This window comes from Brotaphodocola sp. (assembly GCF_983179755.1).
On the sequence record NZ_CFAHBC010000025.1, the window covers coordinates 1 to 42,134 of the forward strand.

The window sequence follows — 42,134 nt, forward strand, 5'->3', positions numbered from 1 at the left end:
AAAACGATCACCGAAGAGAAAACCAGTGAGAATCAAGAGAAACATAGAGGACAGAAAAAAGGAAACTGGCGGGAGAGCTTTATCATCGCCTTTTCGATGTATTCAAGGATTCCAATGCCACGAACGGAGTGGACGGAAGCGGGAATGCAGTATGCGCTCTGTTTTTTTCCGGCAATCGGGATTGTGATTGGAGCGGTTGTGTGTGTCTTTATGTGGATTGCACAGCAAGTCAGACTCGGTGAAATCGCTGTCTGCTGTATCGGGACGGCAATTCCATTGTTGATTACCGGAGGAATTCATATGGATGGATTTCTTGACACGACGGACGCACACAGTTCGTTTGCGGATCGAGAGAAAAAACTTGAGATCTTAAAAGACCCGAATACTGGGGCATTTGCTGTTATCGGCTACGGAGTTTATCTGCTTCTCTATCTTTCTGCGTGGTCGGAACTCAAAATAGTTGCATTTCCGGCAGTCGGAGCTATCTATGTGATGACGAGGGCGCTGAGCGGATGGTCGGTTGTGGGATTTCCAAAAGCAAGAAAAAATGGACTTGCAAGTACATTTGCGACGGGGGCGCGAGATCGCACGGTGAAGCAGACGATGATTCTGTGGTGGATTCTTGCGATGGCATTTCTTGTGTATTTTGCGGGATGGATTCCGGCACTTTTGATGGCGGGAGCGGAATTGTTGGTGTTTCGGCATTATTATCATATGGCGGTGCATGAGTTTGGCGGAATGACCGGTGATCTTGCAGGACATTTTTTGCAGTCGGCGGAGCTTGTGATGTATCTGGTGGTTGCAGGATACGGCTTGCTTGTGTGGTAATGGATTAATGGACGCAAGGTTAAACAAAATGAAACAAGATTTAATGCGCCGTGAGCAAGAATATTTGAGCAGAGAAAGGAAACAGAACGATGATTTTGATTGTCGGAGGACGCGGGCAGGGGCAGACCGAGTATGCGAAGCAGTGCTTGAATGATTTGAGTGAAAGCAAGGAAGATGGATTTCGCATTGCAGATGGCAATTCAGATGAGCCGAAAATGGCGATTGGAGCAGATCTGATCTTGAATCTTCATGCATTTGTGCGAAGCGTCATGAAAGTGGGGGGCGATCCGCGAGTATTCACAAGAGAACTTCTTGAATCTGCACCGGAGATTGTCACGATCGATGAAGTTGGATGTGGGATTGTCCCGATCGATGCATTTGAGCGCGAGTATCGGGACGAGGCGGGAGTCGCAGGTCAGCTCTTTGCTTCGCATGCCGATCAGGTATTTCGCATGATCTGCGGAATCCCGCAGAGGATTCGATAACATTTAAAAGAAATCCAAAATGAATTTAGAAACAAGAGGAAGAAAAGAATCATGATGATACTACGGGAGATACTGGAAAATATTCCGGAATATGCGGGAGTGCTCTGCGTGGGAGCCGTGCTTGATCTTCTGATCGGAGATCCGCAGAACTGGTGGCATCCGGTTCGCTCGATCGGATGGCTGATCTCCTTTCTGGAGAAAAAGCTTCGGGCGATTTTTCCGAAGACAGAAGGCGGAGAGCTTGTGGCAGGTGGGGTACTTGCCGTGCTTGTTCCGGCAGTCAGCGTATTCTGCGCATGGCTGGTTCTTTGTGTAGCATGCTGGATTCATCCCAAGTTGAAATTAATCATCATGGCAGTGATGTGCGGACAGCTTCTTGCAGGGCGCTCGCTTCGGGATGAGAGTATGAAAGTGTGTCGGGCACTTCAAAACAGAGATGTCGAGGGAGCGAGATATGCGGTCTCCATGATCGTTGGCAGAGACACAAAACCTCTCTCAGAGGAGGGCATCACAAAGGCAGCGATCGAGACGGTCGCAGAGAATGCCTCGGACGGTGTGATTGCGCCGATGATGTGGATGTTTTTCTTTGGCCCTCTCGGGGGATTTTTTTATAAGGCAGTCAACACGCTCGACTCGATGGTGGGCTACAAGAATGACCGCTATCTCTATTTTGGCAGGGTTTCCGCGCATCTCGATGATGTCGTGAACTGGATACCGGCGCGTTTTGGTGCGCTCTGCTTTGTTGTGGGGGCGTGGATTTTGCCGGGATACGATGGAAAGAGCGCATGGAAGATCTGGCGAAGAGACCGTCACTGCCATAAGAGCCCGAACTCCGCACAGGGAGAGTCAGCATGTGCGGGAGCGCTGGGACTTCGTCTTGCCGGAGATGCGTGGTATTTTGGAAAACTGGTGAAAAAACCGTTTATCGGGGATGAGACGCGCCATGCGGAAGCACAGGACATCATTCGGGTCAATCGCCTGATGATGACGGCGTCGTTTCTAGCCCTGATTGCGGGAGTGGGAGGCATGTTATGGATCAGAGGCTTCATGGCGGGATTTTAAATTATGAGGAGCAAACGAGTGGAGAATATCTCGATTATTCGGTGAATATCAATCCACTTGGAGTACCGGATTTTGTCAAAACGGCAGTCGCAGACAGCATTTTGTCGCTGGATCGTTATCCCGATCCGGAGTGTCGGAGACTCTGTCGCCGCCTCGCAGAAGTTCACAATCTGGGCGCGACTCAAGTGATCTGTGGAAACGGAGCGGGCGATCTGATTTATCAGCTCGTAAATAGTATGCACCCGAAGCGGGCAATGGTTCTCGCACCGACATTTTCGGAGTACGAGTTTGCGCTTGGGAGTGTGGGGTGTCAGGTGGAGCATTTTTTTCTTTCGCGCGAACAGGATTTTCGACCGGACATGAGAGCGCTCTGTCAGACAGTCGCAGAAAAATCGGATCTGGATCTGATCTTTTTTTGCAATCCGAACAACCCGACCGGAATCAGTGTGAGTCGATCAGAGCTTGAGAAACTCGTAAAGCTCTGTGAGAAAAAGAACATTCTTCTCGTCGTCGATGAGTGTTTTCAGGAGTTTCTTGATGAACCGGATCGAACTTCGGTGATTCCGCTTCTTCGACAGGGAGAGACTTCGCACAAGAACCTGATCGTTCTTCGTGCATTCACAAAGACCTATGCGATTGCCGGACTCCGACTCGGATATCTGCTCGTCGCAGATCCAAGTTGGAAAGTGCGCCTTCGCGAGCGTCGTCAGCCGTGGAATGTCTCTCTGCCGGCGCAGAAAGCCGGACTTGCCTGTCTTGGCAATCAGGGAGAGGCGTATGTAAAGCAAGCGCATGCTCTGATTCGAAGTGAGAGAGAACGAATCAGCGATTGCATGCAGGCACTTGGCTATCGGATCTATCCGTCGGAGGCGAATTTTCTGTTTTTTGAAGTTCCGTGGGAGTCACAGGGGGAAAAGAACAATCCGGAGACGCTGTTTTCGTTTTGCATGGAGAGAAAGATTCTGATTCGCGATTGTGCAAATTACCGGGGAGTGGGAGCGGGATCTTATCGCATCTGCGTGCGGACGGAAGCGGAGAACAAAAAACTTTTGCAGGCACTGAAAGAGGCAAAAGAAGCAGAAGAAGTAAAAAAGTAAGCAGAGCCAAATAAACAGACAAATTCAATTCAAAGAAACAGAACAGACGAATCCGTAAATGACAAAAAGACGCAAAACAGAAGCAAATCGGTAAATGGCAGAAGGGAGAAGAGACAGAATGGGGTTATATCGAATTATTCTTGTGGATGACGAGGAGGAAGTCAGAAAGGGAATCATCAAAAAAATCAACTGGGAGACTCTCGGATTTGAGGTTGTGGGGGATGCCGAGAACGGGCAGGATGCACTTGAGAAGATTGAACAGCTTGAGCCGGATGTGATCATGACTGATATCCGCATGCCCTACATGGATGGGCTGGAACTGATTGCAAAGATCAGGCAGAAATATCCGTCGATGAAGGTGCTGATTTTTTCTGGATACGATGATTTCGAGTATGCACAGCAGGCGATCAAGCTGAATGTGACGGAGTACATTTTAAAGCCTGTCAACGTGGAGGAACTCACGGAGATTTTGACGCGTGTCCGTGAAAATCTGGACAAGGAGATTGAACAGAGAAGAAATCTCGATCTTTTGCGGGACAGTTACCTGAAAAGCCTTCCGATTCTCAGAGAGCTGTTTTTGAATGAACTCATCAGTGGGAATGGCAAGGAGGACACCGAGAAGCGCCTCAAAGAGTATGAGATCGATCTTATCGGCGCGCGCAAGTGGGTCACGGCAGTGATCGGGATTGAGCCGGAAGCCGGTCCCCTCGCCCATCATCAGGAACTGATTCCGATCTCGGTGCGCCGTCTGATTGAGGATAACTTAAAACCTTATTGCCGAAATGCAGTCTTTGCAACTTCCGAAGGTCTGGCCCTGATCGTCGCAATCGATGATGACAAGACAAAGACAGCCCTGATTGATCAGCTTGGTGACATCTGTAAGGAGTGTCGGAGAATTCTGGAAGTCACGGTCACGATCGGAATCGGACACAGCAGTCAGAGCTTAGAAGAACTTGGAGTTTCGTATCAATCGGCAGTTGATGCGCTCGGATACAAGGCGATTGTGGGACCGGGAAGCACGATCTACATCAACGATATGGAGCCGGTCAACCGCGGAAAACTCCAGTTTGATGCGAAAGAAGAGGCAGAACTGATCGGTGCAATCAAATTTGGCGGGAGAGAAAAGATCGAGGAGATGGTGCAGCAGATCACGGCGCGGATGGAAGACGCAAAGGTGCATGTGCGCCAACAGCAGATTTATATGATGGCGGTGATCAATGTGCTGATGCGCCTGATTCAGCAGTATGACCTCAATGCGTCCGAGGTGTTGCAGGTTCCGGAGAAATATCAGGAGATCCCGGACGCGATGCAGAATCGGGAAGAGTTTGAGGAGTGGCTGATCCGGACGGCATGTCGAATCAGTGAGATGATGGGACGGGAGAGAGACAACACGGCAAAGCGCATGATTCTCGATGCAAAGCAGTACATTCAGGAAAATTACCAGAATCCGGATCTCTCTGTTGAGATGGTTTGCCGTCAGCTTCACCTGAGTCCCGCGTACTTTTCCACGATGTTTAAGAAGGAGACAGGTCAGACGTATGTGGGATATCTGACGCAACTGCGCCTTGACAAGGCGGTCGAGCTTTTAAATACGACGGATGACAAGACTTACATCATCGCTCAGAAAGTCGGCTATCAGGAGCAGAATTATTTCAGCTATGTGTTCAAGAAGCGTTTTGGAGTCTCTCCGACCCGCTTCCGTCAGGCACAGTAGATAGGCTAAAGAGGGAGGATTTATGAAAAAACGGGAAGGAAGCGGGCGATGGGGAGATCTCGGCATCCGAAATACGATTTATCTGTATTTTACGGTCAGTGCGCTCTCGGCAATGATTCTGATCGGAATTTCGCTCTACGGGCGTCTGTCCGGTCAGATGACGGCGACGATTCTCGAGGAAAACCAGGGAATGATCACAATGCTCAATCGCTCGGTCGACTCATATCTGCGCACGATCATGAAATTGTCGGACTCACTCTATTACGGAGTTGTCAAGAATGCGGATGTAACCTCAGATGTGAGGTCCGATGTGATGAATCGGGAGATGACGATTCTCTATGACAACAACAAGGATACGGTTTTAAATATTGCTCTTTTGTCGCGGGAGGGGGAACTGTTGCAGGCAGTTCCCGCTGCGAGATTAAAGTCGGACCTTGATGTGACGCAGGAGGACTGGTTTCAGGAGACGCTTGAGCGGACAGATAATGTGCACTTTACAATTCCTCATGTGCAGTACATTTTTGATAACAGTGAAAATCAGTATCGCTGGGTGATCACAGTCTCCCGTGCAGTCGAGATCACGCGGGGAACGTCGACGGAGCAGGGTGTTTTGCTTCTCGATGTCGGCTACGGCAGTCTTCAACAACTGCTTGATAACATCACACTCGGAAACCAGGGGTATCTCTACATGATCGGAAGCGGAGGGGAGCTGATTTACCATCCGCAGATGCAGTTGATCGAGTCGGGGATTGTGCAGGAGAACCTTGAGTCGGCATCCGCCTACCGGGATGGAGCTTACCGGGAAACGTATCTCGGGGGAAAGCGGGAGATCACGGTTAAGAGCGTCGGATATACGGGATGGAGGATTGTCGGGGTGACGCCGGAGCACGGAATCACGCTCAATATGATCAAGACAAATCTGTTTTTGATCTTTATTCTCGCATTTTTCCTCTTTGTCTTGATTATCATCAACAGCTTCATCTCCTCGCGGATCACAACACCGATTCAGGAGCTTGAAAAGTCGGTAAATGCGCTTGAGGCGGGAGAACTTGACACGAAGGTCTATGAGGGTGGTTCGTATGAGATTCGCCATCTCGGAAGATCGATCCGGAGCATGGCAAAGCAGATTCGGGTGCTGATGGACGATATTGTGGCAGAACACGAGTCAAAGCGAAAGAGTGAGTTTGACACGCTCCAATCCCAGATCAACCCACATTTCCTCTATAATACACTCGACATCATCGTCTGGATGATCGAGAATGAGCAGAAGGCGGAGGCAGTCAAAGTCGTGACGGCACTTGCGCGGTTTTTCCGCATCAGTTTAAGCAAGGGCAGAAGCATCATTCCGGTGAAGGATGAACTTGAGCATGTGCGAAACTATCTGATGATTCAGCAGATGCGTTTTAAGAACAAGTTCACTTATGAGATTGAGGCAGATCCGGAGACGCTTGAGATGGCGAGTCTAAAGCTCATGCTCCAGCCCCTCGTCGAGAATGCAATCTATCACGGGATGGAATTCATGGATGGGGACGGCGAAATTCTTGTGCGCGTGGAGACGGAGGAGAGCGGGCTGTGCTTTACGATTCAGGACAATGGTCTTGGCATGACGCAGGAGCAGGCGGAGAATCTTCTGACTTCGACAACGCCTCATGTCTCCTCAAAGCGGGGGTCTGGAATCGGAGTCAAAAATGTGAACGAGAGAATTCGTCTTTATTTTGGAGAGACTTACGGACTTGAGATTGAGTCGGAGCCGGATGAGGGAACAACGATCCGGATTCATCTGCCGGCAGTGCCGTATTCAGAGATCTTAGAAAAGGAGAAAAAAGAGAAAGAGCAGAAGATAGAGAAAGAGCAGAAGGCGGAGAGACCAGAGAATTCAGCACATACAGGAAATGTACGGAATACAAACAATATAGGAAACACAGGGAATATTAGAAATACGGCGGATGCGGGGAAGGAGAAGGACGTGTGATGAAAGCGAGAGAAAAATTATTTGTGGCGGTGTATGTGCTGTTTCTCGTCGTTCTGTATCTGCTTTCTTCGACGGATCTGATTATCAAGGAACGAAGGCAGGAGATCTGCCCGATCTCGATTGTCGCAGACACGACGAGCGACGAGTACTATGTCAATTTTAAGAAAGGCATGGATCAGGCGGGAATCGAATTCCACGCCGATGTGCGTTTCGTCACCCTCTATGAGGAAAATCAGACGGATCAGCAGATTGATCTGCTGATGAGGGAGCAGCAGGACGGGGCGAGAGTGCTGATCTCTGTGGCAGTCGATGAGACGAGTCTGGAAAATGCACTTGCAGACAAGCAGATTTCCGTGCCGATTGTCGTGATCGGGACAGAACTTCCGATGGACAAGGTGTCGGCGGTGGTGATGACAGACACGTATGAGATGGGAAAGACACTTGCCAGGAAGGCGATTGAGGAAAATGAGCCGGATGTGAGGTTCTATGTATTTGGAGGAGAAAAAGAAAATTCAAAGGTTAGACGGTTTTACGATGGCATTTCTTCCGCGCTTGAGAAGGAGGGGCGGACAGCGATTCGGATCAGTGATCCGGGAGAAGGGGAGAACTTTCGGAGCACGATCGAGTCACTTGTTTATCCGGAGAGCGGGACGGCAGTGATTCTTGCGCTTGATCCGAAGAGTTTGGAGATGACAGCGGATATTCTTGCAGGAAGCAGTGTTTACCAGACGTATGTGAAGGGGCTTTACGGCAGGGGCACAACGGTGAAAATCTTAAATGAGCTGGATAAGGGGATTATTCGTGGAGTCTGTGTCACGGATGAGTTCAGTCTCGGATATCTGAGTGTCCGGCAGGCAGTTGCAGTGGCGAAGAATCAGACGGTGCAGGACCCGATTGTTCTACCAGATTATTATATAGAGAAAGAGGATCTGCGAAATCCGAAGTATGAAAAAATGCTCTATCCGATTGAGTAGTGGATTTTCCATAATATTCATCTGGAGTGATAGGAGTTTTTGGGAGGGGAGAAAAGGGAGGAGATGCAAGATGATGGGATGGACAAAAAGAGAGGAACGAAAGAGCCTTAGATGGATGACTTTCGGGCGAAGTGTTTCTGGAGCATTTGTTTCTGAACTGCTTTTTTGGGGAGTGCTTGTTTCCGGGATGTTTCTTTCCGGGTGCACGCCGTCAAATCAGAGGGCGGAGCAGAAGAAATCGATCAGGATCGGGGTCAGTCTTTATCGGGCAGAGGATACGTTTATCAACAATCTGCGGAGCGAGCTTGAGGAGAGTGCCAAGTCCTATGAGCAGGAAAATGGAATCAAGGTCACGCTTGACATCCAGTCTGCAAAGGGAAATCAGAACACGCAGAATAATCAGGTCGAGCGTTTTCTTTCGCTTGGCTGTGATGTGCTTGTGATTAATCCGGTTGATCGGACTTCGGCATCGTCGATCATTGACAAGGCGATGACGGCGGGCGTTCCGACGATTTTTTTCAACCGTCAGCCGGTGGAGGAGGATATGAACCGCTGGGATCAGCTCTACTACGTCGGTGCAGACGCAAAGGAGAGCGCTGTGCTTGAGGGGCAGATCGTCACGGATCAGTACAAGAAAGATCCAGCGAGCATTGACCGAAACGGGGACGGCGTTGTCCGCTATGTGCTTCTCGAGGGCGAGAGCAGTCATCAGGATTCGCTGATTCGGACCGAGTGGTCGATTCAGACGCTCAAGGACGCGGGTGTTCCGATCGAGAAAGTGATAGGTGGAATTGCAAACTGGGAGCGCAGTCAGGCATCCGCACTGATGGAGCAGTGGCTTGAGCAATATCCGGGGGAGATTGAGCTTGTGGTCAGCAACAATGACGATATGGCGCTTGGAGCGATTGACGCGATCGACCGCGCTGGGGTGTACGGGATCACCGTTGTCGGAATCGATGCGACGACAGCGGGGCTTGATGCGGTGCATGCAGGGAAAATGCTCGGCACTGTCTCTTCGGATAAGAAGGAGTATGCAGGAGCGATCATGAAGATTGCGACGGCAAAAGCACTCGGCGAGGAGATTCCGGAGAATATGGAATTGGAAAATGGTAAATATTACTGGAGCAAACAGAGAATTTTTGCCGAAAAATAGTAAAAAAGATGACAAATCGAAAAAAATCCATAAAATCGAAAAGAAAATCTTATAGAAAAATACAAAGCGAAGGGCTATAATATAGGTGTCGATGGGACAAAGTAAACAAAATTCGACAATGATTTCATGTATGTAGAGGGAGGATTTACACTATGAGATTAACGAAGAAAGTAACAGCAATGGCTATGGCATCTGCAATGATTCTGTCCATGACAGCATGTGGAGGTTCCACTTCCAGCAGTGCAACTACCGCAGCACCGACCGAGGCAGCAAAGACTGAGGCAGCAGCAACCGAGGCAGCAAGCACCGCTGAGGCAGTAAAGGAAGCTGCAGGTGATGTTGATCTTTCTGATAAGAAAGTCGGCGTCAGCATTTATAAATTCGATGATAACTTCATGACTCTGTACAGAACCGAGTTACAGCGTTACCTGACCGAGGATCTTGGATTCAAGGCTGAGAACGTTGTTATCCAGGATGGTAAGGGCGATCAGGCAGAGCAGACCAACCAGATTCAGAACTTCATCACCCAGAAGTACGACGTTCTGATCCTGAACCTGGTACAGGCTTCTTCCGCACCGGAGATCACCGATATGTGTAAGGAGGCTGGAATCCCGGTTGTATTCATCAACCGTGAGCCGGATGAGGCTGAGGAGACCAGATGGAAAGATGAGAAGATCCCGGCTACTTATGTAGGTTGTGACGCTAGACAGTCCGGTACCTATCAGGGTCAGGAAATCTACGAGACCGAGAATAAGGGCGATATCAACGGAGATGGCAAGGTTTCTTACATCATGATTCAGGGTGACCCGGAGAACGTAGATGCTCAGTACAGAACCGAATTCTCTGTAAAGGCTCTGACCGATGAGGGCATGGAGGTTGAGGAGCTGTTAAAACAGCGTGGTGACTGGGATCAGGCAAAGGCTCAGCAGATCGCACAGGATGCTTTAAACCAGTACGGCGATAAGATCGAGGTTATCTTCTGTAATAACGATGCAATGGCACTTGGTGCTTTACAGGCAATCGAGGCAGCTGGACGTACCGTAAACGAGGATATTTATCTGGTAGGTGTTGATGCTCTGACCGAGGCTGTTCAGAACGTTATCGATGGCAAGCAGACCGGTACCGTATTCAACGATCACTTCTCTCAGGCTAAGATGGCTGCTGATTGTGCAGTAGGCTACTTGAAGGGTGAGGATGTTGATCCGGTGAACATGGTTGACTACATCAAGGTTACCCAGGACAACGCTCAGGAGATTCTGGACAAGCTGAAATAAATTAGAACCTCTTTGAAAGACAGGAACCGGGTGTGTCCACGGACACACCCGATTTTTCTGAAATATGGCAGGAAGGAAAGGAGTTAAACGGGATGGCAGAACAGTACAGACTGGAAATGGTTGGAGTGAGCAAGTCCTTCCCTGGCGTTAAGGCTCTGGACGGAATCAGCTTGAAAGTGCGTCCCGGAACCGTTCACGCTCTGATGGGAGAGAACGGAGCAGGAAAATCAACTCTGATGAAATGTCTTTTCGGCATCTACAAGATGGATGAGGGAAAGGTATTTATTGATGGAGAGCAGGTCAACATTGCAAACCCGGATGAGGCACTCAAGAAAGGTCTTGCGATGGTGCATCAGGAGCTTCAGCCGATTCCGGATCGTTCCATTGCAGAGAATATGTATCTGGGAAGATACCCGATGAAGGGCGTGGGTCCGCTTCGGATGATTAATCACAAAAAGATGAATGAGGAAGCCGAGAAATGGCTGAGAAATGTAAAGATGGATTTTGATCCGAAGATGAAACTCGGAACACTCTCCATCGGTCAGATGCAGTCGGTTGAGATCGCAAAGGCGGTCAGCCAGAATGCAAAACTCGTAATTCTTGATGAGCCGACCTCTTCGCTGACGGATAATGAGGTTGAGGCGCTGTTCCGAATCATCCGTGATCTGAAATCGAGAGGTGTTTCAATGATCTACATCAGTCACAAGATGGCAGAGCTTCGTCAGATCTCCGATGACATCACGATCATGCGAGATGGAACGTATGTCGGTTCATGGAAGATGGCAGATATTTCTGATGATGAGATCGTAAAGCAGATGGTAGGTCGTGAGCTGACGAATGTTTACCCGCCGAAGGAGGATTACCGGACGAATGAGACCGTTCTGAAGGTTGAGCACCTGTGCAGTATTCATGAGCGCTCGTTCCAGGATTGCTCGTTTGAACTGAAACGCGGTGAGATCCTTGGATTTGGTGGACTTGTCGGTGCACAGCGTACCGAGATGATGGAGGCGATCTTCGGAATGCGCCACGTCGCAAGCGGTAAGATCGAAGTTCTCGGCAAGGAAGTGACGATCAAGCGTCCGGAAGATGCGATCGATGATTCGATCGGAATGATCACGGAGGACCGTCGAGGAACCGGTATTCTCGGATGTTTGAGCATCAATGATAACACTGCGATTGCTTCTTATAAACACTATACGAACGCTGGCGTGATTGACCAGAAAAAAGTCGATGCAGTTGTACAGGACAGCATCAAGAAGCTGAATATCAAAACTCCGAGTGGTAAGACCCTGATTCAGTCGCTTTCAGGTGGTAACCAGCAGAAGGTAATCATCGCCCGCTGGCTGGCAAACAACCCGGATATCCTGATCATGGACGAGCCTACGCGAGGAATCGATGTAGGTGCAAAATATGAGATTTATCAGATCATGATCGATCTGGTAAAACAGGGCAAGTCCATCATCATGATTTCGTCCGAGATGCCTGAGCTAATCGGTATGTCGAACCGTATCATTGTTATGTGTAACGGTCACATCACCGGAGAGCTTGAGGGCGAAGAGGCAACTCAGGAGCAGATCATGGCGTGTGCAACGCAGTTTGATCTTCGTGGAAAATCAGCCGAAAAATAATCCAGTCAGGAGGGTTCAATCATGACAGCAAAAAAATTTAATGCGAAAGATTTCCTTATCAATAACGGAATCATTGTTGTGCTGGTACTGCTGGCACTCTACACCGGCATCATGCAGCCGACATTCTTCTCACCGAGTAACATCAAAAACGTATGCTTAAACGTAGCACCGCGATTCATCATCGCTTGTGGCGTTTCCGGATGTCTGATCACAAAAGGTACGGACCTGTCCGCAGGACGTATGGTAGGTCTGGCAGCCTGCATCGCAGGTACTTTGCTTCAGAAGGCAGATTACAGTGGTAAGTTCTTCCCGAACCTTCCGTTCTTCGGAACCTGGTGGGTACTGGCAGTTCTGCTGATCTGCGTGGCAGTTTGCTGTGTATTTGGTGCAATTAATGGTCTTGTTATTTCTTACCTTCAGGTTCCGGCATTCATCGGCACTCTGGGTATGCAGTTGATCGTTTACGGTGTCTGCCTTGTTTACACGAACGCAACCCCGATCGGTGGTTATCGTCCGGCTTACACCGAGGTTGCAAAGGGACAGCTCTTTGGTGTCATCCCGTATCTGTTCATCATCGCACTGGCAGTTGGTCTTGCAATGTGGTTCGTTTACAACAAGATGCCTCATGGTAAATATATGTACGCAATCGGTGGTAACGAGCAGGCAGCAGAGGTTGCCGGTGTTAACACGAAGAAGACAAAGATCCTCATCTACATCACCGCAGCAGCTTGCTACGCACTGGGTGGTTTCCTTGTAGGTGCAAAGTCCGGTGGTTCTTCCGTAAACATGGGTTACGGCTGGGAGCTTGAGGCAATCGCAGCATGTACGATCGGTGGTGTATCTGTAAACGGTGGTATCGGTAAGATCTCCGGCGTTCTGATCGGCGTTCTGGTATTCGAGATCTTGAAGACCTGCTTACAGTATCTGGGCGTAGATACAAACTACCAGTACATCGCACAGGGTATCGTTATCGTCGTTGCAATCGCTTTGGATATCAGAAAGTACATTGCCAAGAAATAAGCGAGAAATCGAGAGGATTTCGATACGTCGTTTGTGTTACATAAAAGGATATTGATTTTTTTCATAAAGCATTTCGGTCTGAGAGGGCTGGAATGCTTTATGTTTATATTGTTTTAGCGAGTTTGGTAATGTCGACGATGAAAGATAGTGAAAAGAGCGGAATAAATGGAATAAAACGGAAGGTGAAAGATATGGCAGAAAAAGAACAGGAACTAAAGATGACGGAGATGTCAGAGCTGGAGCGGGAGAATCAGCGACTCAGAGAAGAAAATCAGCGCTTAAAAGAGTATCGTGCGTCTCTCCCGCCGAAGGAACGACTTTATGATCGGATTCCGCTGACTGTAAAACAACTGGATATGATTATCGCGGGACTTGTAATTTTGTTTTTAGTTGTCTGCGTGATGGGGATGATGCACCACTAGGTGCTGTTTTTCAATTTCCAATTATAAATATAGGGAACTCCTCCGATGGAATAAGTCGTGCAAACTTGTTCTCACATTGTTGGACTAGGTTCACCAGATTAGATAAAGAAGTTTATTTTTTATAGTCCCTTGCTCAATTTACTGTTCTGATATTCTCCAGTGAAAGTTACATCTCTGCCAAACCATGCAGGCGGAGTGAAGGCGAGAGCTTCTTCTTCTGTTGGAAATTCTACTTCTGCAAGAATCAGTCCCTGATAATCTCTTTCAAAAATATCAAGCTCGATTGTAAGAGCAGTTCCCTCGATCGGAATGCGGTATCTGCGTTTGCTGAGGATAATGCCGTCGGCTTTTTCAAGAAGATGCAGATAAGCGGTTTCATTCAGTGGCAGATTGTATTCCTCGCGTGCGAGAAGACCATGAGATTTGTATGTCATGTAATATTCATCTCCGTCACGGCGAACACGAACGACAGGATCGGTGCAGAGATAAGCCTGTTCAATCATCCGTGATGGAAAATTTTCATATCCGTCAGGAAGTGTTTCGATCTTATATTTTCTCTCAATTTCCATATTCAAAATCCTCCAAATGTATATAGTTTTACACTGCGTTTATTTATCAGTGTATTGCAAAAAGGTAGATAAAAAATAGCTCATAAACAGTATATCAGATTTTAGATCGAATTGCTTATAAACGTGGAAATTATATAATAATCTATTAGCATTAAGATTTTTAGAGAAATTATAGCTGGTATTTAAAATAAGTGAAAAATTGATTTTGGTAAAAGAATATGGTTTGAGATGATGGAAGGCGACGGAATGCGAGAAAGTCCGGGCAAACCCGTGTGAGACGTCGGTGCTTAGGTCGCGTACTTTGCGACCTTATGCACCGCTACGTCCGCTCAGCGTATCGAGGAAGCGCCAGTGACGCTTCCGCTGATTTACCCGGAGCGAGAGCGAGTTTGCGCGGACTTATCTCGCTGGAGGAGCCGAGAGTAGAAAAAACAAAAAACGGCGTATTTTCGCGGAAAAGAGCGTATATTTAGGCAAAAATAGGGCTAGTAATTAAGAAAACACTATGCTATAATGGTAACTTGAAGTGTGGCGCCCTGCCGTGACGACCATACATAGATTTAAGGAGGAACCCATAAAATGAGTTTACAGGTAGAGAAGTTAGAAAAAAACATGGCAAAACTGACCGTAGAAGTATCGGCAGAGCAGTTCGAGAAGGCTCTTACCGCTTCTTACAACAAGAATAAGAACCGGTTCAACATTCCTGGTTTCCGTAAGGGAAAAGCACCGCAGGCAATGGTTGAGAAGATGTATGGCGTCGGCGTTCTGTACGAGGATGCAATCGAGGAAGCTCTGGACGCAACCTACGGTGATGCTGTAAAAGAGAGCGGACTGGAGATCGTTTCCAGACCGGAGATCGGCGTTGAGCAGATCGAGAAGGGTAAGCCGTTCATCTACACCGCAACAGTTGCAGTTAAGCCGGAAGTAACCCTGGGCGAGTACAAGGGTGTTGAGGTTGAAGGCGCAAAGGCTGACGTAACCGATGAGGATATCCAGAACGAGCTGAAGAAGGTTCAGGAGCAGAACTCCCGTCTGGTAGCAGTTGAGGATCGTCCGGTAGCTGACGGAGATCAGACCGTGATCGATTTCGAAGGATTTGTTGATGGAACTCCGTTCGAGGGCGGAAAGGCTGAGGATTACACCCTGGTGATCGGTTCTCACTCCTTCATCGATACCTTCGAGGATCAGCTTGTTGGCAAGAACGCAGGCGAGGAAGTAGAAGTAAACGTAACCTTCCCGGAGGAGTACCATGCAAAAGAGCTGGCAGGAAAGCCGGCTGTATTCAAGGTAAAGATCAAAGAGATCAAGAGCAAAGAGCTTCCGGAGCTGAACGATGAGTTTGCAAGCGAGGTTTCCGAGTTCGAGACCTTAGATGCATACAAGGCAGATCTTCAGAAGAAGCTGGCTGAGACCAAAGAGAAGCAGGCTAGTGCTGAGAACGAGAACAAGGTTGTTCAGAAGGTTGTTGACAACGCAACCATGGACATCCCGGCTCCGATGGTAGACCAGCAGGTTACCAACATGATCAACGACTACGCTCGCAGAATGCAGAGCCAGGGTCTGTCTCTGGATCAGTATCTGCAGTTCACCGGCACCACTCTGGATCAGCTGAAAGAGCAGATGCAGCCGCAGGCTGAGAGCCGTATCCGTGCTCGTCTGGTACTCGAGGCAGTTGCAAAGACTGAGAACATCGAGGTATCTGAGGAGACCGTTGAGGCTGAGCTGAAGAAGATGGCTGAGACCTACAAGATGGAAGTTGAGCAGGTTAAGAACATCATGGGCGAAGACGGCTTAAAGCAGATGAAGGAAGATATGGCAGTTCAGGAGGCAGCTGATTTCCTGGTAGCACAGGCAAAGCTGGTTTAATTGAAAAAAGAGCGGAAGAGGATTCCGATCCGCCGTTTCCGCATAAATCCGGATATTTGCGGGTATAGTTAAAAGGGCCGGGATGCAGTGCACCTGGCAAAGGATGCATGAGACTGCATCCCGGTCCGTTTTGTATGGAGGATTTGACGATGGCATTAGTACCTTATGTGATTGAGTCAACCAGCAGAGGAGAACGTTCTTACGATATTTATTCCCGATTATTAAAAGAGAGAATTATTTTCCTTGGTGAAGAGGTGACTGACGTATCAGCAAGCCTGATCGTAGCACAGCTTCTTTTCCTGGAATCTGAAGATCCGGGCAAGGATATTAATTTATATATCAACAGTCCGGGCGGTTCTGTAACTGCCGGAATGGCAATTTATGACACGATGAATTATATCAAGTGCGATGTTTCCACAGTCTGCATCGGTATGGCAGCCAGCATGGGCGCATTCCTGCTTGCAGGTGGCGCAAAGGGCAAGAGATTTGCACTTCCGAACGCGGAAGTCATGATCCATCAGCCTTCCGGCGGTGCCAGAGGACAGGCAACCGAGATTCAGATTGTGGCAGAGAATATCTTAAAGACCAAGAAGAAACTCAATGAGATTCTTGCAGCCAATACGGGTCAGTCTTATGAGACGATCTGCCGGGATACAGAGCGCGATAATTATATGAGCGCAGAGGAAGCAATGAACTACGGGTTGATTGACCGTGTGATTGCAAATCATTAAAATAAAAATGGCGGAAGGCGCACGCAAAAGCATCTCTCGGGAGGATCACGCATGATTTCGTTCATGCAGGGGGTGATCCAGAATGTCCCGGAGATGCTTTAAGATCAAGGAAAGGATAGAGGTGTAGCGATATGCCCAACAGAACAGATGACAGAGTCAGATGCTCGTTTTGCGGAAAGACCCAGGATCAGGTAAAGAAACTGATTGCGGGTTCCAATAACGTGTTTATCTGCGACGAGTGTATTGACCTTTGCGCGGAGATTCTGGAAGAGGAATTCGACGAGCACGACAATGCGGGACTGGATTTAAGCAGTATCAACCTGCTCAAGCCGAAGGAGATTAAGGAGTTCCTTGATGAGTATGTAATCGGACAGGATGCCGCAAAGAAAGTGCTGTCTGTTGCCGTGTACAATCATTACAAGAGAATCACATCCGGCAAGAACATGGATGTGGATGTACAGAAGAGCAACATTCTTCTTCTCGGACCGACCGGTTCCGGAAAGACGTATCTGGCACAGACACTGGCAAAGATCCTGAACGTGCCGTTTGCGATTGCAGATGCGACCGCACTGACAGAGGCAGGATATGTCGGTGAGGATGTGGAGAACATTCTTCTGAAACTGATTCAGGCAGCAGATTACGATATTGACCGTGCACAGTACGGTATCATTTACATTGATGAGATCGATAAGATCACGAAAAAGTCGGAGAACGTTTCCATCACCAGAGATGTTTCCGGAGAGGGAGTTCAGCAGGCACTCTTAAAGATTCTGGAGGGAACGGTTGCGAGTGTTCCGCCTCAGGGTGGAAGAAAGCATCCGCATCAGGAGCTTTTGCAGATCGATACAACCAATATCCTGTTTATCTGCGGTGGTGCGTTTGATGGTCTTGAGAAGATCATTGAGAGCCGTCTGAGTGCAGGCTCAATCGGTTTCAATGCTGAGATCGTGGAGAAGAACAAGGCAGATATTGATGAACTGCTCAAGAAAGTAGAACCTCAGGATCTCGTGAAGTTTGGACTGATTCCGGAGTTTATCGGTCGTGTGCCAATCACGGTTTCTCTCGATCTGCTCGATGAGAAGGCGCTGGTACGGATTCTCTCCGAGCCGAAGAATGCGCTGATCAAGCAGTATCAGAAGCTGTTTGAGTTAGATGATGTAAAGTTGGAGTTCACACCGGAGGCACTTGAGGAAGTTGCAAAATTTGCAGTGGAGAGAAAGACCGGAGCAAGAGGTCTGCGCTCGATTCTTGAGGGTGCGATGATGGATCTGATGTATGAGGTGCCGTCTGACAATAACGTCGGAATCTGCACCATCACGAAGGATGTGATCGACCGGACCGGAGAGCCGGAGCTGGTATACCGAGATATGAATGTACCGCGCAAGAACCTGGCTCAGAGAATCAAAAAAGAAAAATCAGGTGAGATCGCGTAAGTCGGTCTGCCGGTATGAAGGGGCTGTTGCAGAGTAGAACCATCGGCAAAACCGGGTCTGCTCTCTTGCGACAGCCCATTCTGTATATCAAAGAGAAAAGAGAGAAACATAGTAACTAAAGCAATTTCCAATGGATTTTTGCTCGTGACTGTGAAGGTACTGAACAGTTACAAGAAATAGAAAATAACGGAGAAAAAATATGGAAGATACGATAATGACGATGCCGGTGATTGCCCTGCGTGGGCTGACGGTTCTTCCTCATATGACGGTCAGCTTTGACATCAGCCGACCGAAGTCGATCTCTGCCGTGGAAAAGGCGATGGTGGGAGATCAGAAGATCTGTCTGGTAACCCAGAGAGATCCGGAGGATCAGGACCCGACACTCGAACAGCTCTATCACATTGGAACGATCGCCCTGATTAAACAGCTTGTAAAGATGCCGGGAGGAATTGTCCGCGTGATGGTCGATGGTCAGGAGAAAGTCGAGTTGCTTTCCCTCGATCAGACGGAGCCTATGCTTGTCGGCGAGATCATGGAGGTTGAGCCGGAGGAAGAGCCGGAGTATGTGGTGGAGCAGGCGATGCTTCGCGTTCTGAAAGAGAAGACGGAGGCTTACAGCCATCAGCATGCAAAGTTTGCAAAGGAGATCCTGCCGGGTCTTCTCGCAACGAAGGATCTCGAGCCTCTGATGACGCGCCTTGCGAGCGAACTGCCGTGGGAGTATGTTGTTCGTCAGGAATACCTTGAGGCGATGAATGCCGAGGGACGTTACGGTGTTCTCGTGAAGAATCTTGCCAATGAGGTCGAGATCGCTGAGATTCGCAGAGAGTTCCAGCAGAAAGTCAAGGAGAGCATTGACAAGAATCAGAAGGATTACATTCTCAGAGAGCAGATGAAGATCATCCGCGAGGAACTCGGCGAAGACCCGATCTCCGATGCAGATGAGTATGAGAAGCAGATTAAGGCGCTGAAGGCGAGCAAGGAAGTCAAGGAGAAGCTCAAGAAGGAGCTTGACCGCTTCCGCAACATGCCGGGGGGAAGCCAGGAGGCAAATGTCCTTCGTACATATGTCGAGACACTTCTCGAACTCCCATGGAATAAGATGTCCCGCGACAACAACGACATTCATCATGCGGAGGAGATTTTAAATGCTGACCACTATGGACTTGAGAAAGTCAAGGAGAGAATTCTTGAGTATCTCGCAGTCCGCATGCTGACGAAGAAGGGAAGCAGTCCGATCATCTGTCTTGTCGGCCCGCCAGGAACCGGAAAGACTTCGATTGCCCGCTCGGTTGCGCGTGCGCTGAACAAGAAATATGTGCGCATCAGTCTCGGCGGTGTCCGCGATGAGGCAGAGATCCGTGGTCACAGAAAGACCTATGTCGGAGCAATGCCGGGTCGTCTTGTCGACGGTCTGCGTCAGGCAGGAGTCTCCAACCCGCTGATGCTCCTCGATGAGATCGATAAGGTCAGCAGTGATTACAAGGGAGATACATCCTCCGCACTTCTCGAGGTTCTCGACGGAGAGCAGAATGTGAAGTTCCGTGACCACTATGTTGAAGTTCCGATTGACCTGTCAAATGTGCTCTTCATTGCGACAGCAAATACGACCCAGACAATCCCGGGTCCTCTGCTTGACCGTATGGAAGTCATTGAGGTCAACAGCTACACCGAGAATGAGAAATTCCACATCGCAAAGGATTATCTGGTCGGCAAACAGCTTGAGAAGAATGGACTGACTGAGAAGGAGCTGATGATCAGCGATGACGCTCTCAGAAAGATCATTCACAACTACACGAGAGAGGCGGGAGTCCGCAACCTTGAGCGCCGGATCGGAGACATCTGCCGCAAGTCCGCACGCGAGTTCCTCGACAACCGTGATCAGGTGATTTCTGTGACGGAGAACGATCTTGAGCGTTATCTCGGAAAAGAAAAGATCACCTATGAGGCTGCGAATGAGACCGATGAGGTCGGAATCGTGCGCGGTCTTGCGTGGACGAGTGTCGGAGGTGATACGCTTCAGATCGAGGTCAATGTGATGCCGGGCAAGGGAGAACTCAAACTTACCGGACAGCTCGGAGATGTGATGAAGGAGTCCGCACAGACGGCGTTGACGTTTGTACGCTCAATCTGCCCGAAATATGGAGTTGCAGACGATTACTTTGCAAAGCATGACATGCACATCCACATCCCGGAGGGCGCTGTGCCGAAGGATGGTCCGTCTGCGGGCATCACGATGGCAACCGCAATGCTCTCCGCTGTGACGGACCGCAAGGTCAAGGCAAGTGTCGCAATGACCGGAGAGATTACCCTGCGCGGACGCGTTCTGCCGATTGGCGGTCTCAAGGAGAAGATCCTTGCAGCAAAGATGGCACATATGAAAACCGTGCTTGTGCCGGATAAGAACCGTCCGGATATTGCAGAGCTTTCCGAAGAGATCACCGACGGATTGAAGATTGTGTTTGTGAAGACGATGGAAGATGTCGTGAAAGAGGCGTTTGCAGAACCGCAGGAGGAAAAAGCAGAATGATTATCAAAAAAGCAGAACTTGAGACCGTTTGCGGAATCACAAGCAAACTTCCGGAGAATGAGAACCCGGAGTTCGCGTTTGCCGGAAAGTCAAACGTCGGAAAGTCATCCCTGATCAATGCGCTGATGAATCGAAAGTCTCTTGCGAGAACGTCGTCCCAGCCGGGAAAGACGCAGACGATCAACTTTTATAACATCAATGACGCCCTCTACTATGTCGATCTTCCGGGATATGGATACGCAAAGGTATCTGTGGAAGTCAAGGCAAAGTGGGGAAAGATGATTGAGCGTTACCTTCAGAAATCCCCGATGCTTCGTTGCGTCTTCCTTCTGATTGATATTCGCCACGAGCCGTCCGAGAACGATAAGCTGATGTATGACTGGGTGGTCTCCAATGGCTACCATCCGGTCATCATCGCGACGAAGCTCGATAAGCTCAAGCGCAGTCAGATCCAGAAGCATGTGAAGATGGTCAGAGAGGGACTTGGAATTCCGAAAGAGGGAATCGTGATTCCGTTCTCCGCTGAGACAAAGCAGGGCAGAGATGAGATCTGGGCTTTGATTGAGTCGATGATGAATCCGCAGGTGGAATCAGAAGCCACGGAGAATATTGAGAGTGCTGATGCCGAAGGAAAGACTGAGGGCGAAGGCAAAGCTGAGTAAACATCGTTACTGCTGATCATATTTTCAAAAATGTTCACAAAACTTTACCGGAATTTCACTTGTTCCCCCTTCTCTCCTGTGCTATGCTGAGAGCGGGCAGAGATTTTTCCTGTAAAGGTGAGAGATCGTTTGACTTCTGCGAGAATTGAGTCACTTGAGTGAAATGAAACTGGCAGGAAAAGAATAGTTGCTCAAAATGAGTTAGTTCGTTGCGTCTGGAAATTCTTAGAGAGACAGGAGAGAAAAAGAATGGCAGAAACGTATGTTACTTTTAAGATTGGCAAAAAGAAGAACATTGCTCTGATTGCTCACGACAATGAGAAATCGAAGCTGATTGACTGGTGCCGGGAGCATCAGGATGTGCTTGCGAAGCATAACCTGTGTGGAACCGGAACGACAGCGCGGATGATCACGGAGCATACCGGGCTTACGGTAAAGGGATATAACAGTGGTCCTCTCGGTGGAGACCAGCAGATTGGTGCGAAGATTGTGGAAGGACGAATTGATTTTGTAGTCTTCTTTTCTGACCCTCTGACGGCTCAGCCACACGATCCGGATGTGAAGGCACTGATGCGAATTGCACAGGTGTACGACATTCCGATGGCGATCAATAAGGCGACCGCAGATTTTCTGATCACCTCTTCCTTTATGGACAGCGAGTACAAGCATGAGGTTATCAACTTCAAGCGCCAGATCATTGAGCGCGCGGAGAGTCTGTAACTCAGAATGGTTGTTCCCATCTGAGCGATATGCTCCGCAAGCGTCGACTTAAAAAATTTAAATTAAAATTTTATTATCGAAGTATCAAAATAATAGAGACAAAAATAGAGACAAAATACGAAAGAAGAGAAGCATTCTGTGAAATCAAATCATTTACGATGATTTTACAGGATGCTTCTTTTTGATTTTACAAAGTCTCCCTAAAATAATATTGTATACAAAATGAAAGAAAAAAATGGAAGAACGAAATAAAGGAGACGAAAAAAATCAAATGGCAAATGTATCGTTGGTGAATGTGGAAAAGACGTATTCCAACGGATTTCGGGCGGTGAAGAGGTTCAACCTGGAGATCCGGGATGGGGAGTTTATCATTTTTGTCGGACCTTCTGGATGCGGAAAATCCACAACCATGCGTATGATTGCAGGGCTTGAGGAGATTAGTTCCGGGGAGCTCTGGATCGATGGACAGCTTGCAAACTTTTTGGAGCCGGGACAGCGTCAGCTCTCAATGGTTTTTCAAAATTATGCACTTTATCCTTATATGAGTGTTTACGAAAATATGGCATTTGGACTTCGGGTTCACAAGGTGGATCGATCGGAGATTGACCGAAAAGTCAGAGAGACCGCGAGACTGCTTCAGATCGATCATCTGCTTGACCGCAGACCGTCCGCACTCTCCGGAGGACAGAAGCAGAGAGTCGCAATCGGAAGTGTGCTTGTGCGGGAACCGAAACTTCTTCTGATGGATGAGCCTCTCTCAAACCTCGACGCAAAACTCAGAAGCCAGATGAGAGTGGAGCTTGCAAAAATTCATGAGAGATTTTCTTCCACGATCGTCTATGTCACGCATGATCAGGTGGAGGCAATGACACTCGCAGACCGAATTGTTGTGATGAGAGAGGGAGAAATTCAGCAGATTGCATCCCCGAATGAGATTTATAACAATCCGATCAACCAGTTTGTCGCAGGATTTATTGGTTCTCCATCGATGAATTTTCTTCCGGTTCGTTCTGGTGTGGAGAATGGAAATTACTTTTTGCAGGCAGGTAAAAGCCGTCTTTTGATCTCGGACTTACTAGCAAAGCGGATCAAAGACCAGAGCGGTCTTGGAAAAGAATTGGTTCTCGGAATTCGACCGGAGGATCTGCATCTCCAAAAGGAGGAGAAAACGAGTGCGGATCGGATAGAAAAAGAGAAGCTCGGCAGAGGTCAAAACAGAGGAACGCTTCAGATGAAGGTCATGGTCAGAGAAGGACTTGGGGCGGAGGTTCTGCTTCACGGCGAGATTGAGGGCGAAAATGCCTGTGTCAAGTTGGATCCATCGTGTGAGACGAGACCGGGCGAAATGATTTCTCTCTATCCGGATATGACAAAAATCAAACTCTTTGACGCACAGACGGGAGATAACCTTCTGTATATGAATTTGAAGAATGAAAAGCGCTAGAAGAACCGGAAAAACTGAAAATGCCAGAAGCGTTTAGAAAAATCAGAAATGTTAGAAAATCTTAAAAGAGCTTAGAAGAGCTAGAAACTGGCAACGAAAGCCGGATGCAAATTAAATAGAGATTTGATGGGAAGGAAGAAAAAAGAAAAAAATGAGTACGAAGAAAGAAAAGAGGAATCTCGGGGCATACGGGTACCTGATTCCGTCTCTGCTGATTTTTGGAGTATTTCTGTTTTATCCGTTTTTTAAAACGATTTATTTAAGTATGTATAAGACAAATAAGATGGGAGAGGCAAAGATCTTTGTCGGATCAGGAAACTATGTAGATCTTCTGACCTCACCATCCTTTTACAATAGTCTGATGGTGACAGCGATTTTCGTATTGATTGTTGTGATTGGGGGAATGGCACTCGGACTTCTCGGTGCGGTTCTCTGCAATCAGGCATTTCCGGGAATCCGGATCTTCAGCACAGCCTATGCACTTCCGATGGCGATTGCATCAAGCTCGGCGGCAATGATTTTTAAGATTATGCTTCACCCCTCAATCGGAATTGTAAATAAAATTTTGGGACTCAATATCAACTGGATCAATGACCAGAGATATGCGCTGGTGTGCGTGGCAGTTTTGACGGCATGGCTCAACAGCGGAATCAATTTCCTGTATTTTTCCGCGGGACTCAGCAACATCGATGAGAGTATTTACGAGAGAGCTTCTGTGGATGGGGCAAATGCAGTGCAGAAATTTTTCCGTCTGACACTTCCGGGACTCAGCCCAATCATGTTCTACACACTCGTGGTCAATATCATTCAGGCATTTCAGTCCTTTGGTCAGGTAAAAGTGCTGACTCAGGGAGGTCCGGGAGAGTCGACAAATCTGATTGTATACTCGATTTACCGGGATGCATTTTTTAACTATCGCTTCGGAAGCGCAGCGGCGCAGTCGGTGATTCTGTTTCTGATTATTATGGTACTGACGCTGTTGATGTTCCGGGCAGAGAAGAAAGGAGTTTCATACTGATGAGCAGACAGGAAGTAGCTGTTATGAGAGACGCGCTGGACGCCGGACAAATCCGAGCGCTTCAGATGGAGGCAAATAGGCGTGCTCTGGCAAAGAAAAATCTGAGAAAAGGAATTTTGATTGGACTTAACACAATCGTTGCATTTGTGATTCTGCTTCCTCTGCTGTATGCATTCAGCGTTGCATTTATGCCGTCGAGTGAGCTTTTCACGACGGAGATGAATCTGATTCCGAAACAGCCGACACTCGAAAACTTTCGTCAGGCACTGGTGAAAGTTCCGCTGGTTCGCTTTGTGATCAACTCGTTTGTTGTGGCAGGATGCATTACGATCGGACAGATCATTTCCTGTTCTTTATCCGCATTCTCGTTCTCCTTCCTGAAGTTTAAGGGAAAACAGGTGCTGTTCATGATTGTGATGGCGACGATGATGATCCCGGGAGAGGCGACGATCATTTCCAATTATCTGACGGTCAGCAAACTCGGATGGCTCGATTCCTATCCAGTGCTGATTGTGCCGTATCTGACTTCGGCGATGGGAATCTTTCTGTTCCGTCAGTTTTATATGAGTTTTCCGATCTCCCTCTATGAATCGGCGAAAATGGATGGTTGCTCAAATCTGAGATTTATTTTTCAGATTTTGATTCCACTTACGAAGTCCGCAATCGGGGCAATGGCAGTTTATACCTTTATCAATGCATGGAACATGTATATGTGGCCACTTCTCGTGACGGGTTCCTCGACTTACCGCACGGTGCAGATCGGAATCGGTATGCTTGATAGTGTGGATTCCCAGTCGATCACGTTGATGATTGCGGGAGTGGTGATGATTATTGTCCCGTCGATCTCGATTTTCATCATCGGTCAGAAACAGTTGATTCGCGGAATGTTCTCCGGCGCAGTCAAGGGCTAAGAGAAGTTCAGGCTTTTGTGGGGGAAAGCCTGTTGAAAATAGAAGATAGAAAAAACAGAAGCGAAGAAGAAAGAAGCACAAGAAAGAAGCATAAGAAAAAAGCAGAAGAAAGAAATGGAAGATGAAAATTCCGTGAACCGATAAATGCGTTCAGGGAGAGCATGGAGGAAAAAATGAAGTTAAAGAAGACAAAGAGAGCGATGAGTATGGCGATGGCAGTGATGATGGCAGTCAGTGCAGCTGCATGTGGAAAGAGTGAGACTTCCTCAAATTCAGCAGATTCGGCATCTTCAAGTGCACAGACCGAGAGCAAAGATAACTCTTCCAGTGCAGAGACACAGGCAAAGACAGATCCAAGTGGGGCTTCCGGAGAGGGTCAGACGATCACATTCTGGCATTCAATGGGCGGTGTCAACGGAGAGGCGATTGACTATCTCGTCAAGAAATTTAATGAGGAAAATACGAAGAATATCAAGGTGGATGCTCAGTATCAGGGAAGCTATGACGACGCGATCAATAAGCTCAAGAGTGCGCAGATCGGAAATATGGGAGCCGATCTCGTGCAGATCTATGACATCGGTACCCGTTTCATGATTGATTCCGGTTGGGTCATCCCGATGCAGGATCTGATTGATGCAGATGGATGGGATAATTCTCAGATTGAGCCGAATATTGCGGCATATTATACGGTAGATAACAAGCTGTATTCGATGCCGTTTAACTCCTCAACTCCGATTTTGTATTACAACAAGGACATGTTTGAGAAGGCCGGGATCACGGAGGTTCCGGACAGTCTGCCGGGAATTGAGGCAGTCAGTGAGGATCTGATCACAAAGGGTGGTGCCGGAGAAGCGATTTCTCTTGGAATTTATGGCTGGTTCTTTGAACAGTTCACGGCAAAACAGGGCAAAAACTATGTGGACAACGGAAATGGGCGTGAGGGTGTCGCAACGGCAGTGGAGTTTGATTCAAACGGTGCAGGTCTCAACACACTGACGGCATGGAAGTCTCTCGCAGACAAGGGGTATGCGCCGAATGTCGGTCGCGGAGGTGATGCTGGTCTTGCTGATTTCAGCTCTGGAAAGTCTGCAATGACGCTTGGCTCTACGGCATCCTTAAAACAGGTGCTCAACGATGTCAATGGAAAATTCGAGGTCGGAACGGCATATTTCCCGAAGGTATCTGATGACGATCAGGGCGGTGTATCGATCGGAGGAGCTTCGCTGTGGGCACTGAACAATGAGGATGAGGCAAAGCAGATGGCAGTCTGGGAGTTTGTAAAGTTCCTCGTATCCCCGGAGAGTCAGGCATACTGGAATGCTCAGACCGGATACTTCCCGGTAACCGTGACTGCACATGATGAGCCGGTATTTAAGGAGAATCTGGAGAAATATCCGCAGTTTGAGACCGCAATTGATCAGCTTCATGATTCGACTCCGGAGTCCGCAGGTGCTCTTCTCAGTGTCTTCCCGGAGGCGCGCACGATCGTGGAGACTGAGATCGAAAATATGATCAATAAGAACGAAAAACCAGAGGATGCCTTAAAGACGATTGCCGATCAGATCAACAAGTCAATTGAGGATTACAATCTTTTGAATGAATAAAATTCCATAAGGTTAAGGTAATGACAGAGAAGCATTCTGTGAAATCAAAGCATTTACGATGATTTTACAGGATGCTTCTTTTTGATTTTACAAAGAATTTGTAGAATAAAAGAGAAAAAAGAACAAAGAAAAAAGAACAAAGAAAAAAGAAATGTTGAAAACAAGGGGAGGAATGATAAATGATTCGACTGGTAGCATCAGATATGGATGGAACTTTATTGGGGCAAGATGGAAGAATCTCAGATCGGACGGCGCAGACGATCCGCCAGATGAGAGCTTCCGGCTGTGAGTTTGTTGTCTGCACCGGGCGCGGCTATGAGGATGCCAGGAGACCACTTGAAGAACAGGCGATTGACTGCGATGTGATCTGCATGAATGGGGCAAAGGTCTGCGACCGGACGGGAAATGCGATTTTCAAACAGGAACTTTCCTATGAGCAGGTCAGAGCGGTTCTCACGTGCAGAGAGCCGGGAATGTTGTTTGATTTCATGACGAATGAGGGCAGTGTGACGATCAGCACGAGAGAAGAATTTCGCAGGGGATTTGAAGAGGGAATCCTTCTTCCGATGGCGGGGGGAATCTCGTTTGAGATCATTGAGAGCAAGTTTCGGTTTATCTCGGAGAGCGAACTGTTTGCAGGCGATCTCGAGATTTTCAAGATGTCTGTGATGAGCCGGGAGGAAGATGCGCTGATGCGCGTGAGAGAGAAGCTGTTAAAAGATCCCTCGTTTGCAGTTGTCTCCTCGGATGAGACGAATTTGGAGATCACAAACTCGTCAGCCCAGAAGGGAATTGCGCTCTTGAAATATGCCCAGAGTCACGGAATTCAGCTGAGAGAGATTCTTGCGGTCGGGGACAGTGAGAATGACAGATCAATGCTGGAACTTCCGCTTGGATACACACTTGCGATGGCAAATGGAATGGAGCTCGCAAAAAAGACTGCGCGCTGTCAGACCCGATCGAATGCAGAGGACGGAGTTGCATATGCGATTGAGACGCTTGTTCTGCCATCGTGATCCATTCTGTATTATTCTGTATGGTCTTAATTGTAAATTGTCTTATAAGTTCTTTTTAATTTTATTCCATTCTTATTCTCTTATTCCACCAGAAAGTTTAAATAAATTGATTGTCAACCAAATAAAGATAATTGGTTGACAATGTAAAAATTCTATGATATGCTCCTACAAGTCCATCCTTGTAATACCACCCGGGATCTGGGACAGCGAGTGCTGTTTTAGAAGGTAGGAAAAGGACGGAAGAATATGCGCATGTACAGGAAAAGAAAAGGGGGAGATTTCAGATTTTGGGAACGCCCCGGAAATTTTAGGAGGAAAAAATTTTGAAATGTATGAAAACAAAAGATCTTGTGCTTTGCGCAATGTTTGTTGCGTTGATCGCAGTGGGAGCATTTATCAAGGTTCCGGTTCCGGTAGTTCCGTTTACCCTTCAGTTTTTGTTTACGATGCTGGCGGGACTACTTCTTGGTCCTGTAAATGGGGCGCTGGCAGTCGTCGTTTATATTGTGTTGGGGCTGGCGGGACTTCCGATCTTTACACAGGGCGGTGGACCGGGTTATATTTTTCAGCCGAGTTTTGGCTACATCATTGGATTTGCAGTGGCGACTTATGTGACTGGACGAATTGCAAATGAGAAGAGCCGTCCGGATTACAGATGTCTTCTGGTGGCAAATTTTATCGGACTCTTTATTGTGTACGCATTTGGCATGGTCTACTATTATGTGATCAGTAATTTCGTTTTAAATACACCAATCGGACTCTGGCCACTGTTTTTATACTGCTTTTTACTGGCAGTACCGGGAGACATTGTGCTGTGTATTCTGGCAGCGACACTCGGAAAAAGAATGATCCCGATGATCAGGGAAGGGAGACTTGGATAGAAAATGAGCAGAAATATTTTTGTTACAGGTACAGGAACGGATGTTGGAAAGACGTATGTGACGGGACTGATCGTAAAAAAACTGAGGAAAAGCGGTGTGGATGCAGGCTACTATAAATCTGCTATGAGCGGGAATGAAAGACGACCGGACGGCAGTCTGATCCCTGGGGATGCGTTGCAGGTAAAAAAGATGTCCGGAATCCGCCAGCCGTTGGAAGAAATGTGTCCGTATGTCTATGAGACAGCCGTCTCACCGCACTTGGCATCCCGGCTGGAGGGAAATCCGGTGCAGATGGAAGCTGTGCTGAAGGGATTTTATAAAGTTTGTGAGGAGTACGAGTATGTGACGATGGAGGGGAGTGGAGGAATTCTCTGTCCGCTTTGCTTCGATGAGGCAGATCTTCGCCTGCCGGAGGTGGTCAAAGCCTGTGGGCTTGGCTGTCTTATGATTGCGGATGCCGGACTTGGAACGATCAACGATGTGGCACTGACTGCGTATTACCTCAAAGCGCAGGGGATCCCGTTAAAGGGGATTATTTTAAACCATTACAGACAGGGCGATATGCTCCATGAAGATAACCGGAAAATGTGCGAATATTATACAGGAGTTCCGGTCGTTGCGTGTGTGGCGGACGGTGACACGGAGCTTTCGATAAATATAGAAGATTTGAAGGCCTTATATGAATAATAGCTAATAGGCAACAGGCGGAAAAATAATGGCGAAGATACGGAACTTTTACAGCAAAGGAGAAGAAAACGATGATCTGGTATCCATATCAACAATTAAAAACGATGAAGGCACCATATGGGATCGTGGATGCAAACGGGGTATATCTCTATACGAAAGACCAGAAGATGATTGATTCCGTCTCATCCTGGTGGAGTGTGATCCACGGGTATAAGCACCCGGTTATCAATCAGGCGATTATTTCGCAGGTGGAAAAGTTTTCTCATGTCATGTTAGGTGGGCTGACACATGAACCGGCAAGGAAGCTGTCGGAGAAGCTCTCATCCTGGCTGCCGGGGGATCTGGATTATTGCTTCTTTTCAGATTCCGGCAGTGTGGCGGTTGAGGTGGCTTTAAAAATGGCGTTGCAGTATTACATGAACCGGGGAGACGAAAAGCGGACAATGGTCCTGGCCTTAGAACATGCTTATCATGGTGACACATTTAAGACAATGGAAGCGGGAGATGATGAAGATTATCATTTTGTGCTAAAGGCTTATGGGGCAAGTCCGTATGTGGTTCATATTCCAACGGAGATCACAGCTCTTGAAGAAGCCTTTGAAAAATATCATGACAGGCTGAACTGTGTGCTCGTGGAACCGCTTCTTCAGGGTGCCGGCGGTATGCGGATGTATGATGTTTCGTTCTTAAAGAAGGCGAGAGAGCTCTGCGACAAGTATGGTGTCCTTCTGATCTTTGATGAGGTGGCGACGGGATTTGGTCGGACAGGCAACCGTTTTGTGGCGGACTTGGTTCTTCCGGATATTCTGGTTCTTGGCAAAGCGCTGACAGGTGGATACATCGGTCATGCGGTTACCGTAGCAAACCGAAAAGTATTTGAAGGCTTTTACGATGATGTCCCGGAACATGCTCTGATGCATGGCCCGACGTTTATGGGAAATGCGCTTGCATGCAGTGCGGCACTTGCATCGATTGAATTGTTTGAAACGCAGAATTATATGGAAAAGATCCGAAAGATTGAGCTGGTCACCCGTCGCGAGATCGAAGGCTTCACAGACCCGAGAATCCGTGAAGTCCGGATCATGGGAGGTTGCGTCTGCATCGAGGTCTATGATCCGGAGGTGCTGAAAGGGTATCAGGAATATGCCTATAAGAGAGGCGTATTCAGCCGTCCGTTTTTGAATTATCTTTATGCGATGGTGCCGTATGTGATCAGGGAGGAGGAACTGGTGCAGGTACTTCAGTGCATGAAGGACTGGTTTGCAAAATAAAAATAGAAAAAGATAGCGCATCTGATTGATCGTAATGGATCAGTCAGGTGCGTTTTTCATTGCCAAATCCCTTAAAGAAACAAAGAGAAAAATTTTTAAAAGAAAAATTTTAAGTCGGGGTAGTTCACGAGAAAAAACTCTCAATTCTGACACATTCTAAACACAAAATGAACACAAACATCATTTATGATTACTTTAATATCAGAGAGGAGTTTGAAAAGCATTATGGGAAAAAGGGGAAAGATCGCGGTAGCGATGGCGATTGTGACAGCGACATCGAGCGTTTTGCCGATGGTTGCTCAGGCAGCAGACAATAACATGGACTACCGCAGAAAGGTAGTCGGCATTGCAGGAATTATGAGTGTGAGCAGTGATCTCACCACATCGGTGACGAGAGGAGAATTTGCTCAGATGCTTGTGAAGGCATCGACGTATCGGGATTATCTGACGTCCACGAGCAATGTTTCCGTGTATTCCGATGTGCCTGCGACCCATACCTATGCCTCGAGCATTCGGATGGCAGCAGAAAAACAGTGGATGGTCGGCTATCTTGGAGGACAGTTTAAGCCGGATCAGGCGATTACCCTTCAGGAAGCGGTCAGAGGACTTTTAGCGCTTCTCGGATATACGAATGAGGATTTTGCGACGAACACCGTCGGAGCGCGGATGGCGATGTATTACAGTCTGGAACTCAACGATGAGGTTGACAGACAGCAGACGGAGATCCTGAATCGTCAGGACTGCATCAATCTGTTTTATAACCTCTTAAAGACCGACAGCAAGACGACCGGAAAGGCGTATGCGACTGTACTTGGCTGTGAGTTGAACTCGGACGGAGAAGTCAACCCGATGGGACTTGCCGACACTGATTTAAAGGGACCGAAGCTGATTCCGAAGGGCAGTGTGCTTGGCAACTACATTCCGTTTAATGTTCAGCAGGCGAGCATTTTCATCGACGGCGAGGCATCGAGCTATGAGATCCTCAAACAGCACATTTCCAACGACTATGTGGTCGTCTACTACAACACGACAGCGAAGACGATCTGGGCGTATGTTGCAGACTCTGTGGATGAGATTCAGAGTGGACGCTGTGCAATCCGCGGTACCGTAGAAAATATCTATTACAGTTCGAGCGATGTGATGACGCCGACGTCGATCACGCTCGACGGGGATGACAATGAGTATAAACTGACGAATTCTCAGATGCAGTTTGCATTTTCGATCTATGGGTCGCTGCGTGTGGGCGATACTGTGACGCTGATCTGTGAGAAGACGGTGAACTCAAACGGAGATGCGACGTATACGATTGTTGATTATGTAGAAGACTGACAGGAGAGATAGAGATGTTGAAAAAGCTGACAGACAAACTGAAAAAGAAGAGTCCGGACGCAGAGAAAAAGAGAATTCCAAAGAAATCCGGAAAGAAGAAATGGATTTTCGCAGGAATCATGGTGATCGCTGTCGCAGGTGGAGCGTTCTTTGTACAGAATCAGAAGAAAAATGCGAAGCTGGCAAATGCACAGGCAGGAAAGCAGAACACCGCAGAAGTCACAAAAGGAGATCTGATTTCTTCGCTTTCCTCCTCCGGAACGATCTCCGCAAAGGATACCTATGAGATCACCTCCCTTGTCGAGGGCGAGGTTGTTGAGGCGAATTTTGAGGAGGGAGATCAGGTGGAGAAGGGACAGGTGCTCTACCGCATTGATTCCTCTTCTGTGAATTCCCAGTTGAATTCTTCTCAGAATTCGCTTGAGCGTGCAAATAAAAAGTATCAGGAGGCACTTGACGATTACAATGAGGCGGTCAGCGATTACAGTGGGGACACCTACAAGTCGACGCGCACCGGATTTATCAAGACTCTGAATATAGAAGCCGGAGACAAGGTCTCAAACAACACGGTTCTTGCGTCGATCTACAACGATCAGACGATGAAGATCAAGGTTCCGTTCCTCTCAACGGAAGCAGTCTCAATCGCGGAGGGTGCTCAGGCGGTTGTGACATTGACGGATACCGGAGAGCAGATCACCGGAACAGTGACCGCGGTCAGCAACATGGATGAGGTGCTTGACGGCGGACGCATGGTGCGCTATGTGACTGTGGAAGTCGCTAATCCGGGTGGACTCAGCTCCCAGTATACGGCGACGGTCTCAGTCGGAGATTTCCTTGGAAGTGGGGAGGCGACATTTACGGCTGTGACCGACACGACGATGTCGGCAAGTCTTTCCGGTGTCAATGGAAGTATCGAGGTCGAGAGCATGCTCGTCCATGAGGGCGACTATGTGACCGTCGGAACTCCGATTTTCAAGATCAAGAGCAAGGATGTGCAGGACATCCTGCAGAGTTTTGAGGACTCTGTGGATTCCGCAAAAGCTCAGGTCGAGCAGGCACAGTCAAGTCTTGACAGTACACAGGACAACATCGACAACTACACGATCACAGCGCCGATCTCCGGACAGATCATTACAAAGAGCGTCAAGGTCGGAGATAAGATCAGCCGAAATTCCGGAAGCTCGGATACGACACTTGCGACGATCTACGATATGTCGGAGCTGACGTTTGAGATGTCGGTCGATGAGATGGATATCTCGAGTGTCGCCGTTGGTCAGTCGGTTTCGGTAACTGCCGATGCGTACAGCGACCGCACATTCAGCGGAACGGTCACAAATGTCAGCCTCAAGGGAAGCCAGTCAAACGGAGTCACGAACTATCCGGTCACGGTAACACTGGATTCCGATGCAAACGGAGTGCTTCTTCCGGGTATGAATGTCGATGGTGTGATCACGGTCGGAGAGTCGAAGGACACACTGATGGTTCCGTCCGGAGCACTGATGCGTGGAAATCGCGTCTATATTAAGGATGATTCCGCAGACGCATCCGAGGGTCCGCAGATGGGTAACGTGCCTGCCGGATTTAAGGCAGTTGAGGTCGAGATCGGACTCAGCAACGATGATTTTGTTGAGATCAAGAGCGGTGTCTCCGAGGGTGATACGGTTTACGTCGAGGAGTCGTCTGGAAAGAGTACCGACATGTTCCAGATGGGCGGTCCTGGAGGCGGAATGGGAGGCCCGGGCGGAGCTCCTGGCGGTAACGGCGATGGCGGAGGTCAGCGCGGTGGCGGTGGAATGCCGTAAGTGAAATGTCAAGCATAGATAAAAAAGAGGGAGGAAGGCGAGAACGATGGGAGAGCCACTAATTGAGTTAAAAGACATCTACAAGATCTATCAGATGGGATCTGAGGAGGTGCGGGCAAATGACGGGATCTCTCTGACGATCAACCGGGGCGAGTTTGTCGCGATTGTCGGAAAGTCCGGAAGTGGAAAGTCGACGCTGATGAACATCATCGGAGCGCTCGATGTACCGACTTCGGGAAGTTACCGGCTTGGCGGGGAGGATGTCGCACAGATGAGCGATGATCAGCTCGCGGACATCCGAAACCGAATGATCGGATTTATTTTTCAGCAGTACAACCTGCTCCCGAAATCCAATCTTCTCGAAAATGTGGAACTTCCTCTGCTTTACGCGAAGGTGCCGAAGGAGGAGCGAAAGGAGAGGGCGATGCGCCAGCTTGAGCGAGTTGGACTTGCGGAAAAGTGGCGTAACCTTCCCAAACAGCTCTCCGGAGGTCAGCAACAGAGAGTTTCGATTGCGAGAGCGCTTGCGGGCGACCCGTCGCTGATTCTTGCGGATGAGCCGACCGGAGCACTCGACTCAAGAACGAGCCGGGAAGTGCTCAACTTCCTCAAAGAGCTTCACAGTGAGGGCAACACGATTGTAATGATTACCCATGATAATTCCATCGCAGTTGAGGCGAAGCGCGTGGTGCGGATTATGGATGGAAAAATTAATTTTGACGGAGACGTGGAAGACTATGCAGCAATCATTTAAGCTGGCGATTAAGAGTATCTGGGGCAACAAAATGCGTTCGTTTCTGACGATGCTTGGAATCATCATCGGTGTGTCTGCCGTGATCATTCTCGTCAGCGTCGTCAGCGGATATCTCTCTTACATGACGGAGAGCTTTGCAAGCCTCGGTGTCGATCAGATTACACTCAATATCATCAATCTGCCGTCGCGAAATGTCAGCGTGGATGAGATGTATGAGTTTTATGATAAAAATACAGATTTGTTTGGAAGCATGACGCCGACGATCTCGATTCGCGGTGTCGCAAAGAATGGAAATGATTCGCTTGACTCGACGAGTATCACAGGTGTCAGCGAGGATTATCAGGAAATCAAGGACTGGGAGCTTGAGTATGGACGTGGTCTCCAGTATATTGATATGTCGGCGCGCCATAAGGTCTGTGTGATCGGAACCTATGTGGCAAACGAGCTCTATGGAGGTGCGGAGAAAGCCTGTGGGGAGACGATCAAGATCAACGGAACGGCATTTACGATTGTCGGTGTCATCGAACAGCAGAATAAGGAAGAACTGAGTGAGGGCGGAACGGATGATTTTGTCTGGATTCCGTACACCTGTGCGACGAAGCTGGCGAGAAATGCCTATGTCAACAACTATATCATCACGGTGAATGATCTCGACAAGGTATCTGAGTGCAAGACCGCACTCAAAAATTTCCTCTATGAGAAGATGAAGAATGAGGATCTGTATACAGTCGAGGCGACGAGTGACATGCTCGATGAGATCAACTCGCTTGTGACGACGGCTTCTGTCGGTCTTGGTGGAATTGCAGGAATCTCCCTTCTCGTGGCAGGTGTCGGTGTCATGAACATCATGCTCGTGTCCGTCACTGAGAGAACGCGTGAGATTGGTATCCGAAAGGCGCTCGGTGCGCGAAGAAGCGTGATTTTGCAACAGTTTGTGATTGAGGCAGCGGTGACAAGCTCGATCGGAGGTGTGATCGGAATTGCGATCGGTTGTGGAGTGATCTTCCTGATTAACAGGTTTAACACGACATTCCAGTCGACCCCGACGTTCTCCGCGATTGCGGTATCGTTTGCGGTTTCCGTCGGAATCGGCTTGCTGTTTGGATATATGCCGGCGAGCCGTGCATCAAAGCTCAACCCGATCGATGCACTCCGAAGTGAGTAAGGCTTAGTTCTTCAAATCAAGATTTTCCAGATCGTGAAGCAGGATTGTGACGGCGAGAAGGTCGGCACAGCCCCCGGGACTTAAATGGAGGCGGATGAACTCTTCGTTGAGACGCGTAAGTTCCAAGAGTCCCTGCTTCGTAAAGGCCCCGCCGAGATCAAGGATACGTTTTGCACACTCCTTCTCGTAGACGAGCATTTCGGGGCTCGTTCGGATCAGGACATTCGTGTCGTCGACGCTTGCCATCAGCGAGAGGAGGGTGTTCAGGCGGGAGGCATTCCAATGTGGGTTGAAATCTGGGGTTGAGAGAGTGCCGGTCTGACCATTCAGGTAGACTTCCGTAAAGGCTTTTTTTGCCTGCTCTGCAAGCCCTGGATCGGAGAAACGGCGCAGAGATGGGAGAGCGATCTTGCGGATCGCGGGAAAGCCCTCCGCGACCTCCCCGCGGATTCCCTTTATACCGAAACGGACATAGAGAATTTCCCCGTGTGTGCGGGGATTTTTTTTGTCCATTTTTTGAAAATCCGTCTCGATCAGATCACGACAGAGAAGACCGGAAGTCTCAAGAATTGCTTCAGCGTTAAAGCTGTGTGTCTGCGCAAAGAGAAAGCCGGCGATTGCAGAGACGATTCCCATCGAGAAAATCATGCCCTTGTGTGTGTTGATCCCGTTTGTCGCGTCAAACATCGCCTTCTCCGCCTCTACTCCGAGCGGGCGAATCGCAGAGAAAAGATCTCTGCCATCACGATCTTCCTGCCAGAAAAGTCCGATCTCAAACATCTTTGTGATCCACGGGGCAATCGCGTCAGAGCTTGCCGAGAACGTATCAAAATCCATATCGGAGTGTGCTCCGCTGTCGTGGCGGTCGACAAGACCCGGCTTTGGGGTCGCAGAGACCTCCGCCATCAGTGCGCGGTGGCAGAGTTTGGAGAAGGTTTCGACTAATCTCGTCGTGCTGATTTTTGTCTCGGATTCTCTTGGAAAATCTGTTTCCGGGGCTTGATCTGGTCTGGTTTTCTGGTACATAGACACCTCATTTCTGGCGAAAAACGCCGATGATAATAAATCATACGAAATTTTTTATTTATATACAGATACAGTAACATCAATTATCACAAGCAAGGAGAAAAATCCAAGAACAAAAGGGGACACCAGAGAACAGCGCAGTCTGCATACTGTTTTCTGATGTCCCCGTATTTGCGGTGTGATTTTCTTTTTTTAACATTTTTGTATGTGATTCTTTTTTATTTGCTTGCATGCTTAACAATTGACTTTTTCTGCGACGAATGGATTAACAGCTCGTAAACGGTTTTAAAATCTCACTGACCCTTGCAGTGAGTTCCTCAACGGTGTGTTTACGGCTGCGGCTGCATGCGTGTGCCGGTTCGTCACAGATCAAACATCTGCGAGCGGGCTGACCGAGTTCCTCGCGGGAGATCTTGGTGCCGTTCACATTTAACACATCAATATCAAAAAGTCGCCCGAGGGCGTCCTGATCTTCCAAAGCAGTCATCAGTTCTTTCACATATTCCGGAGAAGCGTCGACGCTGTAAAATGCTTCATATCCGGTCTTCTCTTTTTCAGTACGGAAATTGCTGATTAGAATAAGATGCTCTTGAAGCGTCTCCTCAATTCTTCGGCATCCTTCTGCGAAGGCTTCCGGTACACCGGGAAGAAGTTTAACAGGACCAGGAATATTGAGTGTCAGACAGATCAAAGGTTTCCGGTACTGCTGAAGAAGCTGTTTCTGCAAAACGCTACGCATCTCTCTCGCATTGAGCATTTCTAAAAGTGCAACTGAGTTGTCGTTGTTCATCGTGAGAGGTTCCTCCATGATTCGAGAATAATCCGATTGATTTCTGGTTTTGTCATGTTTTATCCATTACAGAAACGGAGGATTCTCGCTTATTGCTCCAAATTCCAATAAAACTCTGCTTACGAATGAAAAAGGTTGATTATCACGATCGGTTGGCAGTAAATTGGATTGGAAAATTCATTCGCCAGGAAAGAGAGTTTTATTGTGAATTTAGAGTACAGGTAAGTGCTTTACGAGTTCAAGTATAGTAGAAAATCACGAAAAATGCAAATACTTAATCTGTTATGAACCCTATAAAGATTTTCCTATTTTCTCATTTTTCACTTTATTACTTTAAAATCACATAAATTTAAAGTAATAAAATTGACGCTGTGAAAAAAGTGTAGTATGATGAAAAAAGTTCATGAGGGACGAGACGGAACATTAAGACATCCATGAAACTATCTGAGAGAAAAGAGAGGGAGAGAATTATGAAAAAAACAATGAGAATCTTATCTGCGACAATGGCAGGAATCATGGCACTTTCCATGACAGCATGCGGTGGAAGCGGTGCATCTGCAACGACAGCAGAGACGGCAAAAACGGACAGCAGTGTGGCAGACTCTTCAGCGACCGAGGGAGAGAAGAGTGCGGACGGACAGACGTATCTTGTGGGAATCTGTCAGCTTGTTCAGCACAATGCTCTGGATGCGGTAACTCAGGGATTCAAGGATGCACTGACGGAGGAGCTTGGTGACGCCGTAAAGTTTGATGAGCAGAATGCACAGGGAGACTCTAATACCTGTTCCACGATCATCAACAGTTTCGTCTCCGAGAATGTAGACCTGATTCTTGCGAACGCGACAGCAGCCCTTCAGGCAGCTCAGGCAGGAACGAAGGATATCCCGGTTCTCGGCACTTCTGTGACAGAGTACGGAGTGGCACTCGGAATCGATGATTTCAATGGAACGGTCGGCGGAAATATTTCCGGAACCGCAGACCTGGCACCGCTAAATGAACAGGCAGGAATGATCAAGGAACTCTTCCCGGACAAGAAGACGGTTGGTCTTCTCTACTGTTCCGCAGAGCCGAACTCCCAGTATCAGGTGGATACGGTGAAGGAGGAGCTTGAAAAACTCGGTTACACCTGTGAATATTATGCATTTTCCGATTCCAACGACATTTCCACGATCACGACAAAGGCAGTTTCTGAGAGCGATGTGATTTATGTTCCGACGGATAATACCGCAGCGGCAAATACGGAGATCATCAACAATATCTGTCAGCCGGCAGGCATTCCGGTTGTCGCAGGCGAGGAAGGCATCTGCAAGGGCTGTGGCGTTGCAACATTGTCGATCAGCTACTATGACCTTGGTGTTGCGACCGGAAAGATGGCAGTAAAAGTTCTGACTGGTGAGTCTGATATCTCCGAGATGCCGATTGAGTATGCACCGCAGTTTACGAAGAAGTACAACAAGACGATCTGCGATCAGCTCGGCATCGAAGTTCCGGATGATTATGTTGCAATCGAAGAATAAGATTGAGAAAAGATGGAACAGAGATCTATTCCGGTGACAGAAATGGAACGGAACGAGAAAAAAGCAAAATAGCATAAAAAATCTGACAGAAAAGAAATTTATGCAAAAAATGATCGAATTTGTTCTAAAATTTGATTGAAGGTTCTGTGAAAATATTGTAGAATAGAGAAGAGCAGAAAGACTGTCATCGGCAGTCTTTCTGCGTCTGAGCGGTTACGCTGGAGGAAAAATATGATAAGTTTGATTAATGCCCTACCCGGAGCAGTGGCGCAGGGACTTATCTGGGGAGTCATGGCGATCGGTGTATATCTCACGTTTCGGATTCTGGATATTGCGGATCTGACGGTCGATGGTTCTCTGGGAACGGGCGGTGCGGTCTGCATCATGATGATGCTGACGGGACACAATGTCTGGATATCGATGGCATGTGCATTTCTGGCGGGAATGATGGCCGGATTGGTGACAGGAATTTTTAATACATTTATGGGAATCCCGGCGATCCTGGCGGGAATTCTGACACAGCTTGGTCTGTATTCGATTAATTTAAAAGTGATGGGAAAAGCGAACCAGGCGATCAATGTCGACAAGTATCAGCTTCTTGTCTCCCTGCGTTTTATCCGCGGGGTTGCATTTTATCGCAATACGATTCTGATTGTGGCTGTGGCGATTCTTCTTCTTGTTGTGTTGTTGTACTGGTTCTTCGGAACAGAGCTTGGATGCTCTCTGCGTGCGACCGGATGCAATGAAAAGATGGCACGGGCGCAGGGAATCAACACCGACTTTGCGAGAGTCCTCGGTCTGATGCTCTCGAATGGTCTTGTTGCACTTTCCGGAGCTCTGCTCTCTCAGTATCAGGGATTTGCCGATATCAATATGGGACGAGGCGCAATCGTCATCGGTCTTGCAGCTGTCATCATCGGTGAAGCTGTCTTTGGACGGGTATTTCACAATTTTGGATTCCGTCTTGTGGGCGTCGCACTCGGATCGATCATCTATTATCTGGTGCTTCAGCTCGTAATATGGATGGGTATTGACACGGATCTTCTGAAATTGCTCTCTGCGGTAGTTGTTGCCGTATTCCTTGCAATTCCGACATGGAAGAGCCGTTATTTTTCCAATTTTAGCAAAGGGGGAAGATAAGGCATGCTGGAGATCAGAGAGATTTCAAAGACATTTAACCGTGGAACGGTGAATGAGAAAAAGGCACTTCGCGGCTTGAGTCTGACGCTCAAGGACGGGGATTTTGTGACGGTGATCGGAGGAAACGGAGCCGGAAAATCGACGCTCTTGAATGCGATCGCAGGTGTGTGGCCGATCGATTCCGGAAAGATTCTGATTGATGAGAAGGATGTGACAAAACTTCCGGAGTACAAGAGAGCGAAGTTTCTGGGACGCGTGTTTCAAGATCCGATGAATGGAACCGCAGGAACGATGGGAATCGAGGAAAATCTTGCGCTGGCGCTTCGCAGAGGTGGAAGACGGACTCTCAAGCCCGGGATCAAGAACAGCGAGAGAAGGCTTTATCAGGACCTTCTCAAGCGCTTGGGACTCGGACTTGAGGATCGCATGACCTCGAAGGTCGGACTGCTCTCAGGCGGTCAGAGACAGGCATTGACGCTTCTGATGGCGACGCTTCAGCGCCCGAAACTTCTGCTTCTCGATGAACATACCGCAGCGCTCGACCCGAAGACGGCGAAGAAGGTGCTCGATCTGACTGCAGAGATCGTCGCAGAGCAGAATCTCACGACGCTGATGATCACGCACAACATGAGAGATGCGATTCAGCTCGGCAATCGGCTGATCATGATGCATGAGGGAAATGTCATCTATGATGTCGAGGGCGAAGAGAAGAAGAAATTGACTGTCGATGACCTGCTTCACAAGTTTGAGGAGGCGAGTGGAGAGCAGTTTGCGAATGACCGCATGATGCTTGCAAAATAAAAATTAAATTTCCGGAGTGCAGAAATCGGAAAATTAGATTCAAAAACAGATGATTTCGGGTGCTTTGGATTGGAGGAGGCGTTTTTATGGATAAGAACAAACTGGTGATCACAATTGAACGTCAGTACGGAAGTGGAGGTCGCATTGTCGGCAAACGTCTTGCAGAGGAACTTGGGGTTTCCTACTACGACGATGAGATTTTGAGCATGACGGCGGAGAAGAGTGCTGTCGGCGAACAGTATTTCCGTCTGGCAGATGAGAAGGCGGGCAACAATGTGCTCCGCAAGATTGTCGGTGGAATGGGAAGAAAGCTGGCTCTTGGTCATCCGAAGATTGACGGAGATGTGACTTCACCGGAGAACCTTTTCCGATTCCAGTCTGAAGTTATCCGCGAGCTTGCCGATCACGAGTCCTGCGTGATCATTGGACGGTGTGCAGACTATATTCTCGAGAGTGCAGGCAAGGAAGATCTTGTGAAGATCTTTGTGTATGCAGACACGCCGACCTGTGTGCGCCGGACGATGGAGGTTGATGGAATTCTTGACACGAAGGAAGCACTCGATAAGCTGAACCGGATCACGAAACAGCGCCGGGAATATCACCGCTACTTCACCGGAAGAGAGTGGGAAGATATGACAAACTATGATCTGCCGATTAATGCGAGCAAGCTTGAGCTTGACCAGATCGTGGATCTGATTAAGACGTATTTGAGAATGATCGGATATGAGATCTAAGCGGTTTAACAGGTAAAAAAATCCCCCGCCAGTTTGAGCTGGTGGGGGATCTTTTATATGAGTGCGCCCGGCGGCGCACGTTTCTAACCGGTGCAAGTCCGGAA

Annotated in this window: 37 protein-coding genes; 34 read left to right on the top strand and 3 right to left on the bottom strand. The window is 48.2% G+C overall.

Annotated elements, in window-relative coordinates:
* Nucleotides 1–6 precede the first annotated feature (6 nt).
* From AC4EVX_RS09560 to AC4EVX_RS09615, 12 genes are all read left to right on the top strand, one after another.
* Nucleotides 7–828, top strand: a complete 822-nt coding sequence (locus AC4EVX_RS09560; RefSeq protein ID WP_490160104.1) for an adenosylcobinamide-GDP ribazoletransferase — start codon at nt 7–9, stop codon at nt 826–828.
* A gap of 89 nt (nt 829–917) precedes the next feature.
* Nucleotides 918–1,313 (top strand): bifunctional adenosylcobinamide kinase/adenosylcobinamide-phosphate guanylyltransferase, encoded by a 396-nt coding sequence (locus AC4EVX_RS09565; protein ID WP_177976862.1) that lies wholly within the window; start codon nt 918–920, stop codon nt 1,311–1,313.
* Nucleotides 1,314–1,364: 51 nt separating this feature from the next.
* On the top strand, nt 1,365–2,375 hold the full coding sequence (gene cbiB / locus AC4EVX_RS09570) for an adenosylcobinamide-phosphate synthase CbiB (RefSeq protein WP_490160092.1): 1,011 nt from the start codon (nt 1,365–1,367) through the stop codon (nt 2,373–2,375).
* Nucleotides 2,345–3,472: an aminotransferase class I/II-fold pyridoxal phosphate-dependent enzyme gene (locus AC4EVX_RS09575; RefSeq protein ID WP_177976863.1), complete on the top strand. Its 1,128-nt coding sequence runs from the start codon at nt 2,345–2,347 to the stop codon at nt 3,470–3,472. Before cbiB ends, AC4EVX_RS09575 begins: the two co-directional genes overlap by 31 nt.
* A 118-nt stretch (nt 3,473–3,590) precedes the next feature.
* The gene (locus AC4EVX_RS09580) at nt 3,591–5,186 is read left to right on the top strand and encodes a response regulator (RefSeq protein WP_177976864.1); all 1,596 of its coding nucleotides are present in this window, start codon (nt 3,591–3,593) and stop codon (nt 5,184–5,186) included.
* 22 nt (nt 5,187–5,208) lie between these two features.
* Nucleotides 5,209–7,158 (top strand): sensor histidine kinase, encoded by a 1,950-nt coding sequence (locus AC4EVX_RS09585; protein WP_490160093.1) that lies wholly within the window; start codon nt 5,209–5,211, stop codon nt 7,156–7,158.
* Nucleotides 7,158–8,132, top strand: a complete 975-nt coding sequence (locus AC4EVX_RS09590; protein ID WP_177976866.1) for a substrate-binding domain-containing protein — start codon at nt 7,158–7,160, stop codon at nt 8,130–8,132. The genes AC4EVX_RS09585 and AC4EVX_RS09590 overlap by 1 nt, the downstream gene beginning before the upstream one ends.
* Nucleotides 8,133–8,319: 187 nt before the next feature.
* Nucleotides 8,320–9,285, top strand: coding sequence for a galactose ABC transporter substrate-binding protein (locus tag AC4EVX_RS09595; protein ID WP_490160105.1), 966 nt, complete (start codon nt 8,320–8,322; stop codon nt 9,283–9,285).
* Between the two features lie 152 nt (nt 9,286–9,437).
* The gene (locus AC4EVX_RS09600; RefSeq protein WP_177976867.1) at nt 9,438–10,559 is read left to right on the top strand and encodes a substrate-binding domain-containing protein; all 1,122 of its coding nucleotides are present in this window, start codon (nt 9,438–9,440) and stop codon (nt 10,557–10,559) included.
* Between the two features lie 92 nt (nt 10,560–10,651).
* Nucleotides 10,652–12,187 (top strand): sugar ABC transporter ATP-binding protein, encoded by a 1,536-nt coding sequence (locus AC4EVX_RS09605; protein ID WP_308451741.1) that lies wholly within the window; start codon nt 10,652–10,654, stop codon nt 12,185–12,187.
* Nucleotides 12,188–12,208: 21 nt separating this feature from the next.
* On the top strand, nt 12,209–13,207 hold the full coding sequence (locus AC4EVX_RS09610; RefSeq protein WP_177976869.1) for an ABC transporter permease subunit: 999 nt from the start codon (nt 12,209–12,211) through the stop codon (nt 13,205–13,207).
* A gap of 191 nt (nt 13,208–13,398) precedes the next feature.
* On the top strand, nt 13,399–13,629 hold the full coding sequence (locus tag AC4EVX_RS09615; protein ID WP_308451739.1) for a hypothetical protein: 231 nt from the start codon (nt 13,399–13,401) through the stop codon (nt 13,627–13,629).
* 119 nt (nt 13,630–13,748) lie between these two features.
* Here AC4EVX_RS09615 and AC4EVX_RS09620 read toward each other — a convergent pair whose 3' ends face one another.
* The gene (locus AC4EVX_RS09620; RefSeq protein ID WP_177976870.1) at nt 13,749–14,198 is read right to left on the bottom strand and encodes a CYTH domain-containing protein; all 450 of its coding nucleotides are present in this window, start codon (nt 14,196–14,198) and stop codon (nt 13,749–13,751) included.
* A 579-nt stretch (nt 14,199–14,777) separates the two neighbouring features.
* Here AC4EVX_RS09620 and tig point away from each other — a divergent pair.
* The 18 genes from tig to AC4EVX_RS09710 all read left to right on the top strand — a co-directional run bounded on the left by tig (nt 14,778) and on the right by AC4EVX_RS09710 (nt 36,022).
* On the top strand, nt 14,778–16,064 hold the full coding sequence (tig, locus tag AC4EVX_RS09625; RefSeq protein ID WP_490160094.1) for a trigger factor: 1,287 nt from the start codon (nt 14,778–14,780) through the stop codon (nt 16,062–16,064).
* 149 nt (nt 16,065–16,213) lie between these two features.
* The gene (clpP, locus tag AC4EVX_RS09630; RefSeq protein WP_177976872.1) at nt 16,214–16,795 is read left to right on the top strand and encodes an ATP-dependent Clp endopeptidase proteolytic subunit ClpP; all 582 of its coding nucleotides are present in this window, start codon (nt 16,214–16,216) and stop codon (nt 16,793–16,795) included.
* Between the two features lie 131 nt (nt 16,796–16,926).
* Nucleotides 16,927–18,228 carry an ATP-dependent Clp protease ATP-binding subunit ClpX gene (clpX, locus tag AC4EVX_RS09635; protein WP_308451887.1) on the top strand — a complete coding sequence of 434 codons (1,302 nt, stop codon included), beginning with the start codon at nt 16,927–16,929 and terminating at the stop codon, nt 18,226–18,228.
* 199 nt (nt 18,229–18,427) lie between these two features.
* On the top strand, nt 18,428–20,758 hold the full coding sequence (gene lon, locus AC4EVX_RS09640) for an endopeptidase La (RefSeq protein WP_490160095.1): 2,331 nt from the start codon (nt 18,428–18,430) through the stop codon (nt 20,756–20,758).
* Complete coding sequence (gene yihA, locus AC4EVX_RS09645; protein ID WP_177977744.1) at nt 20,755–21,420, top strand: ribosome biogenesis GTP-binding protein YihA/YsxC; 666 nt, start codon at nt 20,755–20,757, stop codon at nt 21,418–21,420. The genes lon and yihA overlap by 4 nt, the downstream gene beginning before the upstream one ends.
* A 249-nt stretch (nt 21,421–21,669) precedes the next feature.
* A complete protein-coding gene (locus AC4EVX_RS09650) occupies nt 21,670–22,140 on the top strand; it encodes a methylglyoxal synthase (protein WP_177977745.1) in 471 nt (156 codons plus the stop codon).
* 271 nt (nt 22,141–22,411) lie between these two features.
* On the top strand, nt 22,412–23,584 hold the full coding sequence (locus AC4EVX_RS09655; RefSeq protein ID WP_177977746.1) for an ABC transporter ATP-binding protein: 1,173 nt from the start codon (nt 22,412–22,414) through the stop codon (nt 23,582–23,584).
* Nucleotides 23,585–23,735: 151 nt separating this feature from the next.
* Nucleotides 23,736–24,602, top strand: coding sequence for an ABC transporter permease subunit (locus AC4EVX_RS09660; protein WP_177977747.1), 867 nt, complete (start codon nt 23,736–23,738; stop codon nt 24,600–24,602).
* Nucleotides 24,603–24,625: 23 nt separating this feature from the next.
* Entirely contained in the window at nt 24,626–25,513 is an 888-nt protein-coding gene (locus AC4EVX_RS09665; RefSeq protein WP_408612100.1) for a carbohydrate ABC transporter permease, read from the top strand.
* A 173-nt stretch (nt 25,514–25,686) separates the two neighbouring features.
* Nucleotides 25,687–27,117, top strand: coding sequence for an ABC transporter substrate-binding protein (locus AC4EVX_RS09670; protein WP_490160096.1), 1,431 nt, complete (start codon nt 25,687–25,689; stop codon nt 27,115–27,117).
* Between the two features lie 179 nt (nt 27,118–27,296).
* Nucleotides 27,297–28,133 (top strand): Cof-type HAD-IIB family hydrolase, encoded by an 837-nt coding sequence (locus AC4EVX_RS09675; protein WP_490160097.1) that lies wholly within the window; start codon nt 27,297–27,299, stop codon nt 28,131–28,133.
* A 332-nt stretch (nt 28,134–28,465) separates the two neighbouring features.
* Nucleotides 28,466–29,014, top strand: coding sequence for an ECF transporter S component (locus AC4EVX_RS09680; protein WP_177977151.1), 549 nt, complete (start codon nt 28,466–28,468; stop codon nt 29,012–29,014).
* Between the two features lie 3 nt (nt 29,015–29,017).
* Entirely contained in the window at nt 29,018–29,701 is a 684-nt protein-coding gene (gene bioD, locus AC4EVX_RS09685) for a dethiobiotin synthase (RefSeq protein WP_490160098.1), read from the top strand.
* A gap of 71 nt (nt 29,702–29,772) precedes the next feature.
* Nucleotides 29,773–30,972 (top strand): adenosylmethionine--8-amino-7-oxononanoate transaminase, encoded by a 1,200-nt coding sequence (gene bioA / locus AC4EVX_RS09690; RefSeq protein ID WP_490160099.1) that lies wholly within the window; start codon nt 29,773–29,775, stop codon nt 30,970–30,972.
* A gap of 225 nt (nt 30,973–31,197) precedes the next feature.
* Nucleotides 31,198–32,301 (top strand): S-layer homology domain-containing protein, encoded by a 1,104-nt coding sequence (locus AC4EVX_RS09695; protein ID WP_308451881.1) that lies wholly within the window; start codon nt 31,198–31,200, stop codon nt 32,299–32,301.
* 14 nt (nt 32,302–32,315) lie between these two features.
* Nucleotides 32,316–34,103: an efflux RND transporter periplasmic adaptor subunit gene (locus tag AC4EVX_RS09700; protein ID WP_490160100.1), complete on the top strand. Its 1,788-nt coding sequence runs from the start codon at nt 32,316–32,318 to the stop codon at nt 34,101–34,103.
* A 46-nt stretch (nt 34,104–34,149) separates the two neighbouring features.
* Nucleotides 34,150–34,857 carry an ATP-binding cassette domain-containing protein gene (locus tag AC4EVX_RS09705; RefSeq protein ID WP_177977147.1) on the top strand — a complete coding sequence of 236 codons (708 nt, stop codon included), beginning with the start codon at nt 34,150–34,152 and terminating at the stop codon, nt 34,855–34,857.
* Nucleotides 34,841–36,022 carry an ABC transporter permease gene (locus AC4EVX_RS09710; protein WP_177977146.1) on the top strand — a complete coding sequence of 394 codons (1,182 nt, stop codon included), beginning with the start codon at nt 34,841–34,843 and terminating at the stop codon, nt 36,020–36,022. The genes AC4EVX_RS09705 and AC4EVX_RS09710 overlap by 17 nt, the downstream gene beginning before the upstream one ends.
* A gap of 3 nt (nt 36,023–36,025) precedes the next feature.
* On the opposite strand, the gene AC4EVX_RS09715 is transcribed toward AC4EVX_RS09710, so the two are convergent.
* Together AC4EVX_RS09715 and citX are read right to left on the bottom strand one after the other, a co-directional pair.
* On the bottom strand, nt 36,026–37,048 hold the full coding sequence (locus tag AC4EVX_RS09715) for a triphosphoribosyl-dephospho-CoA synthase (RefSeq protein ID WP_177977145.1): 1,023 nt from the start codon (nt 37,046–37,048) through the stop codon (nt 36,026–36,028).
* 265 nt (nt 37,049–37,313) lie between these two features.
* Nucleotides 37,314–37,838 (bottom strand): citrate lyase holo-[acyl-carrier protein] synthase, encoded by a 525-nt coding sequence (citX, locus tag AC4EVX_RS09720; RefSeq protein ID WP_490160101.1) that lies wholly within the window; start codon nt 37,836–37,838, stop codon nt 37,314–37,316.
* Between the two features lie 470 nt (nt 37,839–38,308).
* Here citX and AC4EVX_RS09725 point away from each other — a divergent pair, with 470 nt between their 5' ends.
* The 4 genes from AC4EVX_RS09725 (at nt 38,309) to AC4EVX_RS09740 (ending at nt 42,030) form a co-directional block, all read left to right on the top strand.
* Complete coding sequence (locus tag AC4EVX_RS09725; RefSeq protein WP_490160102.1) at nt 38,309–39,355, top strand: ABC transporter substrate-binding protein; 1,047 nt, start codon at nt 38,309–38,311, stop codon at nt 39,353–39,355.
* Nucleotides 39,356–39,586: 231 nt separating this feature from the next.
* Complete coding sequence (locus AC4EVX_RS09730; protein WP_490160103.1) at nt 39,587–40,495, top strand: ABC transporter permease; 909 nt, start codon at nt 39,587–39,589, stop codon at nt 40,493–40,495.
* A 3-nt stretch (nt 40,496–40,498) separates the two neighbouring features.
* On the top strand, nt 40,499–41,296 hold the full coding sequence (locus AC4EVX_RS09735) for an ABC transporter ATP-binding protein (protein ID WP_308451873.1): 798 nt from the start codon (nt 40,499–40,501) through the stop codon (nt 41,294–41,296).
* A gap of 86 nt (nt 41,297–41,382) precedes the next feature.
* Entirely contained in the window at nt 41,383–42,030 is a 648-nt protein-coding gene (locus tag AC4EVX_RS09740; protein WP_308451872.1) for a cytidylate kinase-like family protein, read from the top strand.
* Nucleotides 42,031–42,134 lie beyond the last annotated feature (104 nt).

Coding starts and splice junctions, on each gene's coding strand:
- AC4EVX_RS09565 (WP_177976862.1), top strand. CDS start 918: ATGATTTTGATTGTCGGAGGACGCGGGCAGGGGCAGACCGAGTATGCG.
- cbiB (WP_490160092.1), top strand. CDS start 1,365: ATGATGATACTACGGGAGATACTGGAAAATATTCCGGAATATGCGGGA.
- AC4EVX_RS09575 (WP_177976863.1), top strand. CDS start 2,345: ATGGATCAGAGGCTTCATGGCGGGATTTTAAATTATGAGGAGCAAACG.
- AC4EVX_RS09580 (WP_177976864.1), top strand. CDS start 3,591: ATGGGGTTATATCGAATTATTCTTGTGGATGACGAGGAGGAAGTCAGA.
- AC4EVX_RS09585 (WP_490160093.1), top strand. CDS start 5,209: ATGAAAAAACGGGAAGGAAGCGGGCGATGGGGAGATCTCGGCATCCGA.
- AC4EVX_RS09590 (WP_177976866.1), top strand. CDS start 7,158: ATGAAAGCGAGAGAAAAATTATTTGTGGCGGTGTATGTGCTGTTTCTC.
- AC4EVX_RS09595 (WP_490160105.1), top strand. CDS start 8,320: ATGTTTCTTTCCGGGTGCACGCCGTCAAATCAGAGGGCGGAGCAGAAG.
- AC4EVX_RS09600 (WP_177976867.1), top strand. CDS start 9,438: ATGAGATTAACGAAGAAAGTAACAGCAATGGCTATGGCATCTGCAATG.
- AC4EVX_RS09605 (WP_308451741.1), top strand. CDS start 10,652: ATGGCAGAACAGTACAGACTGGAAATGGTTGGAGTGAGCAAGTCCTTC.
- AC4EVX_RS09610 (WP_177976869.1), top strand. CDS start 12,209: ATGACAGCAAAAAAATTTAATGCGAAAGATTTCCTTATCAATAACGGA.
- AC4EVX_RS09615 (WP_308451739.1), top strand. CDS start 13,399: ATGGCAGAAAAAGAACAGGAACTAAAGATGACGGAGATGTCAGAGCTG.
- AC4EVX_RS09620 (WP_177976870.1), bottom strand. CDS start 14,198: ATGGAAATTGAGAGAAAATATAAGATCGAAACACTTCCTGACGGATAT.
- tig (WP_490160094.1), top strand. CDS start 14,778: ATGAGTTTACAGGTAGAGAAGTTAGAAAAAAACATGGCAAAACTGACC.
- clpP (WP_177976872.1), top strand. CDS start 16,214: ATGGCATTAGTACCTTATGTGATTGAGTCAACCAGCAGAGGAGAACGT.
- clpX (WP_308451887.1), top strand. CDS start 16,927: ATGCCCAACAGAACAGATGACAGAGTCAGATGCTCGTTTTGCGGAAAG.
- lon (WP_490160095.1), top strand. CDS start 18,428: ATGGAAGATACGATAATGACGATGCCGGTGATTGCCCTGCGTGGGCTG.
- yihA (WP_177977744.1), top strand. CDS start 20,755: ATGATTATCAAAAAAGCAGAACTTGAGACCGTTTGCGGAATCACAAGC.
- AC4EVX_RS09650 (WP_177977745.1), top strand. CDS start 21,670: ATGGCAGAAACGTATGTTACTTTTAAGATTGGCAAAAAGAAGAACATT.
- AC4EVX_RS09655 (WP_177977746.1), top strand. CDS start 22,412: ATGGCAAATGTATCGTTGGTGAATGTGGAAAAGACGTATTCCAACGGA.
- AC4EVX_RS09660 (WP_177977747.1), top strand. CDS start 23,736: ATGAGTACGAAGAAAGAAAAGAGGAATCTCGGGGCATACGGGTACCTG.
- AC4EVX_RS09665 (WP_408612100.1), top strand. CDS start 24,626: ATGAGAGACGCGCTGGACGCCGGACAAATCCGAGCGCTTCAGATGGAG.
- AC4EVX_RS09670 (WP_490160096.1), top strand. CDS start 25,687: ATGAAGTTAAAGAAGACAAAGAGAGCGATGAGTATGGCGATGGCAGTG.
- AC4EVX_RS09675 (WP_490160097.1), top strand. CDS start 27,297: ATGATTCGACTGGTAGCATCAGATATGGATGGAACTTTATTGGGGCAA.
- AC4EVX_RS09680 (WP_177977151.1), top strand. CDS start 28,466: ATGAAAACAAAAGATCTTGTGCTTTGCGCAATGTTTGTTGCGTTGATC.
- bioD (WP_490160098.1), top strand. CDS start 29,018: ATGAGCAGAAATATTTTTGTTACAGGTACAGGAACGGATGTTGGAAAG.
- bioA (WP_490160099.1), top strand. CDS start 29,773: ATGATCTGGTATCCATATCAACAATTAAAAACGATGAAGGCACCATAT.
- AC4EVX_RS09695 (WP_308451881.1), top strand. CDS start 31,198: ATGGGAAAAAGGGGAAAGATCGCGGTAGCGATGGCGATTGTGACAGCG.
- AC4EVX_RS09700 (WP_490160100.1), top strand. CDS start 32,316: ATGTTGAAAAAGCTGACAGACAAACTGAAAAAGAAGAGTCCGGACGCA.
- AC4EVX_RS09705 (WP_177977147.1), top strand. CDS start 34,150: ATGGGAGAGCCACTAATTGAGTTAAAAGACATCTACAAGATCTATCAG.
- AC4EVX_RS09710 (WP_177977146.1), top strand. CDS start 34,841: ATGCAGCAATCATTTAAGCTGGCGATTAAGAGTATCTGGGGCAACAAA.
- AC4EVX_RS09715 (WP_177977145.1), bottom strand. CDS start 37,048: ATGTACCAGAAAACCAGACCAGATCAAGCCCCGGAAACAGATTTTCCA.
- citX (WP_490160101.1), bottom strand. CDS start 37,838: ATGAACAACGACAACTCAGTTGCACTTTTAGAAATGCTCAATGCGAGA.
- AC4EVX_RS09725 (WP_490160102.1), top strand. CDS start 38,309: ATGAAAAAAACAATGAGAATCTTATCTGCGACAATGGCAGGAATCATG.
- AC4EVX_RS09730 (WP_490160103.1), top strand. CDS start 39,587: ATGATAAGTTTGATTAATGCCCTACCCGGAGCAGTGGCGCAGGGACTT.
- AC4EVX_RS09735 (WP_308451873.1), top strand. CDS start 40,499: ATGCTGGAGATCAGAGAGATTTCAAAGACATTTAACCGTGGAACGGTG.
- AC4EVX_RS09740 (WP_308451872.1), top strand. CDS start 41,383: ATGGATAAGAACAAACTGGTGATCACAATTGAACGTCAGTACGGAAGT.